Consider the following 56474-nt stretch of genomic DNA (forward strand, 5'->3'; position numbering starts at 1 on the left):
CCCGGCCCGATCCCGGCACGCGCACACCATGATCCGCCAGCGCCGCCTTGGCCTCGGCTTCCGTCAGGGTTCGTGCGCCCACGGGATCCCCGGGCATCAGCATCGGCTCCGGCACCGAACGCGCCTGCCCCAGCCATGCCCCCAGATCGAGTGCCGCCAGTGCCTCTCCCATCCCGGAAAACGGCACGATGCCCCGCGCCACGGCGCGATCGGCCACGGCTTCGGGCAGGGTTTCGGGCAAGCTCGCTAGGATGCACATGCGCTTGCCCGTCGCGGCTTGCGTATCGGCGATGGCTTCCACCACCTTGTGCCAGTCACTCGCGTCGCAGCGGTCTTCGCGCGGGAAGTCCAGCACCGCGCAGCCCATGGCCAGATCGCCTTGCATCATGGCGCTGAAACAGCGCGTGGTTGCGGGCTGATCACCCCAGATATAGGTGTGGTAGTCCAAGGGGTTGGCCAGCGCTACCTTGGGTCCCAAAGCCTCTGCCAACGCCGCCCTCTGCCCCGGTTCCAACGGCGGGAAAACCAGCCCGGTATCGATGCTCAGATCCGCCATCAGGCTCGCCTCGCCCCCCGAGCACGACAGCGACCCGATCCGGTTCGACGCCAGCGGGCCTCCCACATGCAGCAGCTTCAGCGTCTCCAGCATCTCGGCCAGTGTCCGCGCCTGCGCTATGCCAAGCCGCGCAAGCAGGGCCCGCCCCCCTGCATCGCTGCCCGCGACCGAGGCGGTATGCGACACCGTCGCCGCCCGCGCCTGTTCCGAAGCGCCAATCCGCACCGCAACAATCGGTTTGCCAAGTTCGCGCGCCGTCGCGGCCAGCGCTTCAAACCCGCGCAGATCGGCAATCCCCTCGATATGCAGCCCAAGCGCCGTGACACGAGGATCGGCCAGCAACCCCCGTCCCATCATAGCCAGGTCGGTTTGCGCCTGGTTTCCAGCCGTCATGATATAGGCAATCGGCAGCCCGCGCGCCTGCATCGACAGGTTGCAGGCGATGTTGGAGCTTTGCGTGACAATCGCGACGCCGCTGTCGATCGGCACCAGCCCATGCTGGTCGGGCCACAACAAAGCCCCGTCCAGCGCATTGAGAAACCCGTAACAATTCGGCCCCAACACCGGCATATCCCCCGCTGCAGCGACCAAAGCACGCTGCAGCTCCGGCCCGTCCGCCAGCTCCGCCTCAGCTTCCGCAAAGCCGCTGGCAAAGCACACCGCCCCGCCCGCGCCCATGTTAGACAGCAGCGCCACGGTCTCGACGGTCACGTATCGGTTTACCCCGATAAATACCGCGTCCGGCACCCCCGGAAGGTCCTCCACCCGTGCAAACACCCGCAGGCCCGCCATCTCTGACCGGCTCGGATGCACCGGCCAAAGATCGCCCGCGAAACCGACCTTACGGCATTCGCGCAATACATTTGCACACCACGCCCCACCCCCGATCACGGCGATGCTCGCTGGCCTAAGCAACCGGTTCAGATCACGCACGACGCTTCACCTCGCGACCATGTCTTTCTTCTATGCAAAAACACCCCGGGGGCGCCGCCGACAGACGACGAGGGCAGAGCCCCCCTCCCGCGGTCCGCAGGACCGCGCGGATCGACGCCGAAGGCGGCGAAATACCCGTCATCATGCACCAAGCGGCCGGAAAAGCTCCCGGCTGATGATATGGCGTTGGATCTCGCTGGTCCCGTCCCAGATCCGCTCCACCCGCGCATCGCGCCAGAACCGCTCAATCGGATAATCGCTCATCAGCCCCATGCCGCCATAGATTTGCAGCGCGGCATCGGTCACCCGCGCCAGCATCTCCGACGCATAGACCTTGGCCGAGGCGATCTCGCGGTTCGCGGGCAACCCCTGATCCAAGCGCCAGGCGGAGTTCAGCGTCAGCAGGTCCGCCGCGTCGATTTCCGTGATCATATCCGCAATCTGGAAGCTCACGCCCTGAAACTTGGCGATCTGCTGACCGAATTGTTCGCGCTCGGCGGCGTAGTTCAGCGCATAGTCAAAGACCCGCCGGGCACGGCCTACGCTCATCGTGGCGACGGTGATCCGCGTGGCATAAAGCCACTCATTCATCACCGCAAATCCACCGTCGACCTCGCCCAGAACCTGCGCGTCCGGCAGACGGCAGTCGTCGAACTCCAGCACCATGTTCTTGTAGCCCCGATGACTGACGGATTTGTAGCCGTCGCGGATGGTGAAACCAGGTGTGCCCCGGTCGACCAGAAACGCGGTGATCCGCTTTTTCGGGCCTTTCGGGGTCATGTCCTCGCCCGTGGCGATAAAGACGATGATGAAATCCGCATGGTCCGCGCCAGAGATGAAATGCTTGGTGCCATTCACCACCCAGTCACCACCATCGCGCACGGCAGAGCATTTCATCCCCCGCACGTCCGACCCGGCACCGGGTTCCGTCATCGCCAGCGCGTCCATCCGTTCGCCGCGCACGGCGGGCAGCAGGTAGCGTTCCTTCTGCTCGCCCTCGCAGGCCATCAGGATGTTCTGCGGCCGCCCGAAGAAGTGGTTGAGCGCCATCGACCCGCGCCCCAGCTCCCGCTCCACAAGCGCGAATTCCAGGTGGCTCAGCCCCGCGCCGCCGACCTCCTCGGGAAAGTTACAGGCGTAGAAGCCAAGATCGATCGTCTTGCGCTTGATCTCATCAGCCACCTCTTTGGGCACTTCACCGGTGCGCTCAACCGCGTCCTCATGCGGGTAGATTTCCTTCTCCACGAAGCTTCGCACGGTGGAGACGATCATCTCCTGTTCATCGGTCAGACCGAAATGCATGGGCCTTCTCCCTTGTCCTGTTGGTCTGACTATGGAAGATGCGCATTGAATGATCATGCAGAATTGGCCGCATCCCGTGCACAAATCGCAACAGATTATGCCGCCTCGCAGCATCGGTGTGCTGCTGTTTCCGGCGTTTTCCAACCATTGCCTTGCCAATGCGGTGGAACCGCTGCGCGGGGCGAACATGCTGTCGCGCAGGGCGCTTTACGACTGGCAGTTCCTCAGCCTCGATGGCTCCGGCGTGGCTTCGTCGTCCGGGCTGACCGTACAGCCTCAGGCGCGGCTTTCCGATCATCCCGGCGGCGACTACCTGCTTGTCATGCCTAGCTATGATTTCGAGCGTCACGCCACCCCCGCCCTCGCGCGCGCCCTCAGGGCAGCGGCAGGGCGGTACAGGACCGTGATCGGCCTTGATACCGGCAGCTACCTCATGGCTGCGGCAGGGCTGCTGGACGGGCGGCGCGCAACGATCCATTGGGACGAGCTGGAAAATCTTGCCGAAAGCTTTCCCGATGTGACCGTGACCGAGGACCGGTTCGTGATTGACGGCAACCGCATCACCTGCGGCGGCACCACCACCACGTTTGAATTGATGCTTCATCTGATCGACGCCCACCACGGCGCGATGCTGCGGCTGGAGGTGGCGGCACTATTCATGCATGGCGAGGCAGATCCCCGTGCCGATCCGCTCACGCGCCTGCCTCGCGACCGGCTTGTGCAGGCTGCCGTTTCGATCATGCGCCGAAATATAGAGGCGCCTTTGCCAGTGGGGGAAATCGCCGCGCGTTTGTCCCTGAGCCAACGCGGATTGGAGGCGCATTTCGCTCGTGAAACCGCCATGTCTCCCCGCGCCGTCTATACGGCATTGAGGCTTCGGCAGGCGCGGCTGCTGGCAGAGCGCACGACGCTTTCCGTGGCCGAGATCGCCACGCGCTGCGGCTATGCCGATGCAAGCGCCATGACCCGCGCCTTTCGCCGCGAATTCGGCCACCCGCCAAGCAGCCTTCGACGCAGCTAAGCCAATCACCTGCAATAAGGCTTGCCATATCGCTGTTTCCCGCCGGATAGTGAACATTGTCAACCTGGAGGTTCCATGTCTGCCCGCACGCTGTGCAGCCTGGCTCTGGCCATTTGCGTTACCTCGGCAAGCGTCAGCGCCGATCCCCTGCCCTGCCCTGATCCGCGCTTCGTGACCGATGCCCCGGACATGGCGCAGCACACCATGATCTGTGCCATCAGTTCAGAGAACGCAGCCCGGATGGAAAGCTGCGGGCTTACACTTGCCCGGCCGCTGCTGATCGAAATCGTTGAAACAGTCGAGCATCCGATCGCCGATTGCCTCGCAGCCTTCGACTGCGCACATGACCGCATACGCGTCACCGACCCCGCGCGATATCCCGAGCGCATTCCCTCTGCCGAACCTTATGCCGATCTGCCGCCCGACATCTTGCTGGGGGCGCTGCTGACCCATGAACTTGCCCACGCAACGGTGGAACACAGCACGCCGGACCATGCCATCGCGCCCGTTGATCACGAATACATCGCCGCAGCAATGGAGCTGGATACGCTGCCACCCGAATGGCGCCAGCACCTGCTGGACCGGGCCGGAATCGACACGCCACTCGCGGGACTGATCAACATTTGGATATACCGGCTGGAACCGCGCCGCTTTTCCGCCAATGCATGGTTGCACTTCTCGGACCCGGCCCATGGCTGTGATCTGGTGGCACGCATTACCTCGGGCAGGTTCAGCTTCGCGGCAAGCCCTGCCGAGTGAGTTATTTTAAGCTTGAAACAAATGCGGATCAATCCTAGGGTCCCGGCCAACGAGACTCGCGTGCGTCATATTTCAGGAGGCTCGCCATGAGCGACCAAGCCTATAACCCCGGCAGCGACGGCGCTCAGATGGATTTCCGCGCCGCCATGTCCTACGGCGACTACCTGCATCTCGACGGCATCCTACAAGCGCAACACCCGCTGTCCGACGCCCATGACGAGATGCTGTTCATCATCCAGCACCAAACCAGCGAACTGTGGATGAAACTGGCGATCCATGAACTATCCGCCGCGCGGGACGCACTACACGCGGGACAAATGTCGCAAATGTTCAAGATGCTTGCACGAGTTGCGCGGATCTTCGAGCAGCTGAACAACGCCTGGGACGTGCTGCGCACCATGACGCCCGCCGATTATACGCGGTTTCGGAAAGCGCTTGGGCCGTCGTCGGGATTTCAGTCCTATCAGTACCGGCTGATCGAATTCGTTCTGGGCAACCGCAACCCTAATATGGTCAAACCCCACGCCCATGTGCCGGGTGTGGCGGCCATATTGGAGGCTGAACTGGCCCGCCCCAGCTTCTATGACGAAGTGGTCGCGATGCTTTTCGCAGAGGTGGATGGGCCGGACCCCGCCCCAGCCCCGCAACTGGACACGCCGCACAGCGCGCGGCCCGAAATCCAGGCGCACTGGAAGACCGTATATGAAAACGTTGACCAGCACTGGACGCTCTATGAGCTGGGTGAAAAGCTGGTTGACCTAGAAGATTACTTCCGCCGCTGGCGCTTCAATCATGTGACCACCGTGGAACGTGTCATCGGCTTCAAGCGCGGCACCGGCGGCACATCGGGCGTGCAATACCTGCGCCGGATGCTAGAGGTGGAGCTGTTCCCAGAGCTCTGGCATGTCAGAGGAGACCTGTAACATGGGCGTATCCCTGCCCCGTGAAGACCTGTTCGAGATCCCAGAGGGGGTGATCTATCTGGATGGCAACTCGCTTGGCGTCCTGCCCAAAGGGGCCGCCGCGCGCGCCACGGAAGTGATTGATCAGGAATGGGGACAGCAGTTGATCCGCGCGTGGAACACGGCGGGCTGGATGGACCTGCCCCGCGTGGTGGGCGACCGGATCGGGCAGCTGATCGGCGCGCCTGCGGGGTCCGTTGCCACCGGAGACACGCTGTCGATCAAGGTTTATCAGGCCCTCGCAGCGGCGCTGAAAATGCGCCCTGACCGGCGGGTTATCCTTTCGGATAACGGCAACTTCCCCTCCGATCTTTATATGGCGCAGGGGCTGATCGGTACCATCGACAAGGGGTATGAGCTGCGCACGCCATCGCCTCAGGACGTGGCGGATGCCATCACCGAGGACGTGGCCGTCGTCATGCTGACCCATGTGGATTACCGGTCAGGCCGGATGCACGACATGAAAGCGATCACCGAAAAGGCCCATGCAATGGGTGCCGTGATGATCTGGGATCTGGCGCATTCGGCAGGCGCGGTCCCGGTGGACATGGCGGCCAGCAACGCCGAATTCGCCGTGGGATGTAGCTATAAATACCTCAACGGCGGCCCCGGCGCGCCCGCCTTCATCTACGCTCGCCCGGACATCATCGAGGGCGTGGAACCGGCACTGTCCGGCTGGCTTGGCCATGACGCGCCTTTTTCCATGGAACTTGGATACCGCCCCGCAATGTCCACGGAACGCCTGCGCGTCGGCACACCGCCCATCCTGCAACTGGCGGTGCTGCAAGAGGCGCTGAAAGCGTGGGACGGGGTGGATATGGCCGACCTGCGCGCAGCCTCCATCGCCCTGTCGGAACGCTTCGTCGCCGAGGTCACCGCCCGCTGTCCCACCCTGCGGCTTGCGTCCCCAACCGACCCTGCCACGCGCGGCAGCCAGGTCTCGTTCGGGTTCGAACACGGCTATGCCGCGATGCAGGCCCTGATCGCGCGCGGTGTCATCGGCGATTTCCGCGCCCCCGATATCATGCGCTTCGGCTTCACCCCGCTGTATCTGGACGAGGCCGATGTTGTCCGCGCCGCCGAGATCTTGGGCGACGTCATCAACGACAAGATCTACGAGGCGCCCGAATACCAGACCCGGTCCCGCGTCACCTGATCCATCACTGCCACGCCGATGAAACACCGACCGCGCCAAAACGCGCGCCTTTGTCCTGTTGATCAATCGCGCGGGCTGATTTAGGCGAGGGGCGAAGCAAATCACGGCGAATCCTCCGGGTTCCCTCTGACGCCGCTCAACATCGCCCCGCCCGGGGCTGGCGTGACAGGGACCCACCCCTCTGAACTTTGAAAAAGGGACCGGACCATGGCAGATCAAAAACAACCTGACATTGTGTATACCATTGTAGACGAAGCGCCCGAACTGGCCTCGGCATCGTTCCTGCCGATCATCCGCAAATTCGCCGATGCGGCGGGTGTCAGCGTTGGCACCAAAGACATTTCACTGGCCGGTCGTATCCTGTCGACCTTCCCAGAATACCTGTCCGAAGATCAGCGTCAGTCCGACGATCTGGCGGAACTGGGTCAACTGGTGAAAACGCCGGAAGCCAATGTGATCAAGCTGCCCAATATCTCGGCCTCGGTCCCGCAGCTGGTTGCTGCCGTGAAAGAGCTTCAGTCGCAAGGCTACGCCCTGCCCGATTATCCGGAAGCCCCCGAAACCGATGAGGAAAAGGCCGTCCGCGCCAAGTATGACACCCTCAAAGGCTCTGCCGTGAACCCGGTTCTGCGCGAAGGCAACTCCGACCGCCGCGCCGCCGCCGCCGTCAAGAACTTCGCCCAGAAAAACCCGCATCGCATGGGCAAGTGGTCTGCCGACAGCAAGACCAAGGTGTCGTCGATGCCGGGTAACGATTTCTACGCCAACGAGGTGTCGGCAACGCTTTCCGCCGCGCAGGCCGGGGCCGCGAAGATCGAATTCGTGGGCAAGGACGGATCAGTCACCACGCTCAAGGACACCTGGCCGCTGATCGAAGGTGAAGTGGTCGACGCCACCTTCATGTCGGTCAAGGCTCTGTCGGCTTTCCTGGCAGATGCCATCGAAGACACCAAGGCCGATGGCACCCTCTTCTCGCTGCACATGAAGGCCACGATGATGAAGGTCTCTGACCCGATCATCTTCGGCCACGCGGTCAAAGCCTGGCTTGCGCCCGTGTTCGACCAGTTCGGCGAGGAGCTGGCCGCGCTCGGCGTGAACCCGAATTCCGGTCTGGGTGACGTTCTGGCCCGTGTAGCTGACCAGCCCGCGATCATGGCCGCAATCGATGCGGCCACCACCGCCCGCCCGCCGATGTATATGGTGAACTCTGACAAGGGCATCACCAACCTGCATGTTCCCTCGGATGTCATCATCGACGCCTCCATGCCCGCCCTCATCCGCGCGGGCGGCAAGGGTTGGGGCCCCGATGGCAATGAGGCCGACACCAACTGCGTCATCCCGGACAACTGCTATGCGCCGGTCTATGATGAAACGATCAACTTCTTCAAAGCCAATGGCGCGCTGAACCCCGCCACTGCCGGCACCGTTCAGAACATTGGCCTCATGGCGCAGAAGGCCGAGGAATACGGCTCTCATCCCACCACGTTTGAGGCGCCTGCCGATGGCACGATCCGCATCGTGCTGGCGGGTGGCGAGACGCTGCATTCCCATGAGGTGGAAGCCGGTGACATCTGGCGCGCCTGCACCGTGAAAAAGGCCCCGATTGAAAACTGGATCCAGCTGTCGATCGACCGTCAGCGCCTCACGGGCTTCCGCGCCATTTTCTGGCTCGACGCAAACCGCGCCCATGATGCCGAACTGATCAAATACGTCCAGCCAGCCCTGGAAGCGGCTGGCGTCGCAGACAAGTTCGAGATCATGGCCCCCCGCGACGCCACCCGCGCCTCGCTGGAAACCATCACTGCAGGTGACAACACCATCGCCATCACCGGCAATGTGCTGCGCGACTACCTGACCGACCTGTTCCCGATCCTGGAACTGGGCACCTCGGCCAAGATGCTGTCGATCGTCGGCCTGATGAATGGCGGCGGGCTCTTTGAAACCGGCGCGGGCGGCTCGGCACCCAAGCACGTGCAGCAACTGGTTGAGGAAAACCACCTGCGGTGGGACTCGATGGGGGAATTCTGCGCCCTGGGTGAAAGCCTCAACTTCCTCGCCGACAGCCGTGGCAATGCCAAGGCCGGTGTTCTTGGACGCGCCGCCGAGGCCGCAACCCAAGGCATCCTCGACGACAACCGCTCGCCCTCGCGCAAGGTGGGTGAGCCCGACAACCGCGACAGCCACTACTGGTTCGCCCGCTACTGGGCCGAGGCACTGGCCGCGCAGACCGATGACGCCGATCTCGCCGCCCATTTCGCCCCGATCGCCAAGGCGCTCGCCGAAGGTGAAACGGCCATTCTTGGCGAATTGGCAGCCGCACAAGGCCCCGCAGCCGATATCGGCGGCTACTACAAGCCATCGGTCGAGAAGAAGGCCCAGGTCATGCGCCCCTCGGCAACGCTGAACGCGATCATCGGCTAAGTCTCGCAGACCCGATCCCAAAGGCCGCCCGCTCCCCGCAGGCGGCCTTTTTCCTTCTTCTTTGCCCCAATACTCCCGCCGGAGGCATCTGTCCCATCCACCGGCGATCCGCCTGACCCCAAGACCGTCCCTCGCCCCGCATCCGCGGCAGCACGCGCCGAGGAGGTCCCCGCGCAAGCGGGGGGTGACGAGGCGCGTTCCCCGGTCGGCGTGCCAACGGCACGGCGAAACCCGCTTGACCCCTCCGCCGCCCCGGCCCAAGCATGACGGCATGAAAGTGAACGGTACCCCCTTCCGGTCCCTGTGGTGGGATCAAGATGCAGGCGCGCTGCAGATCATCGACCAGCGCTGGCTCCCGCATGAGTTCCGCATCCAGCAGCTCAATAGCCTCGCGGATTACTGCACGGCGATCACCGACATGCATGTGCGCGGTGCGCCCCTGATAGGCGCGACAGCTGCCTACGGCATGGCTTTTGCGCTTCGCGAAGATCCGTCAGACAGCGCCATGCAGGCCGCCTATGACCAGCTCCACGCCACCCGACCCACGGCGATCAATCTCAGATGGGCACTCGACCGGGCCAGCGCGGCCATGCGGCCCCTTACCCCGACACATCGCGCCGAGGCCGCTCTTCAGCTGGCCCATCACATCGCCGATGAGGATGTCGAGATCAACCGCCGCATCGGCACTCATGGCCTCGCCCTCATCCGCGCCATCGCCGAAACCAAACCGGCAGGCGAGCCCGTGCGCCTGCTGACCCATTGCAACGCCGGCTGGATCGCCACCGTCGACTGGGGCACCGCCACCAGCCCGATGTACCAGGCCCATGACGCCGGGATCCCGATCCATGTCTGGGTCGATGAAACCCGGCCCCGCAACCAGGGCGCGCTGACGGCATGGGAGCTTGGCAGCCACGGCATCTCGCACAGCTACATCACCGACAATGCGGGCGGGCATCTGATGCAGCACGGGCAGGTCGATATGGTCATCACCGGCACCGACCGGACAACCCGCGCGGGTGACGTCTGCAACAAGATCGGCACCTATCTCAAGGCGCTCGCCGCCCGTGACAACGGCGTGCCCTTCTACGTCGCCCTGCCCTCACCCACCATCGACTGGACCGTGTCCGATGGCATTGCAGAGATCCCGATAGAGGACCGCCCGGAACACGAAATCACCCATGTTCAGGGGCGCGCCCAACATGGCATCGCCACTGTTCAGGTTACCCCCGAAGGCACACCGGGCGGCAACCCCGCCTTCGACGTCACACCCGCCCGGCTTGTCACCGGTTTGATCACCGAACGCGGTATTTGCGAGGCGTCCGAAGCAGGGCTTGCCGGGCTCTTTCCTGACATGGCCGCGCGATGACCCAACCCTATGCTGATCGTGTCGAGACCCGGCAGGCCATCATCAACGCCTGCCTCAAACTGAATGCCGATGGCATCAATCAAGGCACCTCTGGCAATGTCTCGCTCCGGGCGGGCGACGCCATGCTGATCACCCCCTCGGGTGTGCCGTATGAGGACATGACGCCCGACATGATCCAGAAGGTTCCGCTATCGGGTGACCCGCAGCGGCAGGGCCCGCTCAGACCTTCCACCGAATGGCGCTTTCACCAGGCGCTCTACACCGCCAAACCCGAGATACACGCGGTCGTCCATGCCCACCCCGTGCATTGCACCGCTTTGGCGCAGAACCGCATGTCGATCCCGGCGGTCCACTACATGGTGGCAGCCTTTGGTGGTCACGATGTGCCGCTGGCTGGCTACGCTCTTTTCGGGGGAGAGGAACTGGCACAGGACGTCGTCCATGCCATGATGGACCGCCACGCCTGCCTGATGGCCAATCATGGGGCCACGGTTGTGGGCGAAACGCTCGAAAAAGCCCTTTGGCGCATGGGTGAGCTGGAGACGCTGGCGCGGGGTTATTGCCTGTCGCTCTCCATCGGCCAGCCCCACATTCTCGACCGGTTTCAGATAGAAGAAGCCCTGGCCGCCTTCACCGATTATGGCCGCCGCGACTGACACAGCCCAGAGATTCAGGCTTTATTTCGGGCCCTTGTACGCTTAGGCTTTGCCAGGTTACTGCACTTCTGCCCCTTTGCGGGCCCATTGATCGACGCTTGATTAGCATATGAGCACATTCAGCTGCCCCAATTGTGGCGATGACGTCACCCCCACCATTGCGCGCGCGCGCATGGTCACCTGCGCCTCCTGCGGCTCCACGATCCTGATTGAATCTGAAGCAGTCCGACTGGCTGGCGAACAGGGCGTCATGCACGAGGTGCCAATGCTGTTCGACATCGGCGACATGGTGATCTGCGGGGAAACCACGGTCACGCTGCATGGCCATGCGCGGTTTTCCTACGGGCGCGGCTTTTGGGAGGAATTCTGGGGCGAAACCCCGTCGGGCGATCCCATGTGGGTATCCGTCGACGAGGGCGATATCGTGGTCCAGAAACCGGTGCCCGCCCGCAACTACCCCCGCGCACAAGGCGAATTCCGCCCGGGCCGGGAACTGACCTGCCAGGACCAGCAGTTCAAGGTGGTCGAGGTTGATAGCGCAGAATGCGTGGCGGTGCGGGGCAGTTTCGACGAGGAACTGAAGGTGGGCGAGACCTACAGCTTCGTCAACGCTCAGGCTGCAAGCGGCCTGTTGCTGTCTGGCGAAATCTGGGAGGGCGGGCAATCCTGGTTCCTCGGCTACTGGTTTGATCCCTTCGAGATCAAGGTCAGGAGGCAGTCATGAGCCTTGCTGCAACCACCAGCGTCAATTGCACCTCTTGCGGGGCCGGGCTCGACGTTCTTGGCGGCGGGCGGGTCATGGTCCATGTCTGCCCCTATTGCGGGGCCGAACTGGATGCGCAGGACGATTACAAGGTCATTGCCAAGTTCGACGGGCTAATGCGCCCCGACAGCCCTTTCCGCATCGGCATGTCGGGCAAGATCAAGGGCGTAGATTACACCGTCATCGGAATGCTGGAATTTCGCGAGCAATACCGCGGCCAGACCTGGACCTGGATCGACCACCAGCTCTATTCGCCCACCCATGGCTATGCCTGGCTGACCATAGAGGACGGGCATCTGGTCTTCACCCGCCGCTTCCGGCGGCCGGTCTGGGTGTCATCCGCACAAGTGGAGCGGGCCAATCACCCGCCAACCGTGAAGGTCGATGGCGACCGCTATCGCTATTACGAGACCTCAACCGCCGACATCATCTTTGCCGAGGGCGAATTCACCTGGGCGCCCAAGATCGGTGAGAAGACCACCACCGTGACCGTTCTGGCCGACAGCGCCATGCTCGGCTTTTCGGAAACCGGAGGAGAGCGCGAAGTTTATCGGTCCGAACTGGTGGACAGCGCCGCGGTTGCCGCCTCGTTCGGCGTGACCAACCCGCCCGTCCCTTACGGCACCCATCCGATGCAGCCCTATATGGGCGGCGACAATGACCGCTTCATGCGGATCGTAGCACTGGTTGCCATGGTGGTCTGTTTCGCGCTGGCGATGATCTTTGACACCCGCACCGGTACCCTCGTCGGTGAACCACTTGTCGTGCAGGCGCGTCAAATCCCCTCGGCAGTGCCGATCACCATCCCAGATGTAGGCGGGCCTGTACGACTTAGATTCGAGGGAACACCCTACGTTGTGTCGACACTGGCAAACTCGCCGAATTCCCTTGTCTATGCCTATGCGTCCCTCAGTCTGTCCTATCCAGACGGCAGATCTTTGGCCGGGGGGCCAAGTCGGGCAAGGGTCAGGGTTGGCGGTCAGCCGCAGGGCAGTTTGCCGGGCGGATTCAATACCACAGAACTGGTCTTCCCTTCGTCCCTATCGGGGAGCTACTTTTTGAACCTCAGCTGGTCCAGCCAGGGCCCAAGCTCGGCGAACAACGCTGCGGGCTTCACAGGAGACATCACCAGCCCGCGCCAGCTGCATTTCTCGGAAGGCGATATCACCATCCGCACCTACGCGGGGATTTCGAAAGGCTACTGGCTCTATCGGCTGGCCATCGTTTTCCTGATCGTTGTGGGGATCAGCTTCGCCCGCAGATGGAACTTCAACCGCAAGCGCTGGAGCGGATCCGACTGGACGAGCGAGGACTGACATGAACCTGTTTCGCACCATATTCCTGGCCGTCACCATCGCCGCTGTTCTTGGCGTCTCGTACATCGCCTATCGGGGTGCGGCCCCGGAAACCACCGGGCAGCATGTCTCGCTGAGAACCGGCAGCGGCGGCAATACCGGCTTCTTCGGCTTCGGTCGCGTCAAATAAGAAAGAGGACCCAATGGAACTGTTTGCAGAGCTTCAACTGGCCGAGGTTGTCGGCACCATCGTCTACACCGCCATCGGCATGGGCCTGATGTGGGTCGTCTGGAAGGTGATCGTGGCGGCCTCGCCCTTCCCGATCATCAAGGAGATCGAGGAAGACCAAAACATCGCACTGGCCGTCATGATCGGGATGCTGTTCCTGTCCATCGCCATTATTATAGCGGCCGTCATCGTTTCATGACGCCAGCTCACGCCCCGCGCCTGCGCGAGGTCTGGCTTCTGGCGGCGACCTTTCTGGTCGCCATCGCGGGGCTGATCTACGAACTGGTCGCGGCCACCGTCTCCAGCTACCTGCTTGGGGATTCCGTGCGCCAGTTTTCGCTGGTGATCGGGATCTTCCTGTCCTCCATGGGGCTTGGATCGTGGCTGTCGCGCTATGTGGGGCAGGCGTTTTTCGGCTTTGTCTGGGCGCAGATTCTTCTGGGGCTTGTCGGCGGCTTCATGGCCCCGGTTCTCTTCATCATCTACGGCTGGTTGGGCGAGGTCGGCCTGCCGCTATACAGTATGCTCATTGCCGTGGGCGTTCTGTCGGGCATGGAAATTCCCCTGATCGTGCGCATCCTGAAAGCCGAAGGCGCCAGCGAATTCCGGTTCGAGAACGTTCTGACCGTGGACTATGTGGGCGCGCTGGCCGCGTCGCTGGCTTTTCCGCTGCTCATCATCCCGCATCTGGGCTTGATGTCGGCAAGCCTGGCCTTCGGGGCACTGAACCTTGCCGTTGCGGGTCTGTCATTGTGGATCTTCCGCGATCTCGTGACCCGCACACAAGTAACCTTCTGGGCGCTCGCCTTCGCTGCGACCCTGGGCGGGCTGGTGCAATCCGAACGGCTTGTGTCCGTGGCCGATGCCGGGCTTTACGAGGACAGCATCATCTTCGACCAGGCCACGCCCTACCAACAGATCACCGTGACCCGTTTTCAGGACAGGGTGCGGCTCTTCCTCGACCACTCCATCCAGTTCGACAGCATCGACGAGTACCGCTATCACGAGCTGTTGGTGCATCCTGCAATGGGCATCGCCCCCCGCGCGCGCAACATCCTGATCCTGGGTGGCGGCGACGGCATGGCGACTCGAGAGGTCCTGCGCCACGAAGATGTTGAAACCGTCACGCTGGTCGATCTGGACCCTGCCGTGACGACGCTTTTCCGCGACCACCCAGACCTTGCGCCCCTGAACGATCACGCTTTCAGCGACCCGCGTGTGACCATCATCAATTCCGATGCGTGGGAGTTTATCGAACATGCCGATACGCTCTTTGACGTCATCATCCTCGACCTTCCCGACCCCAAGAACCTCGCCCTGTCGCGGCTTTATTCCCGCAGCTTCTACGGGCTGCTGGCTGAACGCCTGTCCACCCATGGGTTGATCGTCACGCAGGCCGGATCGCCACTTTTCGCGCGACAGGCCTTCTGGTCGATCGCTGAAACCTTCGAAAGCGCCACCAACCCGCTGACACCGGGAACGGCGGGGCTCTGGACGCTGCCCTATCACACCTATGTGCCCAGTTTCGGGGAATGGGGGTTCATGATCGCCGCCCCGCTGGAACATGGATCGGACAACCTGCCGCTGCCAGACGGTCTGCGCTATCTCAATGATGAAGAATGGCAGGCGGCACGGCTGTTCGGCGGTGATATCTCGCGGGTAGAAGCGGAACCTAACACCCTGCAATCCCACGCGCTTGTCGGCTATTACCTCGATGGCTGGGACCGCTGGTTCCCCTGATCATCCTTGTCCGCGCGCGATCTCGGTGATCTGTACGCGCTCGGGCCGCAGAATTTCGTGCAAATGGCTGGCAGCTTTATGGGCGTCGGACCGGCCACACAAGAAGATATCGACAGCGGCATAGCCGGTTTCCGGCCAAGTGTGGATTGAGATATGAGATTCAGCCAGCAGCAGAATGCCTGTCACCCCGTGCCCCTCACCGAAATGGTGAAGATGTCCTGCCAGAACGGTGGCACCCGCAGCCCCCGCCGCCGCGCGCAGGGCGCTGTCCAGAAACTCTGTATCATCCAACCCGATGGCTCCGTAAAGGTCCACGATCAGATGCATTCCGGGGATATGGTCGGGGTTCGCGCTCATCCCTAGGGCATAGCCCGCGGCCGCTGGCTTGAGAAGCCCGGACAAGGCGCGCAAGCCATCTTTCCTTCCGAGCGCCCACATGCGATGCTGAACATGTCAAGTAACACAAACCCGCAGAGGACACCCCGCCATGGATCTGCCCAAGAACGCCTTCAAAGCCGCCCTCAAGGCGGGCAAGAAACAGATTGGAATGTGGGTCTCGATCCCCGATAGCGGGGTGGTCGAGTTGCTCGCCGGGTGCGGCTATGACTGGCTGCTGATCGACACCGAACATTCCCCCATGGGCGCCGTCGAAACGATGCCGCTGATGCAGGCCGCTGAGCCTTATCCTGTCAGTGCCGTGGTGCGGCCCGGCTGGAACGATGCGGTCGAAATCAAGAAACTGCTGGATTGCGGGGCGCAGTCGCTGCTCATTCCTTACGTCCAGAACGCCGAAGAAGCAGCCGCCGCCGTTGCCGCAACCCGCTATCCGCCGCATGGCATTCGGGGCATGGCCGGCACCACGCGCGCCACGCGCTATGGCGCGGTCAAAGACTACGCGACGCGGGCTTCCGAAGAGATCTGCCTGCTGGTGCAGGTCGAAACCGCCGAGGCGCTAGCAAATATCGAGGCCATCGCGGCGGTTGACGGCGTCGACGGTATCTTCATCGGCCCCGCCGATCTGGCGGCCTCCATGGGTTATCCCGGCCAGGGCTCACATCCAGAGGTCAAGGCCGCCGTGGTCGATGCTGTTCAGCGCATCACCGCCGCCGGGCTGCCCGCCGGGTTCCTGTCGCTCGACCCGGTGATGCTGGATGCGGTGAACGAGGCGGGCGGCAAGTTCATCGCTGTGGACGTGGATATGGTGCTGATGAGACGAGAGGCGGCCGCCAAAGCCGCCCAGTGGCGCGACAAGATCGGCTGATCCACCTGCCCTGACCCAATCTAAAGCCGCCCGCCCAGGGGCGGCTTTTTTTGTTGTCTCCAATTAATATCCGACTTTTTTAATCATCTATTGCATTAGTTGAGTATTATTGTCAGTTATTATTCGGCCCGAGTCGCCAGCACCCTAATTTCGGACCCAAGGACAGACCGATGAAACGCTCCCTTCTGACAACCGCCTGCCTGACATGCATGGCCAGCCCCGCCCTGTCACAGACAGCAACCGAGGTGCTGGACACCTATGCAGACATCGCGCAGGCCGCCTATGAAGACAGCCTTTCGACCGCCCAAACCCTGCAAACCCGCATCGACGCGCTTATCGCGGCGCCCTCACCCCAGACCCTCGCGGCTGCCCGTACCGCATGGCGCGCCGCCCGCGTGCCCTATCAACAGACCGAGGTCTTCCGGTTCGGAAACGCCATTGTCGACGACTGGGAAGGCCGGGTGAATGCGTGGCCATTGGACGAAGGGCTGATCGATTATGTGGATGGGGGCAATGATGGCCCCTCTGACGACAACGCCTTTGCCGCCCTGAACGTCATTGCCAACCCCAGCTTTACCCTGTCGGGTGTGGTCATCGACGCCTCGGCCATCACGCCCGCAGTATTGCAGGACACCCTGCACGAGGCCGACGGGATCGAGGCAAATGTCGCCACCGGCTATCACGCCATCGAGTTCCTGCTCTGGGGTCAGGACCTGAACGGCCATGGCCCCGGCGCGGGCGACCGGCCCTATACCGACTATGCGCAGGGACCGGCTTGCACCGGCGGCAATTGCGACCGGCGGGCAGACTACCTGCAAGCTGCCGTCGATCTGCTGATCTCCGATCTGGAGTGGATCACCGGTCAATGGGCCGCAGACGGTGCCGCACGCGCCGCGCTGATGGCGGATGAAACCGCCGGTCTTGCCGCGATCCTGACCGGGATGGGCAGCTTGTCCTACGGCGAAATGGCGGGCGAACGGATGCGCCTTGGCCTGATGCTGAACGACCCCGAGGAGGAGCATGACTGCTTCTCGGACAACACCCATAACAGCCATTACTTCGACGGCCTCGGAATCCAGAACATCTATCTGGGCGAATACACGCGCGTTGATGGCACCCGTGTCTCTGGCCCCTCCCTCTCGGATCTGGTGGCCGAGGCCAACCCCGCATTGGACGCCGATCTGCGCATGGCGCTGGCCGACACGATGCGCGCCCTTGGTCGGATCAAGACCGCAGCCGAGGCAGGGTTTGCCTATGACCAGATGCTTGAACGCGGCAATGCGGGCGGTGAAGCGCTGGTGATGGCCGGGGTCGAGGGCCTGATCACCCAGACCCGTCACATAGAACGTGCCGTGACTTTGTTGGGCCTTGAAGGCGTTGCGATTGAAGGCTCCGACAGCCTCGACAACCCCATGGCGGTGTTCCAGTAACCCCGCCCCGCGCGCGGGCATGTCCCCCCCGGCCCGCGCGCATCCCCTTTTTCCCGGCTCGACAGGCAGCCCCATGTTTCCATTCCGCCCCCTCGCCCTTGCCCTGCTGATCGCCGGTCCCGCCACGGCACAAGACCTGACCGACCCGCACCTGTCCGTGATCCCCAGAACCGAAGCCGAGGCTGCCCGAGTGGCGGAAATCACGGCCCCGCCGGCCGATTTCACCGCCGCCTGGCCGTTCGAGGTCAATTCCGGCGGTGCAGCCACGGTGCGTGCGCGGCTGACACCCGATGCCTTCTCTCAGCCCTCAGGCAACATGTCCTTCGACCGCCAACTTCAGTTCCACATCGGCAACGGGCTGTTCCGCAGGCTCTGGGTGTCTGCCCCATCGTCCACGATTGCCAGTGACGGGCTGGGGCCACTTTACAACGCCCGCTCTTGTCAGCGCTGCCACCTGAAGGACGGGCGTGGCCACCCGCCCGAGGGGCCAGAGGATCTGGCGATCTCGATGTTTCTGCGCTTCTCGATCCCGGGTTCTGATACCGACCTGACAGATGAGATCGAAGGCTTCCTGGCCACCTTGCCCGACCCCAACTATGGCACCCAGATCCAGGATTTCGCCTTGCCCGGCCACGCGCCAGAGGCACAGATGCTGATCACCTATGAAGAGGTTGAGCTGTCACTATCGGACGGCGAAATCGTCTCGCTGCGGCGCCCCACCTATACATTGGAAACCCTTGGCTATGGGCCGCTTCACCCCGATGCCATGCTATCCCCGCGCATCGCCCCCCAGATGATCGGACTGGGATTGCTAGAGGCCATTCCCGCCGCCGATATCATGGCCCATGCCGATCCCGACGACGCGAATGGCGATGGTATTTCGGGCCGCCCGAATATCGTCTGGTCCGTCGAATACGGTCTGCCGATGCTGGGGCGCTTCGGGCTGAAGGCGGGCGCGCCCACGGTTCGACAACAATCCGCCGCCGCCTTCGCCGGTGATATCGGCATCTCGAACCCTCTGTTCCCCGGCCCTTGGGGAGACTGCACCGCAGCACAAACCAATTGTCGCGCCGCGCCGCATGGGGCCGATCCTGAACAGGGCGGGTTTGAGATTGACGCCGAGGCGCTTGAGTTTGTGACCTTCTATTCCCAGAACCTCGCCGTGCCCGCCCGCCGCGACATCGATGATCCGCAGGTGCTGCGCGGGCGAGAGATCTTTTTCGCCACCGGCTGCACCGGCTGCCATGTGCCCAGTTTCGTCACCCACAGGCTGCAAGACCGGCCCGAACACAGCTTTCAGCTGATCTGGCCCTACACGGATCTTCTGCTGCATGACATGGGTGAGGGGCTGGCGGATCACCGGCCAGAGGCCCGCGCCACCGGCACTGAATGGCGCACCCCGCCGCTTTGGGGGATTGGCCTGACCCAGACGGTATCCGGCCACACCCAGTTCCTGCATGATGGCCGCGCCCGGTCCCTGCTTGAGGCCATCCTTTGGCATGGCGGCGAGGCCGAGGCGCAGAGGGATGCCGTCATCGCCATGCCCTCGCATGACCGCGCCGCCCTGATCCGTTTCCTCGAAAGCCTCTGACCTGCGGGCCCTTGGTTTTGCCCTCGCCCTGCTCCCCCGTGCCCGGGCGGGTCCAATCCCTCGTGAAGGCAGAAGCGGTGGAGGCCACTATCCCGCCGCAGATGGACACGCTGGCTGCAACCGGGGCCGACCGGTGCCTTGGCGTGACTGGAATGCGCGCACCCCCGGCCCCGCCTCGCTACACTCTGCACCGTCGGTCAGTCGGCGTGGCCTCTTGTCCCCAATCTATGGGCTTCCCATAATTATCATGATAAATTATTTTCTACACAAGCCGTCCGCATACGTCTAGGTTCCTAATAATTATTCAGCGCCCGAGCCCGATGACCGACACGTCCCCCAAATCCGCCCTTCCCCGCCGATCCCGCCCCGTAAAGGTGGCCGATCAGATCAAGGATTGGGTCGTGGAACGCGACCTCAAACGGGGCGCGAAACTGCCGAATGAGGCAGAGATGATATCGCTCTTTGGCGTCTCAAAGGGCACCGTGCGCGAGGCGATGCGCATTCTGGAAGCACAGGGCCTGATCGTCACCCGCACCGGCCCCGGCGGTGGCAGCTTCGTGGGCGAGGTCAGCCTGGAACGCGCCAAATCGCTGCTCGCCAACTACTTCTACTTCCAGGACCTCTCTGTCTCGGACATCTACCAGATGCGCAAGGTGGTGGAGCCGGAACTGGCAGCATCCCTTGCGGGCACGCTCAGCCCCGATCAGATTGCCGAATTGCGTGGGCTGGTGCAGCAATATGACCGCCCGGCAGAATCGCCAGAGGAAGAACGCGACCAGCATATTGCCTCGCTCAGATTCCACGCGAAACTGGCGGAATACTCCCGCAATCCGCTGCTGGCCTTCATGGTGTCCTTCATGGCGCGGATCCTGACCGACCTGACGGTCTATCGCCGTCTTTATGAACCCCATAACGAAGAACTGCGCGCGAGGGGGCAACGACATCAGCTGGATCTGGTCGAGGCGCTGGAGGCAGGCGACGCAGCACGCGCCGAGGCGATCATGCGGTCACATATGCTGGGGGCCGAGGCGTTGATGCAGCGGCAGGAGGCGCAGGTCATGCGCCGGTTTATCGCGGAATAAGCGGTGAGGTCCGCGCCACAACGCGATTTCGAAATCGCGTTCTTGCGGCCGGTCCCCGGCCGTGCCCGAGCTTGAACCCGCAGCGCCACAGTCCGAACCCGACGGTCACGCGCCCATGCAGGGCGCGGGTGACGTGATTTCGAAATCGCGTTTTGCGCCCATCCTCACCGCGGTGCGCGAGACCGATCCGTCAGGACCGGCACCTCGTCCAGCCAATCGGCATAGGGCGGCGTGCGCGCGGCCTGAAGCAGCACCGCCAGATCCTCCAGTGGCTGATCGCTCCGGTCGATCCGCAGATCCAGCGGCGGTGCATCGGCATTCAGAACCAGCATCGCCGCTGACAACAGCCCGCGTGAATCGCCTCCGGCGGCCTCTGCCGCCCGCAGGCTTGCCAGCAGCCGCTCTGCCATGTCCTCGCCCTCACCCTCGCGATACCGCGCGATCAGAGCGTCCAGCACCGCCTCGGAACTCAGCATATTGCCCGCCACCGCCAGCCCGCTGAAACAGCGATGCGCGGCGGCAGGAATGCTCTTGCCGCCGGTAAAGCCCCCGGCCCGGCCTGCAACATCCAGCGTGATCACCTGCCGATGCCCGCGCCCCGCGTCTCCTTGTGTCACGGCGAAAACCGCGTCGCCCGCGCTTACCCCCTGCCCCATCAGGCGAATCGCCTCATCGCGCCAGAACACGCTTGGCGCCGTCCCTTGCGAGGCCGACAGCCCCCTCTCAATATCGCCGCGAATGACCCATCCGCCCACACACAGGCTGCCGGTGGCGGCCGCCGCAGCGTAAGTGCCTGTTTTCTGGTCATGGGCAAGAATCGAGAAGGTCATGCCGGGCTCCCGCTAATATTTCTCTTGAATTTATCATGATCATTTGCGTGAATGCAATTCATCATGATAAATTCCACAGGGAAGGATCTGCCATGAAACTGCTGACCATGACACGGCGCGCTATGCTCGCGGCCGTGGCGGCATCGGCGCTGGCCATAGGGGCCAATCCCGCCACCGCACAAACCCCGCCCGGCGTTTTGGTCGTTGGCCAGGTGGCCGAGCCGCAGGCGCTCGACCCCCATGCCGTGACCGCCGTGAACGATTTCCGCATTTTGATGAACATTTATGACGGGCTTGTGCGCTACGCGTCCGGCACTTTGGAAGTGGAGCCGTCGCTCGCCACCTCCTGGGAGATTTCCGAGGACGGCACCGTCTACACCTTCACCTTGCGTGAGGGGGTCAGCTTCCATGACGGCACTCCCTTCAACGCCGAGGCTGTGGTGTTCAACTTCGACCGGATGCTCGATGAAAACCACCCCTACCATGACACCGGCCCCTTCCCGCTGTCCTTCTTCTTCTCGGCCGTACAGGATGTCGAAGCGCTGGATGACATGACCGTTCAGTTCACCCTGAACGCACCCTACGCGCCCTTCCTGTCGAACCTTGCCTATCCCACCGGGCTGATCGTGTCGCCCGCCGCTGTGATGGCGCACGGGGCCGACTTTGGCCGCAACCCGTCCGGCACTGGTGCCTTCGTCTTCGAAGAATGGCGCGCAAACGAAGCCGTGGTCGTGACCGGCAACCCTGATTACTGGGGCGGAGCACCCGCGCTGGAGGCCGTGGTCTTCCGTCCGATCACCGACGCCAACACCCGCGTGGCTGAGATGCTGGCCGGTGGCATCGACATGATGGTCGAGGTTCCACCAGTGGCCCTGTCCGAATTCGGCGGTGACGGGTTCCAGATCGTCGAACAGGCTGGCCCCCATGTCTGGTTCCTGATCCTCAACGCGCTTGAAGGCCCGTTTGCAGATGTCCGCGTCCGTCAGGCCGCGAACTACGCGATCAACAAAGAGGCCATTGTGAATGACGTGCTGGAAGGCACCGCCGCCGTCGCGGCAGGCCCGACCCCGCCCGCCTTTGCCTGGGCCTATAACGATGAGCTGGAGCCCTACCCCTATGACCCCGACCGCGCCCGCGAATTGCTGGCCGAAGCCGGTGTCGAGAACCCCGAGATCACCTTCTACGTGACCGAGGGCGGTTCGGGCATGTTGGACCCCGTCGCCATGGGCACCGCTATTCAGGCGGACCTGGAGGCCGTCGGCTTTGACGTCACCATCGAAACCTATGAGTGGAACACCTTCCTTGGCCGCGTGAACCCGGGGCTTGAGGGTGAGGCCGACATGGCGGAGATGGCTTGGATGACGAACGACCCCGACACTCTGCCCTACCTGGCGCTGCGCACCGGTGCCTGGCCGGATCAAGGTGGCTTCAACTCGGGCTATTACTCCAACCCCGAAGTTGACGCCCTGCTGGAAGAGGCCCGCAGCTCCACCGATCAGGACCGTCGCGCGGAACTCTATCGCCAGATGCAGGTGATCGTTCAGGAAGACGCGCCCTGGGTCTTCGTGGCCAACTGGGTGCAGAACGCGGTGACATCGGATCGGGTCGAAAACTTTGCGCTCGAACCCTCTTTCTTCCTGCTTCTGCATGACGTCGTGAAGAACTGAGCCTAAGCTATGCGCCGCGGCGGGGGCTTCTTTTCCCCTCGCCGCGGCGCGTTTTTGTCTGCACGGCGGGGGTGCCCCCATTTTCGCCCCCGAGAGACCGGAGATTTTTTCGCCATGGGCCGCTACATCCTGCGCCGACTTCTCTCCGCGATCCCGGTGCTTATCGGCATCTCGATCGTGGTTTTCGTGATCATGGCGATGATCCCCGGCGACCCCGCCACCGCTATTCTGGGCAGCTACGCGACACCCGAAAACGTGGCAGAGCTGAACCGCGATCTGGGCCTCGATAAACCCTTGGTGCAGCGTTATTTCATCTGGGCGGGAAACCTGTTGCAGGGCGATCTGGGGCGGTCCTTCAACCTCAACCGTCCGGTTCTGGACGAGGTTCTGGAACGCTTCAACGCGACGTTGATCCTTGCCGGAACCTCCTTCATTCTGTGTTCATTCCTTGGGATCGCCGCTGGCGTGATCTCTGCCGCGCGTCAGTACGGATTTGCCGACAAGGCGATCACCTTCGCGGTTTTGTTAGGAATTTCAATTCCTTCCTTCTTCCTTGGCATGATGATGATCCTGATCTTCGCGGTGAACCTGCGGTGGTTCCCGGTCTCTGGCATGTGGCCCATCTACGGCACGCGGGACATCTGGGCGCTGATCGACCACCTGACCATGCCCGCGCTGGCGCTGGCGGTGGTGGCGACAGGCGTCATCGCGCGGTTGTCTCGGTCTGCCATGCTGGAAGTGCTGCGCCAGGATTTCATTCGAACCGCCCGCGCCAAGGGCGTGCATGAACGCGGTATAATCTGGCGTCACGCGCTGCGCGCCGCGATGGTCTCGATCATTCCCGTCCTCGGCATTCAGGCCGGGTTCGTGCTGTCCGGCGCGGTCTATATCGAACGCGTCTTCCAATGGCCCGGCATCGGCCAGATGCTGGTCGACGCGATCCTGCGCCGCGACATCCTGCTGGTGCAGGGCGGCGTGGTCTTCGTCGCCGCCTGCTACGTTCTGTTCAACATCATTGTCGACGTGGCCCAAAGCCTGCTGGACCCGAGGATCAAGACATGATGGCGTTCCTCAAACTTCTCGCCCGCAACCAGCTGGCGCTGGCGGGGCTCATTGTGATGGGGCTCGTGGTGCTGCTGGCGCTGATCACGCCCATTCTGCCGCTGGCAGATCCAGACGTGACCAACACGCCCGCCCGCTTCACCCCGCCCTTCTCCGAAGGCGCGATCCTGGGCACTGACCACCTGGGGCGTGACCTGCTGTCCCGCCTCATGTGGGGCACGCGGCTTTCCCTTGCCGTGGGCTTTGCCGCCGCTTTCATCGCCGCCACGATCGGGGCCGCGATCGGCATCATTTCGGGCTATTACGGCGGCCGCACGGACAACATCATCATGCGCTTTGTCGATGTGCTGATGGCCTTTCCCTATATCCTTCTGGCGCTAGCCATCGTGGCGGCCCTCGGCCCCGGCCTGATGAATGCGCTGATTGCGGTCGCCGCCGTCAACATCCCGTTTTTCGCCCGGAATATCAGGGGGATCACCGTTGGCATCGCCCATAAGGAATTTGTCGATGCGGCGCGGCTGGCGGGGCTGTCGGACACCAAGATCATCCTGACCGAGATCCTGCCCAATGTGCTGCCGGTGATCGTCATCGCCATGTCCACAACGGTTGGCTGGATGATCCTTGAAACCGCTGGCCTCAGCTTCCTCGGCCTCGGCTCGCAACCGCCACAAGCCGATCTGGGCTCGATGCTGGGAGAGGCCCGCTCCGCCCTTATCACCAACCCTCACACATCGCTTGTGCCTGGCGTGATGATCCTGATCATCGTCATGGCCATCAACCTTCTGGGTGACGGGGTGCGCGATGCGCTGGACCCGCGCCTGAAATCCGGTGCGCTCAGCCGCCCCTTGCCCGCCACGCTGGTGGACCGTGACCGGCAGCCCGGCGGCAGCGCCGACGCAACCGCGCTCCTGCAGCTTTCTCAACTGGAAACCCAGTTCCACATCGGCCCGCGCATCTACCGCGCCGTGGGCGGCGTTGATCTCGAAATCCAGCCGGGTGAATGCCTCGGTCTCATTGGCGAAAGCGGGTCCGGCAAATCCGTCACGGCGCTGTCCATCATGGGGCTTGTCGCCTCACCGCCCGGCAAGATCACCGGCGGGTCGGTCTATTATCGCGGGGAAGAGCTGGTCGGTGCGCCCTATGAGTTGTTGCGCAGCCTGCGCGGGCGCAAGGTGGCCTATATCTTCCAGGATCCGCTGGCGACGCTGCATCCTCTTTATACCGTGGGCGACCAGCTGATCGAGGCGTTGCGCGTGCATCGCCGTGTTCCCAAGGCCGAGGCCCGCGCCCATGCCATCGATCTGCTCAAATCCGTCCGCATTCCCAATGCCGAGAACCGGGTGGATAGCTACCCGCACGAGATGTCCGGCGGGATGCGCCAGCGGGTGGGCATCGCCATGGCGCTGGCCAATGACCCGGACGTGATCATCGCGGATGAGCCGACAACAGCGCTCGACGTGACCGTGCAGGCGCAGATCCTGACGCTTCTGGATGATCTGCGCCGCGACCGGGGCGTCGCGATCCTGTTCATCACCCATGATTTCGGCGTCGTTGCGCAGCTCTGTGACCGGGTGGCGGTGATGTATGCGGGACGGATCGTGGAACAGGGAACAACGGACGAAATCCTCGCCACGCCCGCCCACCCCTATACGCGCCGCCTGATGGCCTGCGTGCCGGAACTGGGCGGCGGGCGCAGGCGGTTGGAGGCCATTCTTGGACTGCCCCCCGTGGTGGACAAACTGCCTGCGGGCTGCGCCTTTGCCGACCGCTGCGACAAGGTCCGCGCGGCCTGCCGACAGGGAGAAATCACGCTGGACGAGGTGGGCGGCACCCGTTGGGTGCGCTGTATCGCCCCGGAAATCGAGGAGGCGACGGCATGACGACGGCGCTGAAACTGACCGACCTGAAAAAGGACTTCCCCGTCGGTAAGCAGCTCTTTGGCCCGCCACGCGCGATTGTCCATGCCGTGCAACCTGTGTCACTGGAGATCGCCAAAGGGGAAACCCTTGGCATCGTGGGCGAATCCGGCTGCGGCAAGTCCACTCTGGCGCGGATGCTGGTGGGGCTGTTGCCCGCCACCGAAGGCACGATCGAGATCGAGGGCGCGGCGCTGGACACCGCCGATCCCGCCGCCTTCGGCAAGAAGATCCAATACGTGTTTCAGGACCCGCAATCCTCTCTCAACCCGCGCAAGACGATCCGCCAGATCATGGAGGCGCCGCTGAAACATCTGCATGGTATGGCCGCAACCGATCGCGCTGCCCGGATCGCAGAAATCTTCGCCGCCGTGAACCTGCGCGAGGAATTCCTCGACCGCTACCCGCATGAATTCTCCGGCGGACAGGCGCAGCGGATCGGTATCGCGCGGGCGCTGGCCGCAGAGGCCCGCATCCTGATCCTCGATGAACCGGTGTCGGCGCTCGATGTATCCGTTCAGGCGCAGGTGCTGAACCTGCTGGCAGACCTGAAGGCGGAGTTCGGCCTGACCTACCTCTTCATCACCCATGACCTCGCCGTGGTAGAGGCGGTGAGCGACCGCATCGCGGTGCTCTACTTTGGTGCCCTGGTGGAGCTTGGCCCGGCGGACCGCATCTTCTCAGCCCCCCGGCATCCCTATACCAAACTGCTCGCGGAAAGCGCCCCAGTGGTGGGCCGCGACCTGAAAGCGCCCGAAGGCCGCGAAACCGAGCTCCCCGACCCGCTGAACCCACCCCCCGGCTGCGCCTTCGCCGCCCGCTGCCCCTTCGCCAGCGACCGCTGCCGCGCGGAGGTGCCAGTGCTGGAGGATCAGGGCGACGGCGTGTCGGTGGCCTGTTTCCATCCGTTGGAGGGGTAGGCCTCAGTTGACACTGAATTCGTTCACCCCCCCCGATCCAGAGTCGATTGCCGATATGAGGGACGGAGCTGCCGTTGGAAGTCAGCCTCTGAATGTCCGTTTTCAATTCCATCTTGGGGTCAGCTGACGGATTGACAATGATTGGTCCCACAATTACTGCACAGCTCACAGCCTGCCGGGACGACCCGGCCATGAACGGGTAATTGTCAGGACGACCTGCGATAGCAGAGGTCGAAATGGCTTGGGTTCTTCTTTTCATCGCGGGTGCCTTTGAAGTCGCTTGGGCAACAGGTCTCAAGAAGCTCGGCATTGGATTCAATTGGACACTTGGTGTCCTGACCCTCATCGCAATGATTGCAAGCATCGTCGCCCTCTATGCCGCGATGACCCGGCTCCCGCTTGGGATCGCCTATCCGATCTGGACCGGCATCGGCTCTGTCGGATCGGTGCTGGTTGGCGTGTTGGCCTTCAATCAAAACCTCAGCATGTCCGGAATTGCTGGTCTGACACTTCTGATTGCAGGGATGTTTCTGCTCGGTTCGGATGCGCACTAAGACGAAAGGACACGAAAAATGACGACAAAGACGAAAACAGCAAGAAACCTGATCGAAGGTCGGCCCGCGCTAATCGTGATCGACATTCAAAAAAGCACGTTCATCGACAGCAGCGAAGTGCGGTCCATCGACAACATGCCGGGTTACAAGGATCGCATGATTGCCGCGCGCGATCTGGTCGATGCGGCTCATAAGAACGATATACCCGTGATATTCATCCAAGAGGTCCATCGTTCCAATCTGATCGATTTCGGTCGAGAGCTGGATGGAGACGAGGACGTCCATTGCCTTGAGGGCGATCCGCGCACGGAAGTCGCCAAAGAGGAAATGGGATATCGCAAAGGCGACTACATCATCCCAAAACGGCGCTATTCGGCGTTCTTCGGAACTGACCTTGAAATCCTACTGCGCGGCCTCAAGGTCGACACGTTGCTCCTGTGCGGTGGCCTGACAGATGTTTGTGTTCACTACACATTCGTGGATGGGCACCAGTCCGACTACTTCTGCCGGGTCGCTGAGGATTGTGTAGGCGGTTCATCGGTGGAGGCACATGAGGCGGCGCTCAAAGCGATGGAGTACCTGCAAACGGGCGCGGTTCAGGACCGAACCACAATGATCGAAGCAATGTCATCACGCGAGTACACGAATTGATTTTGCTGGGCCTCAGTTCCGCTCAAAAGCTGAACCGGCCTTTCGCGGCATTGCAGCAAGCACGTAGGTTTGGGCTCGAAGCGGACGATGCCCGCCCCAAGCCCTTTGCCCATAGACCTCAACCCAGAATCGACGCCACCGCCTTCACGGTCTTGCCAACCACCTCGTTGGCCTCTTCCTTGGTCAGGCAGAAGGGCGGGGCGAAGCCGAGGATGTCACCCTGCGGCATGGCGCGGGCGATGACGCCTTGCTCCAACAGCGCCACCGCGATCCGGGGGCCGACCTTTTCGCTTGCGTCGAAGAAGCTGCGGTCGCCCTTGTCCTGCACGAATTCCACCGCACAGAGCATCCCCTCGCCTCGCACCTCGCCGACATGGGCGTGATCCGCCAGCGCCGCTGTCATCGTGGCCTTGAGATAGCCACCCACTTCGCCCGCGTTCTGCACGAGGTTCAACTCGTCGATCAGCTTGAGGTTCGCCACCCCCGCCGCCGCGCCGATTGGATGCGCCGAATAGGTCCAGCCGTGGCCGATGGGTCCGTTTTCATCGGTGCCCTGTTCCAGCACTTTCCAGACCTTGTCTGACACGATGGAGCCGGACAGGGGCGCATAGGCCGAGGTCAGCCCTTTTGCGATGGTGATGATGTCGGCCTCGATCCCGTAGTGATCCGATCCGAACATGGTGCCGAGGCGGCCAAAGCCGGTCACGACCTCGTCGGCAATGAGCAGGATGTCATGCTTCCTTAGCACCGCCTGAATGGCCGCCCAGTAGCCTGCGGGCGGGGGCACGATGCCCCCCGTTCCAAGTACGGGTTCCCCGATGAAGGCGGCGATGGTGTCCGCCCCCTCACGCTCGATCAGTGCCTCCAGTTCGGCTACGCAATGGGCGGTGAACTGCGCCTCGCTTTGCCCCAGATCGGCGCGGCGGAAGTAATAGGGCGCTTCGGTGTGGATCACCTGCGTCAGCGGCAGGTCGAACTTCTTGTGGAAAAGCTCCAACCCCGTAAGCGATCCGGTCATCAGGCCCGATCCGTGATAGCCGCGCCAGCGGCTGATGATCTTCTTCTTCTCGGGACGACCGAGGATGTTGTTCATATACCAGACCAGCTTGATATTGGTCTCGTTCGCGTCCGATCCGCCAAGGCCGAAATAGACCTTCGACATGTTCGACGGCGCGCGATCGAGGATCATCTTGGCCAGCGTGATGCTGGCCTCGGTGCCGTGGCCCACATAGGAGTGGTAATAGGCCAGTTCCTTCGCTTGCGCGGCGATGGCATCAGCGATGTCCTGGCGGCCATAGCCCACGTTCACGCAGTAAAGCCCGGCAAAGGCATCGAGCAGCCGGTTGCCGTCACGATCCTCGATATGGCAGCCCGATCCACCGGTCACGACGCGGTTGGGCAGGTTTCCACGGGCGAAGTCAGCCAGATGGGTGGAGGGGTGGAAGAAATTTTCTCGGTCCCACTGGTCCAGTTGGTCATTGCGCAGCATGGCTAATCTCTCGGTCTTGGCGGCGCGCCGCCTTGGGTCACAGGAATGGAGCCGGGATGCACGCTGTCCGGGCCTTGGGCCGGAAAGAGCTGGGCAAAAGGCTCCGCTCACCCCGGCAGCAGCGCGCAATGCCTTTATTGCCGTGGTCTGAGGAACCATAGCCAAAGCAGTGGCTTGTTTCCAGCCTTAGCTTGTGACGGTGGTCCCCGTGGATCCAAGCCGCGCGTAAACATGGCAGGCGATTGCCGTATCCTGCGCGCCGGTGCCGGTCAGGTCGCAGATAGTAATGTCATCGGCACTGCGCCGACCTGTGGCGCTGCCGTTTATGACCTGTCCCAGTTCGGCGGGCGTTCCCTTGGTCCACAGATCAAGCGCCAGCGCGGACTGCAGCTCTCCGCTCGTCTCGCATTGTGAAACGCTGTCACAGATATAGGCATCGGCCAAAGCAAGGGCACGCGGGTCGATCTCGCATTTCCCGGCCTGATCGGAGCCCATGGCTGTGATGTGCAGGCCGGGATGCAGCCATTCGGCTTTTATGACCGGGGCGCGGGCAGGAGTGGTTGTGACGACCAACTGACTTTCTGCAACCAGCCATTCGGGCGAGGATACCGCGTCCACTTCAATTCCCAGATCAAGGCGAAGGTCATCGGCACAAATGGCGGCCCTGGCGGCATCGCGCCCCCAGACCAGCAACCGCTTGAAGGGTCGCACCAGATGCGCCGCCTGCATCTGTAGCCGTGCTTGAACCCCGGTTCCGATAACGCCCGCGGTTTCGACATAGGGGGGCGCTAGGTGGCGGGCCGCAACGGCGCCCGCAGCGGCCGTGCGGATATCGGTCAGGTAGCCATTGTCGAGGAAGACCGCTTGCACCAGACCGGTCTTCGCCGACAGCAGGATCATCAGCCCGTTCAGGCTGGCAAGCCCGAGCTTGGGGTTGTCGAAGAAACCGGGGCTGACCTTGATGGCGAACCCGTCGAAACCGGGGATGTAGGCCGTCTTGACATCGACCTCTCCGTTCGCGTCGTGCAGATCCATGGACAGGATCGGCGGCATCACCACCCGCCCCGAGGCCAGAGCCTCAAAGGCCTTCTCGACCACGTCGATGGCAGTCATGTCCAGCTCCACCACTTGCCGCAACTGGGCTTCGGTCACGATGCGGATGTCATGCGTCATAAACTCTGCCTTTCAATATCCTGTCTCCGAGTGAAATGTCGCTGCCCGACATGATCCGGTGGAATTGCCCCATGTCCAGATTGCGGCCGGTTATGATGGTGCCCACCGGGCCTTCGGGTCGAACCTTGTCCGCCAGAACCGCCGCCAGCCCCACAACGCTGGCCCCTTCCGCGACCATGCGATCCTCGTAGAACAGAACCTGCATGGCATCGCGTATCTCTTCTTCTGTCACGAGTACAATTTCGTCGAGCTTTTCCCGGCAAAGAGGAAAGCTCAGCCGGTTCTGCAACCCGATCCCGCCCCCGAGCGAATCCGCAAGGCTTGGGACCTCTTCCACCTCTACCGGGTGGCCCGCCGCGATCGACGCCTGCATTGCCGCCCCCCGATCCATGGAGATGCCGATAACCCGGATATCAGGGTTCACCGCCTTCACAGCAACCGAAACGCCACCGGCCAGCCCGCCACCCGACAGCGGCACCAGAACCGTGTGCAGATCTGGTCGTGCCTCGATCATCTCCAACCCGATTGTGCCCTGGCCCGCGATCACCTTGGGGTCGTCGAAGGGCGAGATTTCAACCAGCCCCTCTGTCTCTACAAGCCGCAGGCTTTCGGCCAAAGCGTCGTCCTGAGATCGACCAACGATCTTCACCTCTGCCCCTAGCGCACGGATGCCTTCTACCTTCGCCTGCGGCACAAGTTCCGACATGCAGATTACCGCGCGAATGCCCCGGCGCGCCGCCGCATAGGCAACCCCACGTCCGTGATTGCCAGTGGAACAACAGGTCACGCCGGCCACCCCATCGGGTAAGGTCATGACCGCGTTCATCGCACCGCGCAGCTTAAAGGCGCCTATTGGTTGGCAGATTTCCAGTTTCATCAGGAAATCGTGGCCTGCCTGCGCGCTCATATAGGGTGACGGCACAAAGGGCGTGGCATCTGCCAGCCCGCAGACCACCTCGCGGGCGGCAAGAATATCGGGGAGGCCAAAATTCATATGCTCAACTTCATAGCTGTGAATTCGTTTACAAACACTGGAGACCATACTCTGGGTTCCTTCAGGCAAGAACCTATCCTTTCGAGTATTTTACGCTTGTACATGTCATCGGAACACTTACATATCCATCCCATGGCCTGTTGCCATGATTCCCCCCGTAACGGGGTGCATCTTCCCAGAAGGAAAACAGAATAAATGAAACTTGCACTGATCTCGGGCGCAGCTTTGCTGGCTGCCGCCTCTACCGCCATGGCCTGCCCGGACTATTCGCAGACTGGCGCCAGCTACGAGGTTAGCGGCGAACAGCTCTATGCAGGGCTCGATTTGTCCGTGGTCGCCGGCGGCGAGAACAATATCGCCAATTGCAGCGTGCCCGGTGTTTCCGGCGCCGGCTACTTCATCACCCCGCCGGACTTCAGCTTCTTCCTGACCGGCATGGCAGGGTACGATCTGGAGGTCTCCGTGCAGGGCGATTGCGATACCGCGCTTTTGGTCAACACGCCGTCAGCAACGTGGTTCTTCGACGATGACAGCGCCGGCGAGCTGCAGCCATACATGCTGCTCAATGGCGTGGGCGACGGACGTCTCGACGCCTGGGTCGGCACCTATAATGGCGAATATTGCAACGCCAATATCCACCTGGAAACCTGGCTGCCGTAAGCCTGCGACATGCGTTTCAAAGGGCGCTCCAGACGGGGCGCCCTTTTTCGTGCCGCTGCGTCCTTTCCCATGATCTCTTGCCAGAACATCGATCCTGCGCGAGCCTCTGCATCGGGAGGATTGACCATGACAAATGCCCTGTTTCTGGAACCCGAGCACGAGCTGCTGCGTGACCAGATCCGCCGCTTCGTGACCGAGGAGATTCAGCCACATGCGGATGCCTGGGAAGAGACAGGCATGGTTCCGCGAGAGGTTCTGACCCGAATGGGTAAGCTTGGGTTCTTCGGCATCCGCTACCCCGACCGCTATGGCGGGGCCGAAATGGACACCCGCGCCACAACGGTCTGGGCCGAAGAACTGGGGCGTTCCACCTTCTCTGGTGTCGCGATTACCGCGCTTGTGCATACCGATATGGCCTCGGTCCACCTGTTCAACGCAGGCAGCGACGCGCAGCGTGACCGCTGGATGCCCGGCATCGTTTCGGGTCAGACCATCACTGCCGTGGCCGTCACCGAACCCGGCGCAGGATCGGATGTGAAGGGCATCACCACACGAGCTACCCGTAAGGGTAATGACGCCTTCGTGCTGGACGGGGCCAAGACCTTCATCACCAATGGCGTTCATGCGGATATCTACTGCGTCGCGGCCAAGACCGACCCGAACGCCCGACCCTCACGCGGGGTAACAATGTTCCTCGTCGAAAAGGGCACTCCCGGATTCACAGTCGCCCGGCAGCTCGACAAACACGGCTGGCACAGCTCCGATACCGCTGAGCTGCATTTTGACGACTGCGTGATCCCGGCCGAAAACATATTGGGCGAGGAAGGCCGGGGCTTCTACGCGATCATGCAGAATTTCCAGAATGAACGCATCGTGATCGGCGCCATGGCCATGGGCGAGGCACAGGCCGCCCTTGACCTGACACTGGACTATGTGAAGACCCGGCAGGCCTTCGGTGCACCCCTGTGGGAGAAACAGGCGATCCGCCAACGCCTGGCAATGTTGCAGGCCGAGGTCACTGCGGCCCGCCACCTGATCTATGCAACTGCCATGCGCGATGCTCAGGGCGAAGATGTGGTCAAAGAGGTCTCGATGATCAAGGCGCTTTGCGGCAGCCTCGTGAACCGGGTCATGTATGACTGCCTGCAATTCCATGGCGGCACCGGCTTCATGCGCGGCACCGCAATTGAACGGATGACCCGCGACGCCCGCGTGCAGGCAATCGGCGGCGGCGCGACCGAGGTTATGCTTGAGGAGGTTGCCAAGCGCATGTGAGGCAAACCTTGCCAGATCCACGGCTCAACCCTACGTTTTTCGTCACGGACTTGACCAGGATCGCCATATGCCCCAGCAGGGATCAGCTCCATACCTCATCGCGGTGATCGTCACACCACGCTTCAACCTTGCTGCCACCACGGGCTTTCTCGATCCGCTCAGGGTGGCAAACTACCTGAACGGCAGCGCGCTGTTCCGGTGGTCGATCCATGCCGTCGATCCCGGCCCCGTCGAAGCAAGCAGTGGGCTCTCGCTTGCTGCCGCGCCGCTCAGCCAGATACCAGACCGGCCCGATCTTGTGATGATCTCCTCCAGCTGGACGCCGGAAGACTACGGCTCCGAACTGCTTCTGGCACGGCTTCGCAGATGGGCACGGATGGGCGCGATGTTGGGCGGGCTCGACACCGGGGCCTTCCTGCTTGCCAAGGCCGGGCTGCTCGAGGGGCAACGCGCGACAGTGCATTATGAGCATCTCGATGCCTTTATCGAACTGTTTCCAGATGTAGAGGCGACCGAGGAGCTCTTCGTCCTGGATCGCGCGCGGCTAACCTGTTGCGGCGGATCAGCAGCGACCGATCTCGCACTTCACCTGTTGCGCAGCCTGCATGGCGACGGGCTGGCCAATGCCGCTGCGCGCTATGTCTTTCACGAAAGCCTGCGGCCCGAAGGCACACTGCAATTCCCGCAAAGGGTCGAACCGCTTGGATCAACCGCCCCGTCTGCTTTGCGGCAGGCCATCCGGTTGATGGAGGCCAATCTCGAAACCCCGGTGGCGATACCAAAGATCTGCGCGGGCGTCGGTCTGTCTCAGCGTCAGTTGGAACGGCTCTTCAGCACCTATGTGCGCAAATCCCCACAGCTTTACTACCGTGACATCCGGCTCGACCGGGCGCGCGGCCTTGTCACCCAGACCGAGCTGCGCCTGTCAGAAATTGCGTATGCTTGCGGGTTCTCCAGCCCCATGCATTTCAGCCGTTCCTACCGTGAACGTTTTGGCCTGCCCCCCAGCAAGGACAGGGTACAGGGGCGCATCCCATTCGAGTTTCGCGCCTGGCCCATGCATCGCGGCGCGCCCGACGATGGCGAATAGGTGCAAGTCCACGGCGAATGCGCTGACGGCAAAAGCCAGACTCTGACCAGATACTCCTGGCAATTCAGTCCCGCCAGCGCAGGATTTGCAGCCATGACCGACCGCCCCAGCCCAAAGGAATTCTCCGCCATCCGGCGCGGCTATGACCCCAACCCGTCTCGTTCGCTCTCTCTGGCGGCAGAAGCCTATGTGGAACCTGGCTGGTACGAGATCGACCAGCAGGGCATTCTTGCAAAAAGCTGGCAATGGGTCTGCCACGTGGAAAAGCTGCGTGAACCGGGATCCTATGTCACGGTTGCGATTGCAGGCCATCCAATTGCCGTGGTGCGCGACAGTGAGGGTGTCTTGCGCGCCTTCTACAATGTCTGCAAACACCGCGCCCATGAGCTGCTGCGGGGCGAGGGACAGACCACCCGCATCATGTGCCCCTATCATGCGTGGGTGTACCGGCTGAACGGCCAACTCGCCCGCGCGCCTCATACTGAGACGCTGGAAGAGTTCAACGCAGGCGATATTTGCCTCGACCAGGTTCAGGTGGAAGAGTTCTGCGGCTTCGTCTTCGTCAATCTCGACCACACTGCCGCGCCTCTCGCGCAGCAGGCGGGTAATCTGCAAACTGAGATCCGTCATTGGGCACCGGACATTGAGCGCCTGACCTTCGGCCATCGCCTGACCTATGACATCCGGTCGAACTGGAAAAACGTCGTCGACAATTTCCTCGAATGCTACCACTGCCCAACGGCGCACAAGGATTTCTGTACGCTGGTGGATATGGACACCTATAAGGTGACAACACATGGCATCTATTCCAGCCATATGGCCGACGCGGGCAAGGATGCCAACAGCGCCTATGACGTGTCGAATGCCACAGTGCGCACGCACGCGGTCTGGTGGCTCTGGCCCACGACCTGCCTGATGCGCTACCCCGGCCGGTCCTCGATGATCGTGCTCAATATCATTCCGGTTGGGCCGGACCGCACGCTGGAAACCTATGACTTCTTCCTGGAAACCGCTGAAGCAACGGAGGCGGAGCTGGAAAGCATCCGCTATCTCGATGAAGTTCTGCAGGCCGAGGATATCGCCATCGTCGAAAGCGTGCAGCGGGGCATGATGACACCGGCCTTCCAACAGGGCCGGATCGTGAACGACCCCGAGGGATCGGGAAAATCAGAACATGCGGTGCATCACTTTCACGGGCTGGTGCTGGACGCCTACGCCAGGGCCGCGTCCTGACCCCTGCCCCGGCGCGTCGAGCGGAGCGTCGGGGTGGGTGGGTGGGCGACGGTCCGATCGGGGTGCCGGGGCAGGATTTCAACAGGGAGATATGGATGGGCAGGATACAAGGCAAAGTGGCCCTCGTGACAGGCGGGCGCGGCGGCATCGGGCGCGCCATCTGCGAAAGGTTCGAAGCCGAAGGCGCTCAGGTATTCGCCGCCGATCTAAGCGAGACGGGCAGCCTGGAAGGCCCTGCAGCGGCAGGGGAATTCCTCCGCCTCGATGTCGCCTCAGAGGAGGAGGCCATTGCCGCCATGACCCACATCCGGGATCGTGAAGGCAAGCTCGACATCCTGGTCAATGCCGCCGGGATCGAGATTGAAAAAACCATTGAGCACACGACGCTGGCAGAATGGAACCGTTCCTTCGTGGTCAACGTGACCGGCACCTTCCTGGCGTCCAAACACGCCCTGCCGCTCCTGCGCGCCGCCGCCGGCGCGGGCCAAAGCGCCAGTATCATCAATTTTGGGTCTTATGACGGGTTCATTGCCGATCCGGGCCTTGCCGCCTACTGCGCCACCAAGGGGGCGGTCCACGCGCTCACCCGGGCCATGGCCTGCGATCACGGGCCAGAGGGCATCCGCGTTAACGCGATCTGCCCGGGCTACATAGACACACCGATGCTTCAGAGTTTCTTTGCTGGTGACGGGTCGGGCGGTGGTGGCAAGACCATCGACCAGTTGCAACAGGCGGTGCGTGACGTTCACCCGATGCGCACCTACGGCACGCCCGAGGACATTGCCAATCTCGTTTTATGGCTCGCCAGCGACGAAGCGCGCTATGCTTCGGGGCAGCTTTGGGTGCTCGATGGAGGGCTCTCGGCGCAAGTTCAACAGATGAGGATCTGAAACATGCCCAAATCCGTGATCATCACCTGCGCGCCAACCGGCGGCATCCATACCCCCACAATGTCGCCCCACCTGCCGATTACACCGGCCGAGATTGCGACCGCCAGCATCGAGGCTGCAGACGCGGGCGCATCGATCATCCACCTTCACGCGCGTGACCCCGAAACCGGCAAGCCCGACCCGCGCACCGAAACGTTCCAGAAGTTCCTGCCGGTCATCAAGCAATCCACCGATGCAATCATCAACGTCAGCACCGGCGCGGGGCTTGGGATGAGCATGGAGGAACGCCTGCGCGCCGCCACCGATGCCAGCCCCGAAATGGCCAGCCTCAACATGGGCAGCATGAATTTCGGGATCTTCCCGATGCTCGAGAAATACAAAGATTGGAAACATGACTGGGAACCGGAGTTCCTTGCCATGACCCGTGACTTCATCTTCCCCAACACCTTCGCCACCATCGAATACGCGCTGAAGAACTTGGGCGAGGCCCATGGCACCAAGTTCGAGTTTGAATGCTATGATCTGAGCCATCTCTACAACGTCAAATGGTTCGTCGATCAGGGGCTGATCAAGCCGCCTTTCTTCATCCAGATGGTGTTCGGTATTCTGGGCGGTGTGGGCGCCGATCTGGACAACCTCATGCATATGCACAAGGTGGCGGACCGGCTGTTCGGTGCAGAGAATTACGAATGGTCGGTGCTGGCCGCGGGCCGTCACCAGATGCCCTTCGCCACGCAAAGTGCGCTTTTGGGCGGCAACCTGCGGGTTGGGCTGGAGGACAGCCTCTATATCGGGAAGGGCGAGCTTGCGACGTCGAACGCGCAGCAGGTGCGGAAGATCCGGTCCATCGTCGAGGCTCTCGGTCTCAGCGTTGCGACACCGGCCGAAGCGCGGGAACGCTTGGCGCTCAAGGGCGGTGACAGGGTGAATTTCTGATGGCGGACGTGGCAATTGTGACCGGCGGCAGCCGAGGGATCGGACGCGCCATCGTGGACCGGCTGGCGGCAGACGGAGCGCGGGTGATGACCTGTGGGCGCGGGCCGAGGCCCGGCGATCTGCCCGATGCAATTGGCTGGATGTCGGGCGATGTCGCGCGACCTGAAGACGCCAGGCAGATCCTTGCCGCGGCGCAAGCGGCTTTCGGCACCCCCACGATCCTTGTGAACAACGCGGGCGTTCAAGTGGAGAAGACCGTGGCCGACAGCAGCGATGCGGACTGGGAGCTGGTCATAGGGGCCAATTGCCGGGGCGTGTTCAACATGACGCGCGCCGTATTGCCGGGAATGCAGGATGCTGGTGGCGTGATCGTCAATATCGGCTCGATCTCGGGTCATGTCGCGGATCCATCCATGGCGCTATACAACGCATCCAAGGCCTTCGTTCACGGGTTGACCCGCTCTATCGCGGTGGATCACGGACCACAGGTGCGATGCAACGCGATCAGCCCCGGCTGGATCATGACCGCCATGTCGGATGAGGCTTTCGCCCTGGCCGAAAACCCCACTGCCGCCAAGGCTGATGCGCTTGCCCGCCACCCCGCAGGCCGTTTTGGCAGCCCCGAGGATATTGCCCGCGCCGTGGCGTGGCTTGTCTCTGAAGAAGCGCGGTTCATAACCGGCCAGTGTCTGACCGTCGATGGCGGGCTGACCGCCGCCTCCCCCCTCAATCCTGGACTTTTCTGATGACCGATCTCTCTCAGACAGCCGTCCTTGGCGCAGGCGTCATCGGGGCCAGCTGGACCGCGCTTTTTCTTGCCGCCGGGAAATCGGTGACTGTGTTCGACCCTGCCCAAGGGGCTGATGCGATTGTGCAGGACTACGTGGACAGGGCGTGGCCGGTACTGGAACAATTGGGGTTGGCGACACATGCGCGCGGGCAGCTTCGGTTCACCGATGATCCGGCGGATGCTGTCGCGGGTGCGGGCTTTGTACAGGAAAGCGTACCTGAGCGACTGGAGGTCAAACACGCGCTCTATGCCCGGATCGAACCGGCACTTGCTTCGGATGCGGTCGTTGCCTCCTCGGCGTCTGGTCTGACGCTTTCGGAAATGCAGGGTGGATGGCAAAACCCGGGTCCACTGGTTCTGGGACATCCGTTCAACCCGCCCCACCTTATCCCGCTGGTCGAAGTCATGGGCAACACCCGCACCCGTCCGGGCGCAGTAGAGACGGCGGAGCGGTTCTATGCAGAGGTGGGCAAGATCACGATCCGAGTGAATAAGGAGGTGCCCGGCCATGTGGCCAACCGGTTGCAGGCGGCCCTTTGGCGCGAGGCGATCCACCTGGTGACTGAGGGCGTGGCCAGTGTCGAGGATGTTGACAAAGCGGTATGGGCCGGCCCGGGCCTGAGATGGGCCACCATGGGGCCGACAACGCTTTTTCATCTCGGGGCGGGGGCTGGTGGACTGGCCGAGTTCTGTACCCGCTATGCCGACAGTTTCAACCGTTGGTGGGATGATCTGGGCACCCCCTATCTCAACGCAGAGACCGCCGATCGACTTGTCGCAGGCATGGCAGAGGCAACCGCCGGGGCTGATCCGGTTAGCCTGTCGGAAGACCGCGATGCGCTGATTGCCGCCATGCAAGCCGCCACTGCACCTTTGCGAAAGGGTTAGGTCGCTATTCCATCCCTCATGATGATCCGCTACCATCGGTACAGGGGCAGGCACCGAAAGGATACCCATGCGCATTTTGCTTGCGGATGACCACGACCTTGTCCGGGATACAGTCAGTCTCTTTCTGAAATCAGAAGGGGTGGAAGCGGTTGAAACTGCAGAAAACCTTCCTGATGCGCTGACTGCGGCCAGCCAAAACAGCTTTGACCTTGCCCTTTTGGACTACAATATGCCCGGCATGAACGGGCTGGACGGAATCGGCCGGATGCAAGACGCGATGAAGGGCGGGCCTGTGGCAATTCTGTCCGGCACGGCCACCCCCGCAATCGCGAAAGATGCGATCAAGGCCGGGGCAATTGGTTTCGTCCCCAAAACGATGAGCGCCAAGGCGATGATAAGCGCGATCCGCCTTATGGTATCTGGCGAGGTCTTTCTGCCGGTCAACCTTCAGCAGCAGACAGGCGATAGCAGAGCCGCCAATCTGACATCCCGCGAGACCGAGGTTCTCAGGGCCCTTTGTGACGGCAAATCGAACAAGGAAATTGCCCGCGATCTTGACCTGCAAGAGGTCACGATCAAGCTGCACGTCAAAACACTGTGCCGCAAACTGGATGCCCGGAACCGCACCCAGGCCGCAATGATCGCCCGTGATCGGCAATTGATCTAGGATCAGGGCGCTGTGATAGGTGGCGGCTTGCGCCTTGCACCGGATACCGCGTTGCCCGCGATTGCGGCCAGCAGGATCGCCCCGCCGATCAGCGTGTTGAGCGTCGCCGTTTCACCAAGGAAAAGCCAAACCCAAAAGGGCCCAAGCAGCACCTCCGCCAGTGACAAAAGCGTCAATTCGGCGGCAGGTAGGGTGCGGGAACCGAGCGTATAGAGGATCAGCCCCGCCCCGACCTGAAACACCCCCATTCCCATGGCGATACCACCGTCGCGCGGCGACAGGACCAACGGCAATCCGAGTGACAGGCAGATCACCGCGGTGATGAGGATGGCAAAGACACCCGATAAAAAAACCGCGGGCAACATCTCGCCCGACTTGCCCCATCTGAGCGCCACCGTGAAAATCGCAAAGCCAAGTGCCGACCCGATGGCCGCCAAACTGCCCGACAACGCCGCGCCTGCGGATTTGTCTGCCACCATGATGCCGATCCCGGCGAGGGCAACGAAAATCGCGATCCAGGTGGCCTTGCGGACGGCTTCCTGCAACACAACCCATCCCAGAACCGCCGTCATGAAGGGCGCCGTTGCGAAAAGCAGCATTGCATTGGCCACTGACGTGGCCTGAATGGCATAGATCCCGCCCGCATAGGCCGCCACAAGCGACAAACCCGCGATCACGGCTGGCCAACCTGTGCGGCGGATATGGCTGATGGGGCTTTTTCCCGTGCGAAGCCAGACGACCGCGAACAACAGGGCCGAAAGGCTGACCGATCGATACAGCAGGATCTGCCAGACGACGGCCTCCTCGATCAACCGAATACCAAGCCCGACGGTCGACCACAGCACCCCTGCCAGAAAGACGAAGATCAGACCTGTTCTGTGGCTGTGCTCGGCTGTTTGGCTTGGCAGGACGTGCGTCATTGGGTTGCCGATTTTGTGACTGATACCACAGCCATAGACCGTTTTCCGTCCAGACACGTTCCCAAACACGACCCGGCCATGTCGCTCTACGAGGTCAATCGGTGCCTGGTATGGGCTGTTCCTGACCGGGCAATCGGGTGCTTGGGTCGGGGCATTGTGTGATTGCGTTGCGCTTCGGCGGGTCAGACCCTACCGCCCGCTTTCGGCATCCCGCCACTCCGTTGCCCCGTCCGACATCTGCCAGACCACAATCCTTCCCCTGCCCCTGCTGCGCTACAGATCCGACCGGATCCAGTCCGCGAACCGTTCCAGCGGCGCGCGCATGGGGCGATCATTGGGCCAGACCAGATAGTAGCTGCCGGTTGAGATCACCGGACCGCCAAAGGCCACGACCAGTCGCCCGCGGGCGATTTCCGCCTCGGCCAGAAAGGTCGGCAGCAAAGCCACCCCCATTTCTAGCGCGGCGGCTTGAGCAATGGTGGTGAACTGGTCAAAGAGCATTCCGCGCGGCGCGGTGACATCGACGCCCTGATGACGGAACCAGTCTTCCCACGCGCTGGCCCGCGTATCGAGATGCAAAAGCGGCAGATCCAGCAACGCCTCTGGCCTATCCAGAGGTTCGGGCAGCAGCCCCGGCGCACAGACCGGCAGCACCTCTTCGCCGGCGATCTTGAGATAGGACACGCCCGGCCAGTCCCGTGCACCAAAATGCACAGCCGCGTCGAAGGGTTCGCGCGCGAAGTCGAATGGCTTCAGACGGGTGGACAGGTTCAGCGACACCTCCGGGTGCGCAAGGCTGAAGCGTCGCAAACGGGGCGCCAGCCAGTGGATACCGAACGCGGGCAGGATCGAAAGATCGAGGCTACCGCCATCGGGGTTGGCCTTCAGTCTCAGGGATGCGCGCGACAACGCCGTCAGGCTTTCCCTAAGCGTCTGGCAATAGTCCACCGCAGCGGGGGTCAGCCGCAACCCGCCGCGCCCCGGCTGAACCAGCGTGACGCCCAACTGGTCCTCAAGCACTTTGATCTGGCGGCTCACCGCGCTGTGGGTCAGCGACAGTTCCTCAGCCGCTGCCGTGGCGCTGCCAAGCCGGTCCACGGCCTCCAGCGCCAACATGGATGGAAGCGAAGGTAAAAAGCGACGGGAAGCAATCATGTGAGTTTTTCTCCAACTGATCGGAGAATTCATCATTGGCGCTTGCTTGTAAACAAGCCTAAATCAAGGGGTGATGGCAATTATCACTGTGCGCGATGCTTCATCCACGCACGGCAAGCCGAACCGCTGACCGAACAAAAAAGGCCCCGATATGGACCGCGCCCAGATCGTTCACGACAACTTCCTGACCCGCGTGCCCGCCCGCGAGTTCCCACTGGGCAGCGCGCCGGTTCCGGGCCTGCCCGCGCCGCTGGCGGTGTCGATCTACCGGGCGCAATGCCTGTCCCGCGCGCTCGACCGGGAAAGCCGGGCGATGCAGAAGGCGGGGCAAGGCTATTACACGATCGGATCGTCAGGGCATGAAGGCATGGCCGCCGTCGCCGCAGCATTGCGCCCCACCGACCCGGCCTTTCTGCATTACCGCGATGCGGCCTTCCAGATCGCGCGCAGCGCGCAGGTGCCGGGGCAGAATATCACCTGGGACATGCTGCTTTCCTTCGCCTGTTCGTCGGAAGACCCGATTTCCGGCGGTCGGCACAAGGTTTTGGGCAGCCATGCCCTGATGATCCCGCCCCAGACGTCAACCATCGCCAGCCACCTGCCCAAGGCCGTCGGCGCGGCGTTTTCCATAGGTCTCGCACGCCGTCACCCGCCCGAACACAAGCTCTATGAAAATGACGCCATCGTCATGTGCAGCTTTGGCGATGCCTCTGCCAACCATTCCACCGCGCAAGGCGCGATCAATACGGCGGGCTGGACCTCGGTTCAATCCACGCCCCTGCCGCTATTGTTCGTGTGCGAGGACAATGGCATTGGCATCTCGGTCAAGACGCCGAAAGGCTGGATCGAAGCCAGTATGCGCCACCGCCCGGGCATCAAGTATTTCGCAGCGGACGGGCTCGACATCTACGAAACCTACAAGGTCGCGCAGGAGGCTGCCGACTATGTCCGCACCCGCAGGAAACCCGCCTTCCTGCATCTGCGCACCGTCCGGCTCTACGGCCACGCGGGTGCGGATGTGGCGCTAAGCTACCTGTCGAAAGAGGAGGTTGAGGCCGGCGAAGCGAACGATCCCCTCCTGCATTCCGCCCGCCTGCTGGATGCCTCGGGCGCCCTGCCCGCCAAGGACGCGCTGGCGATCTACGAAGAGACCAACGCCCGCGTTTCCCGCGTAGCGTCAGAGGCCGTGACCCGCCCCCGCTTGCGGGACGCGGCGGGCGTGATGGCGAGCCTCATCCCCCCGAAACGGATTTGCGCGGCCACGAATGGCCCCTCGGCAGAGGCCCGCCCGGCGGTGTTTGGTGCGGATATGAAGGCGATGGAAAGCCCGCAGCCTTTGTCGAAAATCCTAAACCTCGCGCTCACGGACCTGATGCTGGGACATCGCGAAATCGTCTTGATGGGCGAGGATGTGGGCCGCAAGGGCGGTGTTTATGGCGTGACCCAGAAGCTTCAACAGCGCTACGGCCCCGACCGGGTGATCGACACATTGCTGGATGAGCAGTCCATTTTGGGCAATGCCATCGGCATGGCCGGAAACGGCTTTATCCCGATCCCCGAAATTCAGTTCCTTGCCTATCTGCACAATGCCGAGGATCAGCTGAGGGGCGAAGCCGCCACCCTGCCCTTCTTCTCCAACGGTCAGTTCACCAACCCGATGGTGGTGCGCATTGCCGGGCTTGGCTATCAAAAGGGCTTCGGCGGGCATTTCCACAACGACAACTCGCTGGCGGTGCTGCGCGATATTCCGAGGCTGATCCTCGCCTGTCCGTCGACCGGCGCGGACGCTGCGTGCATGTTGCGCGAATGCGTGCGACTGGCGCGGGAGGAACAGCGGGTCGTGGTCTTCGTCGAACCCATTGCGCTCTACCCGATGCGTGACCTGCACGAGGCGGGCGATGGCGGCTGGATGACGAACTACCCCGCCCCCGACCGGCGCATTCCGCTTGGCGAGATCGGCCAGCATGGCGACGGGCAGGACCTTGCGATCATCACCTATGGCAACGGCCACTACCTGTCGCGGCAGGCACAGGCGCGGCTGGAGGCCGAGGGGATCAGAACCCGCGTCATTGACCTGCGCTGGCTAGCACCCCTACCCGTTGACGCGATGATCGAGGCGGTGCGTGGCGCGGCCCATGTGCTGGTGGTCGATGAATGCCGCTTCACCGGCGGGCAGGCCGAGGCGCTGATGGCCCATCTTCACGAGGCGGGAATCGGCAGCTTCGCCCGCGTCACGGCAGAGGACAGCTTCATCGCCACCGGCCCCGCCTATGGCGCGACCCTGCCCTCGGCGGACGGCATCTATCACGCGGCGAAGGCATTGACGGGGGGCATGGCATGACACGCAAGGCGATTCTGATCTGCCCCGGTAGGGGCACCTATAACGCGCCCGAGTTGGGCTATCTCAAGCGCCACCACGGCCCGCGCGCAGAAATCATTGCGCGGTTCGACGCAATCCGGGCTGGTGCCGGTCTGGAAACCGTCTCCGCCCTGGATGGGGCAGAAAAATACAGCGTCTCGAAATACTCGCGCGGCGACGTGGCCTCCCCCCTCATCTGCGCCTGTTCGCTGGCCGACGCGGCGGCACTGGCCGAGGATATCGAGGTCGTCGCCGTCACCGGCAATTCCATGGGCTGGTACCTTGCGCTTGCCGCTGGCGGCGCGCTGACGCCCGAGGACGGGTTCCGCGTCGTCGACACCATGGGCGGCCTGATGCAACAACATCTTATCGGCGGGCAGTTGGTCTACCCCTGGATGGGCGAGGATTGGCGGGCAGACATGGCCCGCAAGACGGAGCTTCTGGCGCTTGTCAGGGACATCAACGCGCGCGCCAGTCAGGAATTGTACCTCTCCATTGACCTTGGCGGGATGCTGGTTCTGGCGGGGGATGAGGCTGGCCTGAAGGCCTTTGAAGCGGCCGTTCCCCCAGTAGGTGGACGCTTCCCCATGCGGCTTGCCAATCACGCCGCGTTTCATACCGCTATGCAGGCACCCGTGGCCGAAATGGGCCGCGCTGCCCTGCCCGTCTCGTTGTTCCACCAGCCGCAAAAGCCCCTCATCGACGGGCGCGGATCGGTTTGGTGGCCTCATGCGACCGACACGGAAGCACTGTGGCGCTACACGTTCGACACGCAGGTCTGCGAGACATACGACTTCACCGCCGCCATCAGCACGGCAGCGCGCGAGTTTGCCCCGGATCTGTTTATCGTCACCGGCCCCGGCGGAACCCTAGGCGGGGCTGTGGCGCAATCGCTGGTGCTGGCCCAATGGAAGGGCATGACGGATAAGGCAGGGTTCGAGGCCATTCAGGCACGCGACAACCTGCTCGTGTCCATGGGACGTGAGGACCAACGCGGGCAAGTCACCTGAGACAAGGGGCCGGATACCCGGCCCCCTCAGATCACGCCGCGTAGATCACAGGGAAACGCCCACCCCGGAACGGAGCGCCCTTCGCCAGGTTGTCATCATGCAACCATTCCGTGACCTCATCTCGCGGGTCATAGGTGGCGCCCTCCACCGCGAAGCGGATCGCGTAGCCCCTCCGCCTGTGGGTCGAGGTCCGGTTGCCCATGGCCGAATGCACGCTCATCCCGTCAAAGGCCAGCGCGTCGCCGGGGTTCATATGGGGGAAGTGGAAGATGTCGTAGTCTGACCGATCCGCCTCGAAATCCGGCATATCGATGTAGTCGGGGTTTCCCTCTTCCAGATAATGCGAGAACGCGCCGAGCTGATCGGTTTTGAAAGGCCGGTATTTCGCGCCCCACGCGTGCGATCCGCGCACGAATTCAAGCGCGCCATTGTCCGCGTCGACCTCATCCAGAGCGATCCACATGGTCATGATCGGGCCCTGAACAGGCCAATAGGGCTGATCCGTGTGCCAGCCGGTCTGGGTCTTCGTCCCCGGCTCCTTCACGAAGATCTGGTCGTAAATAAGCGATGTCCAGGGACTGCCCGCCACCTCGGCCACACGCTGGCCGATATCCGATTGCAGGCAATAATCCTGAAACGTGCCTGGCCTCTCGCGCATGTTCTTGTAGGCGAAATAGCGTTCGCCCTTCTGCACTTCGAGATCAATCGCCGCGCGCAGTTTCTCGATCCACTCGGGCGAAACAGCGTTGCGCAGCAGCACGACACCGTCGCGCTTGTAGTCTTCCCGCACCTTGGGCAGGTCTAGGGTAAGGGTCATCTGGAAAGCTCCGATCATCCGGGCCGCCTTGGGCAGCCATGTCATTGGGGACAAGCCCCGGTTTCAGCGGACAGTCAAAGCGCAGGGGATGAGCGGTTGTTGATGATGAAGCAAGGCCATGTGGACCGCGCCGACCATTTCCCGGTCAGCCTGTCGCGGAACTGTTGGACTTTTTCCAGCATGTCACATGCCTTTCTGTGCCTTTTCACGCTGGCAGGCTTTGCGCGACCTGCCAAGGGAAAACGGCCATGCGTGGGTCTTGGGGAGCAAGACGTTGAGGGCTTGAGGTCGGCTTTGCGGGACAAATCTGCCCTTCGTTATGGAAACCTTGATGTCCGGTTCCAAAAAAGGGGGTTCCGCAGGAGCCGAACCTAAGCAGCAAATCCTGAACCTGACTTGCGATAGGCTTCGCGCGGTGGGGCGAAGACATCGAGCACCTTCGCGCCGTCCGGGCCCGCCTTGAAGCCGTGTTCGACGCCGCCGGGTGTGCGCCAGAAGTCGCCCGGCCCGACCGGCACGTCAACGCCGTCCTGGATGCGGGTGCCGCTGCCCTCAAGCAGCACGCCCCATTGCTCCTCGGGGTGCGAGTGGATCGATCCTTCGCTGCCGGGCTCAAAGCTGACGACGGAAAACATCGCCTGCTCGCCAGGGAAGACGCGGGTTTCGATGCCATCGGCCAAGGCGCGGGCGATGCCCTCGCTCAGGTCGGCGAAATTGAAGAAAGTGTTAGGTCTGTCCATCGTATCCTCTTGTCGATTGGGTCGGGCCTATGGGTCCAGTTCAAAGATTTCCAATGTGGTTTCGCCTGCGTGAATGCGGGCGCGGATTCTCTCCTCGCGGGCGGCGACAGCGGCGACCTTGGTCAGCACTTCAGCGGCCGCATCGCAAGGGATCACCACCACGCCATCGTCGTCGCCCACAACGATATCACCGGGGTGAACAGTGACCCCGCCAAGAACGACCGGGACGTCCGTGTCTCCGCGGTCCGTCTTGGCGGTCGCTTCGGGATGAAAGCCCCGGCAGAACACCTGAAACCCCAGCGCCGCGATATCGGGACTGTCGCGGATCGTGCAATCGAAGACGGCGCCAACCATGCCCTTGGCGATGCACCCGTCGGCAAGCAGGTCTCCAAACGGGCCGAACCGCTCAGAGCCGCCACCATCCACGACGAGGATGTCTCCGGCGACAGCATGATGAACCGCGCGATGGATCGCCCCGTTCTGGCCCGGTGTTATCCGCGCTGTGCGGGCACGGCCAGAGATGCGTTTGCCGGGGATCAGGGGCTTGATCGCGGGCGCAATCGCGCGCACGCGCGGATCAGCGTTGCAGAGATTGCCCGTTGGAAAGGCTGCGAAATCATTTGTTGTCATGGGTTTGGATCGTGCCTTTCAAGGAAATCCGCCATCGCAGCCCAAAGCGCGGGCGGGTTGGAGTACATCGGGAAATGCCCTGAATGCGGGATCTCGATCACCTCGACACCCATCTCGGGCAAGTCTCCGAGATAGGAGAGATGGCGGTTTTGTTCGCCATAGATGAACGCGCGCGGACAAGGCAGATCGGTGAACATACCCATCAGCGGCGCATCGTCAGACTGCGCCACCATGGACGTGAAGATCGGCTCAAACGACGTGTTGCGCACCTTGGCGGGCAACGCCGCCGCGTAAAGGCCAGAGCCATATTCCGCGCGATGTCGCACCCGGTCGATGAACCCTTTGGCAAAGCCTGCGGGCGTGTCGGCCGCGTGTTCGACGATCTGGCGCGACAGGAAACAGTCTTCTGGCGCGATATTGCCCTCGATGTTCATGAAACTCAGGATCCGATCCGGCTGTTCATGCGCCAGCAGAAGCGCGGTGAGGCCACCCATCGAATGCCCGGACATGTGGAACCGCTCGATGCCGAGGGCATCACAGGCGGCCAGCGCAACCTTGACCAAAAACGGGATCGATAGCGCATCAGGCGAGCTGACCTGCGATGCACCGCAATCGGGTGCATCCCAAAAGATCAGGCTGCGGTCCTGAAATTCGGGGCGCATCGACAGATCGGCGTAGTCTTCCTTGGTCGAGCCAAAACCGTGCAGGCACACCAATGGTGGGCGCGTGCCTGCGCGATGCAGATACGCCAAACTGACCGTGCCCTCTGCAAAGGTCAGATCAAGCGTCCCTGAGTCCATTTTCGATCTCCAACAGGTTTTTCGTATCCAAGTGATCTAAATCGTAGACGATTCGATTGCGTAATGATACAATGGCCGCATGATCGACGCAAAAGATAAACAAATACTGTCGCTTCTTCTGGAAGACGCCGCAATTTCCAAGGCAGATATCGCCCGACAGGTGGGTCTGGCGCCCTCGGCCATTTCAGAGCGTGTGCGCAGGCTGGAAGCGGATGGTGTCATTCAGGGCTACGAGGTGCGGTTGAACCCCCATGCGCTCGGCAAACCTCTGTTGGCATTTGTCTTTGTCACCGACGCCAAGCCAAGCCTTGGTTTTGACACCGCCGCAGCCTTATCCGGCGTGACTGGCCTCGAAGAGCTGCACAAGATCGCGGGCGACGATTGCTACCTGCTGAAGATCCGGGCATCGGGTACAGATGAGCTCAACGAAATCATCGAAACCCAGATCAACCCGGTCCAATCGGTTACGCGCGTGCGCACAACCATCGTCCTGAGCGCGGTCACAGAGCGCCCTTGCATGGCGGGTCATTCAATTTGATGACGTGACATCGTCCTCAGGAATGACGGCCCTTAGTCTTGGCAAACCGGACATTCGCGGCACCGCAACAATGATGTAGCTGTGGGCTCTAAGCAGCCATCGCACTCCAACCCGCAGCCCCTTTCCCCTACACCCCGACCTGCCAAGCGGCTGGCCCCTCCCTATCGAGGGGCCGCACCCGATTACAAAATCCCTGGCAAATCCAACCCATGCTCCCGCGCGCCGTCGTTGAGGGTCAGGTGCACAACGCCGTTCGCATCGTGGTCACGCAGAAGGATATCGCCGGAGTACATGGGAGTCATTCTGCCAAAGATCAGAGAATGTTGATTTCAACGCTGTCGGCCAGCGTATTGGCGATGAAGCAGTAGCGATGCGCACGCTCCTGCATCTGGGCCAACTCTGCGTCACTGACCGAAAAGCCCGTATCGAACCGCACAACCGGGTGCAGATCAATTCGCGTGACAGACATCTGCCCGCGCGGATTCTTGCCCAGATGCGCTTCGGCATAGTCATGATAGCTCGCGACCGGCCAACCGGCCTTGGCGCAAAGGGCAAGGAACGTCATCATGTGGCAACTCGACAAGGCCGAGGCCAATGCCTGTTCCGGGTTGGTGTTCGCCGGATCTCCACCCCAATCTGGGGCAGAGTCCACGGTCACATCGTATTGGTTGTTGAACTGAACAAGATGGGCGTTCGAGTAGGCGCCGGTCTGAAAAACCGGGGTCGCCCGATGCCAGTGCAACTGGATCGCGAGGTCGGACATTTCTGGGTGCTCCGCTATGGTCCGGCCGCTCAGGCGGCGGCGATTTGCTTTTTCGGGTCGTAGAACGGGCGCTCAACCACGGTGGCGAGGACCGGTCCAGATCTGGTCACGACTTCAACCTCAGAGCCAAGCATAGCCTGATCGGCTGACACCATGGCCAGGGCGATGTTCTGCTTCAAACGCGGAGAGTAGACCGCCGACGTCACCTTGCCGATGGTTTTGCCGTCCTTGTTTATTTCCCAGAACGTGGTGTTCGGGCCTTGCAGCGGCTCACAATCGATGATCAGGCCAATTTGCTTGCGGGTCGCGCCCTCTTCCTTGATGCGCTTCAGAGCGGCCTTGCCGATGAAATCAGCTTCCATGTCCAGGTTGACCAGCCGGTCGAAGCCAAGCTCGAACGGATTGGTGTGGATGTCGGCATCAGCGTGATAGGACAGCATCCCGCCTTCGATCCGGCGGATTGACGAGGTATGGCCGGGTTTCAGACCGAACTCCATGCCAGCAGCCATGATCCGTTCCCAAAGCGCGTCGCCATAGGTACCGTCGCGCAGGTAAAGCTCATAGCCCAGTTCGCTGGACCAACCGGTGCGCGAAACGATCAGCGGAATACCATCCAGATCCACTTCGCGCAGCCAGTAGTATTTGAGGTCCATGATCTCTTCACCAAAGAGCGCCTGCATGATCAGGCCCGAGTTCGGCCCCTGAAGCTGCAATGGCGACACGTCGGGTTCACCAATCGACACGTCCATGCCGGAATGCACTGCCACGCCCTGAGCCCAAAGCAGAATGTCGCTGTCCGCGAGCGAGATCCAGAAGTGGTTTTCCGCCAGTCGCAGCAGGATCGGATCGTTCAGAATGCCGCCCTCGGCATTGGTGATCAGGATATACTTGCACTGGCCCACAGCCATCTTGGATAGGTCACGCGGGGTCAGCATTTGCACAAAGCGCGCCGCATCTGGCCCGGTGATTTCGACCTGCCGCTCGACCGCCACGTCACACAGGATGGCTTCGTTCACGAGGTTCCAGAAGTTCTGCTCCGGATCACCGAAATCCCGCGGGATATACATGTGGTTATATACCGAAAACCCCTTTGCGCCCCACCGGACGGTTGCATCGAAATAGGGGGATTTGCGGATCTGGGTGCCGAAGCCGAAATCGTCTACCTGGGTCATGTCTGTCGCCTTAGTTGCAAGGGGCTGCTGAAGTCAGCAGGCGTGAGGAACTGGCGAGTGTGTAGTCCAGGACGCGGCACAAATTCGGACTGAAAGTGGCCATTTCAGCAGGCTGATTGGGCTGAAATTTGCTGATCAAAAAGACCATTCAGACGCGCAATGTCAGTTCGCGCCACCGGCAATCAGTTTTGCGACATTGGGCTGAGTCGATTTGATTCTTCGGGTCGTGATATAGGTCATGTACCGCTCAATCCCGAGATCAGCGGAAAGAAGGTCATCCATCAGGGTCTGGAAGGCGGTAAGACTGTGGGTGAAGACCTGCATCACATAATCCATGCCGCCGCCCGTTGCGACGCACATGGTGACCTCATCCAATGCCTGGATCTTTGCCTCGAACCGGTCGAAATCTGTCTTTCGATGATGTGTGAGCGAGACCGTCACAATAACGTGGGAGAAACTCGCGATACGGTCCAGCGCCAAGTCCGCATGATACCCGCGAATGTAACCGGCCGCCTTCAGCCGATCCAGACGAGCCCAACAAGGGGTCGGCGACAGGTTGACCAGCTCTGCCAGTCTCGACTTGCTCAGCTGGCCATGCTGCTGCAAGGCAGCCAATATGCGAATGTCGGCGGCATCCAATCCATTTGATTTCATTCGTCCCCGCCTTCCCCAAGAACCCGTGGCACCAGACGCAGCGCCTGACCATGGCTGTGTCTTTTCCCATATGCGGCAAAGAATGTATCGCCAACAGATATCTTGTTGAAATGAGTTATAGCGGCACCGGTCGGACCTTCACCACTCAGATCGAACCGCCCGTCCCCTCTTGCTGTGCCAAAGCACGCTCCTAGCGCAGACGCTCCAGATAGCTTCGCAATCAGACCCTCAACAATAGGTTCCATATGATCGGTGTGGCGCCCGCTACCCTTATCGAGCTGCCAGAAGTCCCTGTAGGCATTCCGAGCGACCGACACCAATCGTCCAGACAATGGACGCGCTTCCTCGGCTCTGCCGGCTGCAAGCAGATCGAGAACGAGCCCGACCAATCCAATTGGACCATGCAGCGCAGGAATATCTAAGGCGATATAAACCCAGAAATCTCTTGATCTCAGAGTCTGCCCCTGATGGTCACGGATAATGACACCCTTCTGGGCGGCCTCCCAAGCTGCCAAGCGGTCGTCTATGGTCGGCTTTTCTGGGAGAAGATTTCCTTCGATTTCGCTGTCCATTGCGATCTGTCCTTCATCCTGGACTGCACGGCAATCAAACCACATCCACTGCGGGTGGCGAAAACAGAAACGGTGGAGCAACCCTCGAAGGGCGAAGGTTGCTCCCGGTAAACTCAGCGCTGAGAAGCCGTCGCATTCGGATCCACATACTGGCCGCGAATGTAGTTCGCCATGTCATCCGTTGCAGGCTGGATCCACCAACCCTGCCCGTTTTCCTGAATCCAGTCGGCTGTTGCCGGAACAAGTGGCAAGCAGGTCTGCTGGAGATTGGACCAATACATATCCCAACCGCAGTCCTGGGCCATTGCTCCGACAGGTGCTACGGCGGCGAGAGTGGCGATGAAGAAAAGCTTTTTCATTTTATCCGTCCTTAACATAGTGTTATTTTGACACTTAATTAGTTGGCGATGCGAGGCCGGTCAATTATGTTGGTGTAGTTTGCACGGTAAATAAATATTTCAGACTCCTTCACGATGTCATCCTACAGCTCGATCTCCAATATTGAAGTCCAGATAAGACAGGTCGGAAGCGGTGCTGCACCAGTCAGGATCCGGGGACCTCAGTGGGCTGAGAACGGCCATCAGCAGCTGTGCACCGAACAGCAGCTTCGTCCCGCGGAGCAGTCCCAGGTGCCTGATGCAACGAAACTCGGCTCTCCGCCCGTCGCCAAGAACGCAACGCATGAGACCAAGGTCAGAGAAGGGTTCGAAGCGGCCATTGCGCTCCGAACCTTTCGTTCCTCATCCCCACTAAGACATGCTAAGTGGCTGTCGACCGGGTGGAGAGACCGTTTCCGTTCACAAAATACCGGGCAGGTTCAACCCATGCTCCCGCGCGCAATCCTTGGCGATGTCGTAGCCCGCATCGGCATGACGCATCACCCCCGTGGCCGGGTCGTTCCACAACACCCGTTCCAGCCGCCGGTCGGCGTCCTCTGACCCGTCGCAGCAGATGACCATTCCGGAATGCTGGCTGAACCCCATGCCGACACCGCCGCCGTGATGCAGGCTGACCCAGGTGGCCCCAGACGCCGTGTTCAGCAGCGCATTCAGCAGCGGCCAGTCGGACACGGCATCCGAGCCGTCCTTCATCGCCTCTGTTTCCCGGTTGGGCGAGGCGACGGAGCCGCTATCCAGATGGTCCCGACCGATCACGACAGGCGCTTTCAGCTCGCCATTGCGAACCATTTCGTTGAACGCCAGCCCCAGCTTGTGGCGCACGCCGAGGCCAACCCAACAGATCCGCGCGGGCAGGCCCTGGAACGCGATCCGCTCCTTCGCCATGTCGAGCCAGTTGTGCAAGTGCGGGTCGTCGACCAGTTCCTTCACCTTGGCGTCGGTCTTGTAGATATCCTCCGGGTCGCCAGACAGAGCACACCAGCGGAACGGCCCGATGCCCCGGCAAAAGAGCGGCCGGATATAGGCGGGCACGAAGCCGGGGAAGGCGAAGGCGTTTTCAAGCCCCTCCTCCAGCGCGACCTGCCGGATGTTGTTGCCGTAATCCAGCGTCGGCACGCCCGCATTCCAGAAATCGACCATGGCGGCCACATGCACCTTCATGCTGGCCCGCGCCGCGCGTTCCACCGCCTTGGGGTCGCTTTCCTGTTTTTCGCGCCATTCGCCCACGGTCCAGCCCTGCGGCAGGTAGCCGTGGATGGGATCATGCGCGCTGGTCTGGTCGGTCACGATATCGGGATGCACCCCGCGTTTGACCAGTTCGGGGAAGATATCGGAAGCATTGCCGATAAGCCCCACGGATTTCGCTTCGCCCGCCTTGGTCCAGCTCTCGATCATGGCCAAGGCGTCGTCCAGCGAATGGGTGATTTCGTCCACATACCTGGTGCGCTTGCGAAATTCGGCGCGGGTTTCGTCACATTCCACGGCCAAACAGCAGGCCCCAGCCATGACAGCGGCCAGGGGCTGCGCGCCGCCCATGCCGCCAAGTCCGCCGGTCAGGATCCAGCGGCCTTTCAGGTTGCCGCCATAGTGCTGGCGGCCCGCCTCCATGAAGGTCTCATACGTGCCCTGAACGATGCCCTGCGATCCGATATAGATCCACGACCCGGCGGTCATCTGGCCATACATCGCCAGCCCACGCTTATCGAGTTCGTTGAAATGGTCCCATGTCGCCCAATGCGGCACGAGGTTGGAATTGGCGATCAGCACCCGCGGCGCGTCCTTGTGGGTGCGGAAGACGCCGACGGGTTTGCCCGACTGAACCAGCAATGTCTGATCGTCTTCCAATTCCTTCAGGCTGGCGACAATCGTGTCGAAATCATTCCATGTCCGTGCTGCACGACCGATGCCGCCATAAACCACCAACTCATGCGGGTTTTCTGCCACATCGGGGTGCAGATTGTTCATCAGCATCCGCATGGGGGCCTCGGTGAGCCAGCTTTTCGCGGTGATCTCGGTACCCGTAGCGGGGAAGATATCGCGGATGTTGTGACGGGGGTCGGTCATGGATCAGCCCTTCAGCTTGGGGGCCAGGTCGGCCAGGGTTGTGAGGATTTGGCCCAGATGCGGGCGCAGGCGGTTGGCCTTGTCGGGGTCGTAGGCCCAACCGGCAGTTTCATCGACAAGGTGCGTCGACTGTGCCAGTTCCATCTGGATGGCGTGGAAGCCTTCAGCGGGGCGACCGTAATGTCGCGTCGTCCAGCCGCCCTTGAAACGGCCGTTCAGAACGTGGGTGTAGCCCGTTGCCCCGGCACAGATTCCCAGAACTGCGGCCTCGATCTCGGGCGCGCAGGTGGTGCCCATATTTGTGCCGATGTTGAAATCGGGCAGCAGCCCGTCGAAGAGATGCGGGATCACCGACCGGATCGAGTGGCAATCATACAGGATCGCCACGCCATGCCTGGCCCGCACCCGCTCCATCTCCGCCAGCAAAGCCGCGTGATAGGTTGCGTGAAACGCCTCGCGCCGTGCCTCGATCTCTCCCTCGCGCGGCGGATCAGCCCAAATCGCCGTTCCGTCGAAATCAGTCAGCGGCACGAGGCCGGTGGTGTTCTGCCCCGGATAGAGGCTCGCGCCGGAGGGATCGCGATTGGCGTCCACCACGTAGCGATGAAACGTGGCGCGCACCGTAGTGACACCGGGCAAGAGCCCGTCATAGAGCCGTTCCACATGCCAATCCGTATCCGACAGCTCCCGCCCCCGCGCGTTCAACCGGGCATGGATGTCGTCGGGCACGAAGGTGCCGGTATGGGGCAGGCCCAGGATGACGGGGCCTTCGCCCTGTTGAACTTCAACCGGGGTCACGCTGCGCTCTCCAGCTCCGGCAGATTAAGCCCTTCGCATAAAGCGCCCGAGGCGACCAGCTCGCCCGCTGCTTCCAGATCGGGGGCGAGGTAGCGATCCTCGCGGATCGTCGCCACCCGCGCCCGCAAACGGGCCAACACCCCTTGCAGGGCAACACTGGTCATCAGCGGCGCACGGAATTCCACGCCCTGGGCCGCGCACATCGCCTCGACGCCCAGAATGCGCGACAGGTTCGCGTTCATCCGCTGAAGCCGCCGCGCGCCATGGGCGGCCATGCTGACATGATCCTCCTGATTGGCGCTTGTCGGGGTGGAATCCGTCGAACACGGGTTCGCCAGATGCTTGTTCTCGCTCATTAAAGCCGCCGTCGTGACCTCGGCAATCATGAGGCCCGAATTCAGCCCCGGCGCGGGCGTCAGGAAGGGCGGCAAGTCGAAGGACAACGTCGGATCGACCATCAGCGCCACGCGGCGCTGTGCGATCGCCCCGATCTCTGACAGCGCAATCGCGATCATGTCAGCGGCAAAGCCCACGGGTTCCGCATGGAAATTGCCGCCCGAGACGATCCGCCCCTCGCCAAGCAGCACCAGCGGGTTGTCGGTCACCGCATTGGCCTCGATCCGCAGCGTTCCTGCGGCCATGCGCAGCATATCGAGAGCCGCCCCCGTCACCTGCGGCTGACAGCGAATGCAATAGGGATCCTGCACGCGGGTATCGCCCTCGCGGTGGCTCTCGCGGATCTCGGAGCCTTCCATCAGCGCCCGCATCGCAGCGGCCACCTCGATCTGGCCGGGCTGGCCGCGCAAGTCGTGGATCTCGGCCAAAAGGGGCGCGGTCGATCCCATGATCGCATCAGTGGACAGGGCCGACAGGGTG

Annotated in this window: 55 protein-coding genes (1 of these 55 running past the window's edge); 34 read left to right on the forward strand and 21 right to left on the reverse strand. The window is 62.2% G+C overall.

Annotated features, from left to right (window positions below; all coding sequences use genetic code 11):
* On the reverse strand, positions 1–1489 hold a 1489-nt coding region (locus ACROHD_RS09930), incomplete at its 3' end, for a CoA-binding protein (RefSeq protein ID WP_432677570.1).
* 141 nt (positions 1490–1630) lie between these two features.
* Positions 1631–2791: an acyl-CoA dehydrogenase family protein gene (locus tag ACROHD_RS09935; protein WP_432677571.1), complete on the reverse strand. Its 1161-nt coding sequence runs from the start codon at positions 2789–2791 to the stop codon at positions 1631–1633.
* Positions 2792–2846: 55 nt separating this feature from the next.
* On the opposite strand from ACROHD_RS09935, the gene ACROHD_RS09940 reads away from it, so the two are divergent.
* The 12 genes from ACROHD_RS09940 (at position 2847) to ACROHD_RS09995 (ending at position 15159) form a co-directional block, all read left to right on the forward strand.
* The gene (locus ACROHD_RS09940; protein ID WP_432677572.1) at positions 2847–3812 is read left to right on the forward strand and encodes a GlxA family transcriptional regulator; all 966 of its coding nucleotides are present in this window, start codon (positions 2847–2849) and stop codon (positions 3810–3812) included.
* 75 nt (positions 3813–3887) lie between these two features.
* Positions 3888–4571, forward strand: a complete 684-nt coding sequence (locus tag ACROHD_RS09945; RefSeq protein WP_432677574.1) for a DUF6639 family protein — start codon at positions 3888–3890, stop codon at positions 4569–4571.
* An 86-nt stretch (positions 4572–4657) separates the two neighbouring features.
* Positions 4658–5494 (forward strand): tryptophan 2,3-dioxygenase, encoded by an 837-nt coding sequence (locus ACROHD_RS09950; protein WP_432677576.1) that lies wholly within the window; start codon positions 4658–4660, stop codon positions 5492–5494.
* Between the two features lies 1 nt (position 5495).
* Positions 5496–6689 (forward strand): kynureninase, encoded by a 1194-nt coding sequence (gene kynU / locus ACROHD_RS09955; RefSeq protein ID WP_432677577.1) that lies wholly within the window; start codon positions 5496–5498, stop codon positions 6687–6689.
* A gap of 207 nt (positions 6690–6896) precedes the next feature.
* Positions 6897–9110 (forward strand): NADP-dependent isocitrate dehydrogenase, encoded by a 2214-nt coding sequence (locus ACROHD_RS09960; protein ID WP_432677578.1) that lies wholly within the window; start codon positions 6897–6899, stop codon positions 9108–9110.
* Positions 9111–9381: 271 nt separating this feature from the next.
* The gene (gene mtnA / locus ACROHD_RS09965) at positions 9382–10476 is read left to right on the forward strand and encodes an S-methyl-5-thioribose-1-phosphate isomerase (RefSeq protein ID WP_432677579.1); all 1095 of its coding nucleotides are present in this window, start codon (positions 9382–9384) and stop codon (positions 10474–10476) included.
* Complete coding sequence (locus tag ACROHD_RS09970) at positions 10473–11132, forward strand: class II aldolase/adducin family protein (protein ID WP_432677580.1); 660 nt, start codon at positions 10473–10475, stop codon at positions 11130–11132. Before mtnA ends, ACROHD_RS09970 begins: the two co-directional genes overlap by 4 nt.
* Before the next feature lie 109 nt (positions 11133–11241).
* Positions 11242–11856 carry a DUF4178 domain-containing protein gene (locus ACROHD_RS09975; RefSeq protein ID WP_432677581.1) on the forward strand — a complete coding sequence of 205 codons (615 nt, stop codon included), beginning with the start codon at positions 11242–11244 and terminating at the stop codon, positions 11854–11856.
* Positions 11853–13211, forward strand: a complete 1359-nt coding sequence (locus ACROHD_RS09980) for a DUF4178 domain-containing protein (RefSeq protein ID WP_432677583.1) — start codon at positions 11853–11855, stop codon at positions 13209–13211. Before ACROHD_RS09975 ends, ACROHD_RS09980 begins: the two co-directional genes overlap by 4 nt.
* A gap of 1 nt (position 13212) precedes the next feature.
* On the forward strand, positions 13213–13380 hold the full coding sequence (locus ACROHD_RS09985; protein ID WP_432677584.1) for a hypothetical protein: 168 nt from the start codon (positions 13213–13215) through the stop codon (positions 13378–13380).
* Between the two features lie 13 nt (positions 13381–13393).
* Positions 13394–13618, forward strand: a complete 225-nt coding sequence (locus ACROHD_RS09990) for a DUF350 domain-containing protein (protein WP_432677585.1) — start codon at positions 13394–13396, stop codon at positions 13616–13618.
* Positions 13615–15159, forward strand: a complete 1545-nt coding sequence (locus tag ACROHD_RS09995) for a polyamine aminopropyltransferase (RefSeq protein WP_432677586.1) — start codon at positions 13615–13617, stop codon at positions 15157–15159. Before ACROHD_RS09990 ends, ACROHD_RS09995 begins: the two co-directional genes overlap by 4 nt.
* On the opposite strand, the gene speD is transcribed toward ACROHD_RS09995, so the two are convergent.
* Positions 15160–15516 carry an adenosylmethionine decarboxylase gene (gene speD / locus ACROHD_RS10000; RefSeq protein WP_432677587.1) on the reverse strand — a complete coding sequence of 119 codons (357 nt, stop codon included), beginning with the start codon at positions 15514–15516 and terminating at the stop codon, positions 15160–15162.
* A gap of 130 nt (positions 15517–15646) precedes the next feature.
* Here speD and ACROHD_RS10005 point away from each other — a divergent pair, with 130 nt between their 5' ends.
* The 4 genes from ACROHD_RS10005 (at position 15647) to ACROHD_RS10020 (ending at position 20523) form a co-directional block, all read left to right on the forward strand.
* Positions 15647–16420, forward strand: a complete 774-nt coding sequence (locus ACROHD_RS10005; RefSeq protein ID WP_432677588.1) for an HpcH/HpaI aldolase family protein — start codon at positions 15647–15649, stop codon at positions 16418–16420.
* Positions 16421–16590: 170 nt separating this feature from the next.
* Positions 16591–17850, forward strand: a complete 1260-nt coding sequence (locus ACROHD_RS10010) for an imelysin family protein (RefSeq protein ID WP_432677589.1) — start codon at positions 16591–16593, stop codon at positions 17848–17850.
* A gap of 73 nt (positions 17851–17923) precedes the next feature.
* Positions 17924–19441 (forward strand): di-heme oxidoreductase family protein, encoded by a 1518-nt coding sequence (locus ACROHD_RS10015; protein WP_432677591.1) that lies wholly within the window; start codon positions 17924–17926, stop codon positions 19439–19441.
* Between the two features lie 320 nt (positions 19442–19761).
* Positions 19762–20523 (forward strand): FadR/GntR family transcriptional regulator, encoded by a 762-nt coding sequence (locus tag ACROHD_RS10020; RefSeq protein ID WP_432677593.1) that lies wholly within the window; start codon positions 19762–19764, stop codon positions 20521–20523.
* Positions 20524–20687: 164 nt separating this feature from the next.
* On the opposite strand, the gene ACROHD_RS10025 is transcribed toward ACROHD_RS10020, so the two are convergent.
* On the reverse strand, positions 20688–21353 hold the full coding sequence (locus tag ACROHD_RS10025; RefSeq protein ID WP_432677594.1) for a DUF1028 domain-containing protein: 666 nt from the start codon (positions 21351–21353) through the stop codon (positions 20688–20690).
* A 92-nt stretch (positions 21354–21445) separates the two neighbouring features.
* Between ACROHD_RS10025 and ACROHD_RS10030 the strand changes: the two genes are divergently transcribed.
* The 6 genes from ACROHD_RS10030 to ACROHD_RS10055 all read left to right on the forward strand — a co-directional run bounded on the left by ACROHD_RS10030 (position 21446) and on the right by ACROHD_RS10055 (position 28123).
* Positions 21446–23020 carry an ABC transporter substrate-binding protein gene (locus ACROHD_RS10030; protein ID WP_432677595.1) on the forward strand — a complete coding sequence of 525 codons (1575 nt, stop codon included), beginning with the start codon at positions 21446–21448 and terminating at the stop codon, positions 23018–23020.
* A gap of 114 nt (positions 23021–23134) precedes the next feature.
* Entirely contained in the window at positions 23135–24082 is a 948-nt protein-coding gene (locus tag ACROHD_RS10035) for an ABC transporter permease (RefSeq protein WP_432677596.1), read from the forward strand.
* The gene (locus ACROHD_RS10040; RefSeq protein ID WP_432677597.1) at positions 24082–25962 is read left to right on the forward strand and encodes a dipeptide/oligopeptide/nickel ABC transporter permease/ATP-binding protein; all 1881 of its coding nucleotides are present in this window, start codon (positions 24082–24084) and stop codon (positions 25960–25962) included. Before ACROHD_RS10035 ends, ACROHD_RS10040 begins: the two co-directional genes overlap by 1 nt.
* Positions 25959–26918, forward strand: coding sequence for an ABC transporter ATP-binding protein (locus ACROHD_RS10045; RefSeq protein ID WP_432677598.1), 960 nt, complete (start codon positions 25959–25961; stop codon positions 26916–26918). The genes ACROHD_RS10040 and ACROHD_RS10045 overlap by 4 nt, the downstream gene beginning before the upstream one ends.
* Positions 26919–27154: 236 nt before the next feature.
* Positions 27155–27472, forward strand: a complete 318-nt coding sequence (locus ACROHD_RS10050; RefSeq protein ID WP_432677599.1) for a DMT family transporter — start codon at positions 27155–27157, stop codon at positions 27470–27472.
* An 18-nt stretch (positions 27473–27490) separates the two neighbouring features.
* A complete protein-coding gene (locus tag ACROHD_RS10055; protein ID WP_432677600.1) occupies positions 27491–28123 on the forward strand; it encodes a cysteine hydrolase family protein in 633 nt (210 codons plus the stop codon).
* A gap of 118 nt (positions 28124–28241) precedes the next feature.
* On the opposite strand, the gene ACROHD_RS10060 is transcribed toward ACROHD_RS10055, so the two are convergent.
* From ACROHD_RS10060 to eutB, 3 genes are all read right to left on the reverse strand, one after another.
* A complete protein-coding gene (locus ACROHD_RS10060) occupies positions 28242–29612 on the reverse strand; it encodes an aspartate aminotransferase family protein (RefSeq protein WP_432677601.1) in 1371 nt (456 codons plus the stop codon).
* A 186-nt stretch (positions 29613–29798) separates the two neighbouring features.
* The gene (locus ACROHD_RS10065) at positions 29799–30785 is read right to left on the reverse strand and encodes a cyclodeaminase (RefSeq protein WP_432677603.1); all 987 of its coding nucleotides are present in this window, start codon (positions 30783–30785) and stop codon (positions 29799–29801) included.
* On the reverse strand, positions 30775–31779 hold the full coding sequence (gene eutB / locus ACROHD_RS10070) for a hydroxyectoine utilization dehydratase EutB (RefSeq protein WP_432677604.1): 1005 nt from the start codon (positions 31777–31779) through the stop codon (positions 30775–30777). Before eutB ends, ACROHD_RS10065 begins: the two co-directional genes overlap by 11 nt.
* A gap of 195 nt (positions 31780–31974) precedes the next feature.
* Between eutB and ACROHD_RS10075 the strand changes: the two genes are divergently transcribed.
* From ACROHD_RS10075 to ACROHD_RS10115, 9 genes are all read left to right on the forward strand, one after another.
* Positions 31975–32439: a hypothetical protein gene (locus ACROHD_RS10075; protein WP_432677605.1), complete on the forward strand. Its 465-nt coding sequence runs from the start codon at positions 31975–31977 to the stop codon at positions 32437–32439.
* A gap of 126 nt (positions 32440–32565) precedes the next feature.
* The gene (locus ACROHD_RS10080) at positions 32566–33714 is read left to right on the forward strand and encodes an acyl-CoA dehydrogenase family protein (RefSeq protein ID WP_432677606.1); all 1149 of its coding nucleotides are present in this window, start codon (positions 32566–32568) and stop codon (positions 33712–33714) included.
* A 67-nt stretch (positions 33715–33781) separates the two neighbouring features.
* The gene (locus ACROHD_RS10085) at positions 33782–34804 is read left to right on the forward strand and encodes a GlxA family transcriptional regulator (protein ID WP_432677607.1); all 1023 of its coding nucleotides are present in this window, start codon (positions 33782–33784) and stop codon (positions 34802–34804) included.
* A gap of 93 nt (positions 34805–34897) precedes the next feature.
* Complete coding sequence (locus ACROHD_RS10090) at positions 34898–36037, forward strand: aromatic ring-hydroxylating oxygenase subunit alpha (protein ID WP_432677608.1); 1140 nt, start codon at positions 34898–34900, stop codon at positions 36035–36037.
* Positions 36038–36132: 95 nt separating this feature from the next.
* Positions 36133–36927 carry an SDR family NAD(P)-dependent oxidoreductase gene (locus tag ACROHD_RS10095; protein ID WP_432677609.1) on the forward strand — a complete coding sequence of 265 codons (795 nt, stop codon included), beginning with the start codon at positions 36133–36135 and terminating at the stop codon, positions 36925–36927.
* A 3-nt stretch (positions 36928–36930) separates the two neighbouring features.
* Positions 36931–37863: a 3,5-dioxohexanoate:acetyl-CoA acetone transferase gene (kce, locus tag ACROHD_RS10100; RefSeq protein ID WP_432677610.1), complete on the forward strand. Its 933-nt coding sequence runs from the start codon at positions 36931–36933 to the stop codon at positions 37861–37863.
* Positions 37863–38609 (forward strand): SDR family NAD(P)-dependent oxidoreductase, encoded by a 747-nt coding sequence (locus ACROHD_RS10105; protein ID WP_432677611.1) that lies wholly within the window; start codon positions 37863–37865, stop codon positions 38607–38609. Before kce ends, ACROHD_RS10105 begins: the two co-directional genes overlap by 1 nt.
* The gene (locus ACROHD_RS10110; protein ID WP_432677612.1) at positions 38609–39541 is read left to right on the forward strand and encodes a 3-hydroxyacyl-CoA dehydrogenase NAD-binding domain-containing protein; all 933 of its coding nucleotides are present in this window, start codon (positions 38609–38611) and stop codon (positions 39539–39541) included. Before ACROHD_RS10105 ends, ACROHD_RS10110 begins: the two co-directional genes overlap by 1 nt.
* A gap of 67 nt (positions 39542–39608) precedes the next feature.
* On the forward strand, positions 39609–40208 hold the full coding sequence (locus ACROHD_RS10115; RefSeq protein WP_432677613.1) for a response regulator: 600 nt from the start codon (positions 39609–39611) through the stop codon (positions 40206–40208).
* 2 nt (positions 40209–40210) lie between these two features.
* On the opposite strand, the gene ACROHD_RS10120 is transcribed toward ACROHD_RS10115, so the two are convergent.
* Entirely contained in the window at positions 40211–41128 is a 918-nt protein-coding gene (locus ACROHD_RS10120) for a DMT family transporter (protein ID WP_432677614.1), read from the reverse strand.
* A 273-nt stretch (positions 41129–41401) separates the two neighbouring features.
* On the reverse strand, positions 41402–42283 hold the full coding sequence (locus tag ACROHD_RS10125; protein ID WP_432677616.1) for a LysR family transcriptional regulator: 882 nt from the start codon (positions 42281–42283) through the stop codon (positions 41402–41404).
* Between the two features lie 151 nt (positions 42284–42434).
* Between ACROHD_RS10125 and ACROHD_RS10130 the strand changes: the two genes are divergently transcribed.
* Both ACROHD_RS10130 and ACROHD_RS10135 read left to right on the forward strand, forming a co-directional pair.
* Positions 42435–44624 carry a thiamine pyrophosphate-dependent enzyme gene (locus ACROHD_RS10130; RefSeq protein ID WP_432677617.1) on the forward strand — a complete coding sequence of 730 codons (2190 nt, stop codon included), beginning with the start codon at positions 42435–42437 and terminating at the stop codon, positions 44622–44624.
* Positions 44621–45652, forward strand: coding sequence for an ACP S-malonyltransferase (locus tag ACROHD_RS10135; RefSeq protein WP_432677618.1), 1032 nt, complete (start codon positions 44621–44623; stop codon positions 45650–45652). The genes ACROHD_RS10130 and ACROHD_RS10135 overlap by 4 nt, the downstream gene beginning before the upstream one ends.
* Before the next feature lie 31 nt (positions 45653–45683).
* Here the strand turns inward: ACROHD_RS10135 and ACROHD_RS10140 are convergent, their stop codons facing one another.
* The 4 genes from ACROHD_RS10140 to ACROHD_RS10155 form a co-directional block, all read right to left on the reverse strand.
* Positions 45684–46469, reverse strand: a complete 786-nt coding sequence (locus ACROHD_RS10140) for a phytanoyl-CoA dioxygenase family protein (protein WP_432677619.1) — start codon at positions 46467–46469, stop codon at positions 45684–45686.
* Between the two features lie 371 nt (positions 46470–46840).
* Complete coding sequence (locus ACROHD_RS10145; RefSeq protein ID WP_432677621.1) at positions 46841–47209, reverse strand: cupin domain-containing protein; 369 nt, start codon at positions 47207–47209, stop codon at positions 46841–46843.
* A gap of 27 nt (positions 47210–47236) precedes the next feature.
* On the reverse strand, positions 47237–47839 hold the full coding sequence (locus ACROHD_RS10150; RefSeq protein WP_432677623.1) for an RraA family protein: 603 nt from the start codon (positions 47837–47839) through the stop codon (positions 47237–47239).
* Positions 47836–48639: an alpha/beta fold hydrolase gene (locus tag ACROHD_RS10155; protein ID WP_432677624.1), complete on the reverse strand. Its 804-nt coding sequence runs from the start codon at positions 48637–48639 to the stop codon at positions 47836–47838. Before ACROHD_RS10155 ends, ACROHD_RS10150 begins: the two co-directional genes overlap by 4 nt.
* A 79-nt stretch (positions 48640–48718) precedes the next feature.
* Between ACROHD_RS10155 and ACROHD_RS10160 the strand changes: the two genes are divergently transcribed.
* Positions 48719–49177, forward strand: coding sequence for an Lrp/AsnC family transcriptional regulator (locus ACROHD_RS10160; protein WP_432677625.1), 459 nt, complete (start codon positions 48719–48721; stop codon positions 49175–49177).
* A 313-nt stretch (positions 49178–49490) separates the two neighbouring features.
* Here ACROHD_RS10160 and ACROHD_RS10165 read toward each other — a convergent pair whose 3' ends face one another.
* From ACROHD_RS10165 to hutH, 8 genes are all read right to left on the reverse strand, one after another.
* A complete protein-coding gene (locus tag ACROHD_RS10165) occupies positions 49491–49940 on the reverse strand; it encodes an OsmC family protein (RefSeq protein ID WP_432677627.1) in 450 nt (149 codons plus the stop codon).
* A gap of 29 nt (positions 49941–49969) precedes the next feature.
* A complete protein-coding gene (locus tag ACROHD_RS10170) occupies positions 49970–51112 on the reverse strand; it encodes a glycine cleavage T C-terminal barrel domain-containing protein (protein ID WP_432677628.1) in 1143 nt (380 codons plus the stop codon).
* Positions 51113–51274: 162 nt separating this feature from the next.
* Entirely contained in the window at positions 51275–51766 is a 492-nt protein-coding gene (locus ACROHD_RS10175; protein WP_432677629.1) for an Lrp/AsnC family transcriptional regulator, read from the reverse strand.
* On the reverse strand, positions 51763–52338 hold the full coding sequence (locus ACROHD_RS10180) for a hypothetical protein (RefSeq protein WP_432677631.1): 576 nt from the start codon (positions 52336–52338) through the stop codon (positions 51763–51765). Before ACROHD_RS10180 ends, ACROHD_RS10175 begins: the two co-directional genes overlap by 4 nt.
* A 113-nt stretch (positions 52339–52451) precedes the next feature.
* Positions 52452–52697: a hypothetical protein gene (locus tag ACROHD_RS10185; RefSeq protein WP_432677632.1), complete on the reverse strand. Its 246-nt coding sequence runs from the start codon at positions 52695–52697 to the stop codon at positions 52452–52454.
* Positions 52698–53135: 438 nt separating this feature from the next.
* Positions 53136–54800, reverse strand: coding sequence for a urocanate hydratase (hutU, locus tag ACROHD_RS10190; RefSeq protein WP_432677633.1), 1665 nt, complete (start codon positions 54798–54800; stop codon positions 53136–53138).
* A 3-nt stretch (positions 54801–54803) separates the two neighbouring features.
* Positions 54804–55598: an N-formylglutamate deformylase gene (gene hutG / locus ACROHD_RS10195; RefSeq protein WP_432677634.1), complete on the reverse strand. Its 795-nt coding sequence runs from the start codon at positions 55596–55598 to the stop codon at positions 54804–54806.
* On the reverse strand, positions 55595–56474 hold the 3' portion of the coding sequence (gene hutH / locus ACROHD_RS10200; protein ID WP_432677636.1) for a histidine ammonia-lyase. Its footprint extends 647 nt past the window's final position; 880 of the gene's 1527 nt are visible here — the last part of the coding sequence; the start codon falls outside the window, past its right edge; its stop codon occupies positions 55595–55597. The genes hutG and hutH overlap by 4 nt, the downstream gene beginning before the upstream one ends.

Source organism: Nioella aestuarii (assembly GCF_050896395.1).
GTDB classification, from domain to species: Bacteria; Pseudomonadota; Alphaproteobacteria; order Rhodobacterales; family Rhodobacteraceae; genus Nioella; species Nioella aestuarii.

Coding starts and splice junctions, on each gene's coding strand:
- ACROHD_RS09935 (WP_432677571.1), bottom strand. CDS start 2,791: ATGCATTTCGGTCTGACCGATGAACAGGAGATGATCGTCTCCACCGTG.
- ACROHD_RS09940 (WP_432677572.1), top strand. CDS start 2,847: ATGCAGAATTGGCCGCATCCCGTGCACAAATCGCAACAGATTATGCCG.
- ACROHD_RS09945 (WP_432677574.1), top strand. CDS start 3,888: ATGTCTGCCCGCACGCTGTGCAGCCTGGCTCTGGCCATTTGCGTTACC.
- ACROHD_RS09950 (WP_432677576.1), top strand. CDS start 4,658: ATGAGCGACCAAGCCTATAACCCCGGCAGCGACGGCGCTCAGATGGAT.
- kynU (WP_432677577.1), top strand. CDS start 5,496: ATGGGCGTATCCCTGCCCCGTGAAGACCTGTTCGAGATCCCAGAGGGG.
- ACROHD_RS09960 (WP_432677578.1), top strand. CDS start 6,897: ATGGCAGATCAAAAACAACCTGACATTGTGTATACCATTGTAGACGAA.
- mtnA (WP_432677579.1), top strand. CDS start 9,382: ATGAAAGTGAACGGTACCCCCTTCCGGTCCCTGTGGTGGGATCAAGAT.
- ACROHD_RS09970 (WP_432677580.1), top strand. CDS start 10,473: ATGACCCAACCCTATGCTGATCGTGTCGAGACCCGGCAGGCCATCATC.
- ACROHD_RS09975 (WP_432677581.1), top strand. CDS start 11,242: ATGAGCACATTCAGCTGCCCCAATTGTGGCGATGACGTCACCCCCACC.
- ACROHD_RS09980 (WP_432677583.1), top strand. CDS start 11,853: ATGAGCCTTGCTGCAACCACCAGCGTCAATTGCACCTCTTGCGGGGCC.
- ACROHD_RS09985 (WP_432677584.1), top strand. CDS start 13,213: ATGAACCTGTTTCGCACCATATTCCTGGCCGTCACCATCGCCGCTGTT.
- ACROHD_RS09990 (WP_432677585.1), top strand. CDS start 13,394: ATGGAACTGTTTGCAGAGCTTCAACTGGCCGAGGTTGTCGGCACCATC.
- ACROHD_RS09995 (WP_432677586.1), top strand. CDS start 13,615: ATGACGCCAGCTCACGCCCCGCGCCTGCGCGAGGTCTGGCTTCTGGCG.
- speD (WP_432677587.1), bottom strand. CDS start 15,516: ATGAGCGCGAACCCCGACCATATCCCCGGAATGCATCTGATCGTGGAC.
- ACROHD_RS10005 (WP_432677588.1), top strand. CDS start 15,647: ATGGATCTGCCCAAGAACGCCTTCAAAGCCGCCCTCAAGGCGGGCAAG.
- ACROHD_RS10010 (WP_432677589.1), top strand. CDS start 16,591: ATGAAACGCTCCCTTCTGACAACCGCCTGCCTGACATGCATGGCCAGC.
- ACROHD_RS10015 (WP_432677591.1), top strand. CDS start 17,924: ATGTTTCCATTCCGCCCCCTCGCCCTTGCCCTGCTGATCGCCGGTCCC.
- ACROHD_RS10020 (WP_432677593.1), top strand. CDS start 19,762: ATGACCGACACGTCCCCCAAATCCGCCCTTCCCCGCCGATCCCGCCCC.
- ACROHD_RS10025 (WP_432677594.1), bottom strand. CDS start 21,353: ATGACCTTCTCGATTCTTGCCCATGACCAGAAAACAGGCACTTACGCT.
- ACROHD_RS10030 (WP_432677595.1), top strand. CDS start 21,446: ATGAAACTGCTGACCATGACACGGCGCGCTATGCTCGCGGCCGTGGCG.
- ACROHD_RS10035 (WP_432677596.1), top strand. CDS start 23,135: ATGGGCCGCTACATCCTGCGCCGACTTCTCTCCGCGATCCCGGTGCTT.
- ACROHD_RS10040 (WP_432677597.1), top strand. CDS start 24,082: ATGGCGTTCCTCAAACTTCTCGCCCGCAACCAGCTGGCGCTGGCGGGG.
- ACROHD_RS10045 (WP_432677598.1), top strand. CDS start 25,959: ATGACGACGGCGCTGAAACTGACCGACCTGAAAAAGGACTTCCCCGTC.
- ACROHD_RS10050 (WP_432677599.1), top strand. CDS start 27,155: ATGGCTTGGGTTCTTCTTTTCATCGCGGGTGCCTTTGAAGTCGCTTGG.
- ACROHD_RS10055 (WP_432677600.1), top strand. CDS start 27,491: ATGACGACAAAGACGAAAACAGCAAGAAACCTGATCGAAGGTCGGCCC.
- ACROHD_RS10060 (WP_432677601.1), bottom strand. CDS start 29,612: ATGCTGCGCAATGACCAACTGGACCAGTGGGACCGAGAAAATTTCTTC.
- ACROHD_RS10065 (WP_432677603.1), bottom strand. CDS start 30,785: ATGACGCATGACATCCGCATCGTGACCGAAGCCCAGTTGCGGCAAGTG.
- eutB (WP_432677604.1), bottom strand. CDS start 31,779: ATGAATTTTGGCCTCCCCGATATTCTTGCCGCCCGCGAGGTGGTCTGC.
- ACROHD_RS10075 (WP_432677605.1), top strand. CDS start 31,975: ATGAAACTTGCACTGATCTCGGGCGCAGCTTTGCTGGCTGCCGCCTCT.
- ACROHD_RS10080 (WP_432677606.1), top strand. CDS start 32,566: ATGACAAATGCCCTGTTTCTGGAACCCGAGCACGAGCTGCTGCGTGAC.
- ACROHD_RS10085 (WP_432677607.1), top strand. CDS start 33,782: ATGCCCCAGCAGGGATCAGCTCCATACCTCATCGCGGTGATCGTCACA.
- ACROHD_RS10090 (WP_432677608.1), top strand. CDS start 34,898: ATGACCGACCGCCCCAGCCCAAAGGAATTCTCCGCCATCCGGCGCGGC.
- ACROHD_RS10095 (WP_432677609.1), top strand. CDS start 36,133: ATGGGCAGGATACAAGGCAAAGTGGCCCTCGTGACAGGCGGGCGCGGC.
- kce (WP_432677610.1), top strand. CDS start 36,931: ATGCCCAAATCCGTGATCATCACCTGCGCGCCAACCGGCGGCATCCAT.
- ACROHD_RS10105 (WP_432677611.1), top strand. CDS start 37,863: ATGGCGGACGTGGCAATTGTGACCGGCGGCAGCCGAGGGATCGGACGC.
- ACROHD_RS10110 (WP_432677612.1), top strand. CDS start 38,609: ATGACCGATCTCTCTCAGACAGCCGTCCTTGGCGCAGGCGTCATCGGG.
- ACROHD_RS10115 (WP_432677613.1), top strand. CDS start 39,609: ATGCGCATTTTGCTTGCGGATGACCACGACCTTGTCCGGGATACAGTC.
- ACROHD_RS10120 (WP_432677614.1), bottom strand. CDS start 41,128: ATGACGCACGTCCTGCCAAGCCAAACAGCCGAGCACAGCCACAGAACA.
- ACROHD_RS10125 (WP_432677616.1), bottom strand. CDS start 42,283: ATGATTGCTTCCCGTCGCTTTTTACCTTCGCTTCCATCCATGTTGGCG.
- ACROHD_RS10130 (WP_432677617.1), top strand. CDS start 42,435: ATGGACCGCGCCCAGATCGTTCACGACAACTTCCTGACCCGCGTGCCC.
- ACROHD_RS10135 (WP_432677618.1), top strand. CDS start 44,621: ATGACACGCAAGGCGATTCTGATCTGCCCCGGTAGGGGCACCTATAAC.
- ACROHD_RS10140 (WP_432677619.1), bottom strand. CDS start 46,469: ATGACCCTTACCCTAGACCTGCCCAAGGTGCGGGAAGACTACAAGCGC.
- ACROHD_RS10145 (WP_432677621.1), bottom strand. CDS start 47,209: ATGGACAGACCTAACACTTTCTTCAATTTCGCCGACCTGAGCGAGGGC.
- ACROHD_RS10150 (WP_432677623.1), bottom strand. CDS start 47,839: ATGACAACAAATGATTTCGCAGCCTTTCCAACGGGCAATCTCTGCAAC.
- ACROHD_RS10155 (WP_432677624.1), bottom strand. CDS start 48,639: ATGGACTCAGGGACGCTTGATCTGACCTTTGCAGAGGGCACGGTCAGT.
- ACROHD_RS10160 (WP_432677625.1), top strand. CDS start 48,719: ATGATCGACGCAAAAGATAAACAAATACTGTCGCTTCTTCTGGAAGAC.
- ACROHD_RS10165 (WP_432677627.1), bottom strand. CDS start 49,940: ATGTCCGACCTCGCGATCCAGTTGCACTGGCATCGGGCGACCCCGGTT.
- ACROHD_RS10170 (WP_432677628.1), bottom strand. CDS start 51,112: ATGACCCAGGTAGACGATTTCGGCTTCGGCACCCAGATCCGCAAATCC.
- ACROHD_RS10175 (WP_432677629.1), bottom strand. CDS start 51,766: ATGAAATCAAATGGATTGGATGCCGCCGACATTCGCATATTGGCTGCC.
- ACROHD_RS10180 (WP_432677631.1), bottom strand. CDS start 52,338: ATGGACAGCGAAATCGAAGGAAATCTTCTCCCAGAAAAGCCGACCATA.
- ACROHD_RS10185 (WP_432677632.1), bottom strand. CDS start 52,697: ATGAAAAAGCTTTTCTTCATCGCCACTCTCGCCGCCGTAGCACCTGTC.
- hutU (WP_432677633.1), bottom strand. CDS start 54,800: ATGACCGACCCCCGTCACAACATCCGCGATATCTTCCCCGCTACGGGT.